The 53,658-nt window shown below is 61.0% G+C and carries 60 protein-coding genes and 1 pseudogene (1 of these 61 only partly in view); 29 read left to right on the plus strand and 32 right to left on the minus strand.

What is annotated here, in order from left to right; all coding sequences use genetic code 11:
• From groEL to AB4Z13_RS31665, 3 genes are all read left to right on the plus strand, one after another.
• The coding region (groEL, locus tag AB4Z13_RS31655) for a chaperonin GroEL (protein WP_442207686.1) at window positions 1–807 on the plus strand (807 nt) is incomplete at its 5' end.
• Window positions 808–1,179: 372 nt separating this feature from the next.
• Window positions 1,180–2,004, plus strand: a complete 825-nt coding sequence (locus AB4Z13_RS31660) for an arginase family protein (RefSeq protein ID WP_442207687.1) — start codon at window positions 1,180–1,182, stop codon at window positions 2,002–2,004.
• 419 nt (window positions 2,005–2,423) lie between these two features.
• Complete coding sequence (locus AB4Z13_RS31665) at window positions 2,424–3,341, plus strand: MBL fold metallo-hydrolase (protein WP_442207731.1); 918 nt, start codon at window positions 2,424–2,426, stop codon at window positions 3,339–3,341.
• A gap of 148 nt (window positions 3,342–3,489) precedes the next feature.
• Here AB4Z13_RS31665 and AB4Z13_RS31670 read toward each other — a convergent pair whose 3' ends face one another.
• The 3 genes from AB4Z13_RS31670 to AB4Z13_RS31680 all read right to left on the minus strand — a co-directional run bounded on the left by AB4Z13_RS31670 (window position 3,490) and on the right by AB4Z13_RS31680 (window position 5,248).
• Window positions 3,490–3,915, minus strand: coding sequence for a GFA family protein (locus AB4Z13_RS31670; protein WP_113323955.1), 426 nt, complete (start codon window positions 3,913–3,915; stop codon window positions 3,490–3,492).
• Window positions 3,916–3,947: 32 nt separating this feature from the next.
• A complete protein-coding gene (locus tag AB4Z13_RS31675; protein ID WP_442207688.1) occupies window positions 3,948–4,580 on the minus strand; it encodes a DapH/DapD/GlmU-related protein in 633 nt (210 codons plus the stop codon).
• 176 nt (window positions 4,581–4,756) lie between these two features.
• Window positions 4,757–5,248 (minus strand): hypothetical protein, encoded by a 492-nt coding sequence (locus AB4Z13_RS31680; RefSeq protein WP_113323953.1) that lies wholly within the window; start codon window positions 5,246–5,248, stop codon window positions 4,757–4,759.
• A 395-nt stretch (window positions 5,249–5,643) separates the two neighbouring features.
• Between AB4Z13_RS31680 and AB4Z13_RS31685 the strand changes: the two genes are divergently transcribed.
• Together AB4Z13_RS31685 and AB4Z13_RS31690 are read left to right on the plus strand one after the other, a co-directional pair.
• Entirely contained in the window at window positions 5,644–7,425 is a 1,782-nt protein-coding gene (locus AB4Z13_RS31685; protein WP_442207689.1) for an adenylate/guanylate cyclase domain-containing protein, read from the plus strand.
• Window positions 7,426–7,595: 170 nt separating this feature from the next.
• Window positions 7,596–8,525, plus strand: coding sequence for an alpha/beta hydrolase family esterase (locus tag AB4Z13_RS31690; RefSeq protein ID WP_442207690.1), 930 nt, complete (start codon window positions 7,596–7,598; stop codon window positions 8,523–8,525).
• Here AB4Z13_RS31690 and AB4Z13_RS31695 read toward each other — a convergent pair.
• Both AB4Z13_RS31695 and AB4Z13_RS31700 read right to left on the minus strand, forming a co-directional pair.
• Complete coding sequence (locus tag AB4Z13_RS31695) at window positions 8,516–9,727, minus strand: TCR/Tet family MFS transporter (RefSeq protein ID WP_442207691.1); 1,212 nt, start codon at window positions 9,725–9,727, stop codon at window positions 8,516–8,518. The two genes, AB4Z13_RS31690 and AB4Z13_RS31695, sit on opposite strands and share 10 nt — an antisense overlap.
• A 23-nt stretch (window positions 9,728–9,750) precedes the next feature.
• Window positions 9,751–10,653, minus strand: coding sequence for an NADP-dependent oxidoreductase (locus AB4Z13_RS31700; RefSeq protein WP_442207692.1), 903 nt, complete (start codon window positions 10,651–10,653; stop codon window positions 9,751–9,753).
• A gap of 205 nt (window positions 10,654–10,858) precedes the next feature.
• Between AB4Z13_RS31700 and AB4Z13_RS31705 the strand changes: the two genes are divergently transcribed.
• From AB4Z13_RS31705 to AB4Z13_RS31720, 4 genes are all read left to right on the plus strand, one after another.
• Window positions 10,859–11,551 carry a TetR/AcrR family transcriptional regulator gene (locus tag AB4Z13_RS31705; protein WP_439015689.1) on the plus strand — a complete coding sequence of 231 codons (693 nt, stop codon included), beginning with the start codon at window positions 10,859–10,861 and terminating at the stop codon, window positions 11,549–11,551.
• Window positions 11,552–11,760: 209 nt separating this feature from the next.
• Entirely contained in the window at window positions 11,761–12,087 is a 327-nt protein-coding gene (locus AB4Z13_RS31710) for a PadR family transcriptional regulator (RefSeq protein ID WP_113323948.1), read from the plus strand.
• The gene (locus AB4Z13_RS31715; protein ID WP_113323947.1) at window positions 12,084–12,656 is read left to right on the plus strand and encodes a DUF1700 domain-containing protein; all 573 of its coding nucleotides are present in this window, start codon (window positions 12,084–12,086) and stop codon (window positions 12,654–12,656) included. Before AB4Z13_RS31710 ends, AB4Z13_RS31715 begins: the two co-directional genes overlap by 4 nt.
• Window positions 12,657–12,688: 32 nt before the next feature.
• Window positions 12,689–13,396 (plus strand): GIN domain-containing protein, encoded by a 708-nt coding sequence (locus tag AB4Z13_RS31720; RefSeq protein WP_113323946.1) that lies wholly within the window; start codon window positions 12,689–12,691, stop codon window positions 13,394–13,396.
• Window positions 13,397–13,708: 312 nt separating this feature from the next.
• Here AB4Z13_RS31720 and AB4Z13_RS31725 read toward each other — a convergent pair whose 3' ends face one another.
• Window positions 13,709–14,227, minus strand: coding sequence for a DUF6428 family protein (locus tag AB4Z13_RS31725; protein ID WP_442207693.1), 519 nt, complete (start codon window positions 14,225–14,227; stop codon window positions 13,709–13,711).
• A 42-nt stretch (window positions 14,228–14,269) separates the two neighbouring features.
• Here AB4Z13_RS31725 and AB4Z13_RS31730 point away from each other — a divergent pair, with 42 nt between their 5' ends.
• The 7 genes from AB4Z13_RS31730 (at window position 14,270) to AB4Z13_RS31760 (ending at window position 19,657) form a co-directional block, all read left to right on the plus strand.
• Window positions 14,270–14,626, plus strand: coding sequence for an ArsR/SmtB family transcription factor (locus AB4Z13_RS31730; protein ID WP_442207694.1), 357 nt, complete (start codon window positions 14,270–14,272; stop codon window positions 14,624–14,626).
• The gene (locus AB4Z13_RS31735; RefSeq protein ID WP_442207695.1) at window positions 14,623–15,153 is read left to right on the plus strand and encodes an arsenate reductase ArsC; all 531 of its coding nucleotides are present in this window, start codon (window positions 14,623–14,625) and stop codon (window positions 15,151–15,153) included. Before AB4Z13_RS31730 ends, AB4Z13_RS31735 begins: the two co-directional genes overlap by 4 nt.
• Entirely contained in the window at window positions 15,153–15,596 is a 444-nt protein-coding gene (arsN2, locus tag AB4Z13_RS31740; RefSeq protein ID WP_442207696.1) for an arsenic resistance N-acetyltransferase ArsN2, read from the plus strand. Before AB4Z13_RS31735 ends, arsN2 begins: the two co-directional genes overlap by 1 nt.
• Window positions 15,593–16,297 (plus strand): aquaporin, encoded by a 705-nt coding sequence (locus AB4Z13_RS31745; protein ID WP_442207697.1) that lies wholly within the window; start codon window positions 15,593–15,595, stop codon window positions 16,295–16,297. Before arsN2 ends, AB4Z13_RS31745 begins: the two co-directional genes overlap by 4 nt.
• Window positions 16,294–16,722, plus strand: coding sequence for an arsenate reductase (glutaredoxin) (arsC, locus tag AB4Z13_RS31750; RefSeq protein WP_442207698.1), 429 nt, complete (start codon window positions 16,294–16,296; stop codon window positions 16,720–16,722). The genes AB4Z13_RS31745 and arsC overlap by 4 nt, the downstream gene beginning before the upstream one ends.
• A complete protein-coding gene (arsK, locus tag AB4Z13_RS31755) occupies window positions 16,697–17,890 on the plus strand; it encodes an arsenite efflux MFS transporter ArsK (RefSeq protein WP_442207699.1) in 1,194 nt (397 codons plus the stop codon). Before arsC ends, arsK begins: the two co-directional genes overlap by 26 nt.
• A 219-nt stretch (window positions 17,891–18,109) precedes the next feature.
• Window positions 18,110–19,657 carry a DHA2 family efflux MFS transporter permease subunit gene (locus tag AB4Z13_RS31760; RefSeq protein WP_442207700.1) on the plus strand — a complete coding sequence of 516 codons (1,548 nt, stop codon included), beginning with the start codon at window positions 18,110–18,112 and terminating at the stop codon, window positions 19,655–19,657.
• A 24-nt stretch (window positions 19,658–19,681) separates the two neighbouring features.
• Here the strand turns inward: AB4Z13_RS31760 and AB4Z13_RS31765 are convergent, their stop codons facing one another.
• Window positions 19,682–20,131 (minus strand): MarR family winged helix-turn-helix transcriptional regulator, encoded by a 450-nt coding sequence (locus AB4Z13_RS31765; RefSeq protein ID WP_442207701.1) that lies wholly within the window; start codon window positions 20,129–20,131, stop codon window positions 19,682–19,684.
• Window positions 20,132–20,245: 114 nt separating this feature from the next.
• Between AB4Z13_RS31765 and AB4Z13_RS31770 the strand changes: the two genes are divergently transcribed.
• A complete protein-coding gene (locus AB4Z13_RS31770) occupies window positions 20,246–20,623 on the plus strand; it encodes a nuclear transport factor 2 family protein (protein ID WP_113323960.1) in 378 nt (125 codons plus the stop codon).
• A gap of 82 nt (window positions 20,624–20,705) precedes the next feature.
• On the opposite strand, the gene AB4Z13_RS31775 is transcribed toward AB4Z13_RS31770, so the two are convergent.
• A complete protein-coding gene (locus AB4Z13_RS31775) occupies window positions 20,706–21,380 on the minus strand; it encodes a TetR/AcrR family transcriptional regulator (RefSeq protein ID WP_442207702.1) in 675 nt (224 codons plus the stop codon).
• Between the two features lie 136 nt (window positions 21,381–21,516).
• On the opposite strand from AB4Z13_RS31775, the gene AB4Z13_RS31780 reads away from it, so the two are divergent.
• The 3 genes and pseudogenes from AB4Z13_RS31780 to AB4Z13_RS31790 all read left to right on the plus strand — a co-directional run bounded on the left by AB4Z13_RS31780 (window position 21,517) and on the right by AB4Z13_RS31790 (window position 24,329).
• Window positions 21,517–22,257, plus strand: coding sequence for an SDR family NAD(P)-dependent oxidoreductase (locus tag AB4Z13_RS31780; protein ID WP_442207703.1), 741 nt, complete (start codon window positions 21,517–21,519; stop codon window positions 22,255–22,257).
• 147 nt (window positions 22,258–22,404) lie between these two features.
• Window positions 22,405–22,555, plus strand: a pseudogene (locus AB4Z13_RS31785) (nuclear transport factor 2 family protein); the annotation flags it as partial.
• Window positions 22,556–22,805: 250 nt separating this feature from the next.
• On the plus strand, window positions 22,806–24,329 hold the full coding sequence (locus tag AB4Z13_RS31790) for a hypothetical protein (RefSeq protein ID WP_439015674.1): 1,524 nt from the start codon (window positions 22,806–22,808) through the stop codon (window positions 24,327–24,329).
• Window positions 24,330–24,410: 81 nt separating this feature from the next.
• Here the strand turns inward: AB4Z13_RS31790 and AB4Z13_RS31795 are convergent, their stop codons facing one another.
• The 3 genes from AB4Z13_RS31795 to AB4Z13_RS31805 form a co-directional block, all read right to left on the minus strand.
• Window positions 24,411–25,181: an SDR family NAD(P)-dependent oxidoreductase gene (locus AB4Z13_RS31795; RefSeq protein WP_442207732.1), complete on the minus strand. Its 771-nt coding sequence runs from the start codon at window positions 25,179–25,181 to the stop codon at window positions 24,411–24,413.
• A gap of 147 nt (window positions 25,182–25,328) precedes the next feature.
• Window positions 25,329–26,105, minus strand: a complete 777-nt coding sequence (locus AB4Z13_RS31800) for a molybdopterin-binding protein (RefSeq protein ID WP_113323934.1) — start codon at window positions 26,103–26,105, stop codon at window positions 25,329–25,331.
• Window positions 26,102–26,962 carry a cytochrome b/b6 domain-containing protein gene (locus AB4Z13_RS31805; RefSeq protein ID WP_113323933.1) on the minus strand — a complete coding sequence of 287 codons (861 nt, stop codon included), beginning with the start codon at window positions 26,960–26,962 and terminating at the stop codon, window positions 26,102–26,104. The genes AB4Z13_RS31800 and AB4Z13_RS31805 overlap by 4 nt, the downstream gene beginning before the upstream one ends.
• 235 nt (window positions 26,963–27,197) lie before the next feature.
• Here AB4Z13_RS31805 and AB4Z13_RS31810 point away from each other — a divergent pair, with 235 nt between their 5' ends.
• On the plus strand, window positions 27,198–27,896 hold the full coding sequence (locus AB4Z13_RS31810) for a DUF1223 domain-containing protein (protein ID WP_310386632.1): 699 nt from the start codon (window positions 27,198–27,200) through the stop codon (window positions 27,894–27,896).
• Between the two features lie 62 nt (window positions 27,897–27,958).
• Here the strand turns inward: AB4Z13_RS31810 and AB4Z13_RS31815 are convergent, their stop codons facing one another.
• The 4 genes from AB4Z13_RS31815 to AB4Z13_RS31830 form a co-directional block, all read right to left on the minus strand.
• Window positions 27,959–28,489 carry a gamma carbonic anhydrase family protein gene (locus AB4Z13_RS31815; RefSeq protein WP_442207704.1) on the minus strand — a complete coding sequence of 177 codons (531 nt, stop codon included), beginning with the start codon at window positions 28,487–28,489 and terminating at the stop codon, window positions 27,959–27,961.
• Window positions 28,490–28,499: 10 nt separating this feature from the next.
• Entirely contained in the window at window positions 28,500–29,192 is a 693-nt protein-coding gene (locus AB4Z13_RS31820; protein ID WP_442207705.1) for a fumarylacetoacetate hydrolase family protein, read from the minus strand.
• Between the two features lie 91 nt (window positions 29,193–29,283).
• A complete protein-coding gene (locus tag AB4Z13_RS31825) occupies window positions 29,284–31,308 on the minus strand; it encodes a CHASE2 domain-containing protein (RefSeq protein WP_442207706.1) in 2,025 nt (674 codons plus the stop codon).
• Window positions 31,308–35,078 carry a FecR domain-containing protein gene (locus tag AB4Z13_RS31830; RefSeq protein ID WP_442207707.1) on the minus strand — a complete coding sequence of 1,257 codons (3,771 nt, stop codon included), beginning with the start codon at window positions 35,076–35,078 and terminating at the stop codon, window positions 31,308–31,310. The genes AB4Z13_RS31825 and AB4Z13_RS31830 overlap by 1 nt, the downstream gene beginning before the upstream one ends.
• A 130-nt stretch (window positions 35,079–35,208) precedes the next feature.
• On the opposite strand from AB4Z13_RS31830, the gene AB4Z13_RS31835 reads away from it, so the two are divergent.
• A complete protein-coding gene (locus AB4Z13_RS31835; RefSeq protein ID WP_113325328.1) occupies window positions 35,209–35,748 on the plus strand; it encodes a Pycsar system effector family protein in 540 nt (179 codons plus the stop codon).
• A 37-nt stretch (window positions 35,749–35,785) separates the two neighbouring features.
• Here AB4Z13_RS31835 and AB4Z13_RS31840 read toward each other — a convergent pair whose 3' ends face one another.
• The 3 genes from AB4Z13_RS31840 to dusA all read right to left on the minus strand — a co-directional run bounded on the left by AB4Z13_RS31840 (window position 35,786) and on the right by dusA (window position 38,642).
• The gene (locus AB4Z13_RS31840) at window positions 35,786–36,622 is read right to left on the minus strand and encodes an SDR family NAD(P)-dependent oxidoreductase (RefSeq protein WP_113325329.1); all 837 of its coding nucleotides are present in this window, start codon (window positions 36,620–36,622) and stop codon (window positions 35,786–35,788) included.
• Between the two features lie 314 nt (window positions 36,623–36,936).
• Entirely contained in the window at window positions 36,937–37,455 is a 519-nt protein-coding gene (locus AB4Z13_RS31845; RefSeq protein ID WP_442207708.1) for a DUF992 domain-containing protein, read from the minus strand.
• Between the two features lie 149 nt (window positions 37,456–37,604).
• Window positions 37,605–38,642, minus strand: a complete 1,038-nt coding sequence (dusA, locus tag AB4Z13_RS31850) for a tRNA dihydrouridine(20/20a) synthase DusA (RefSeq protein WP_442207709.1) — start codon at window positions 38,640–38,642, stop codon at window positions 37,605–37,607.
• A 361-nt stretch (window positions 38,643–39,003) separates the two neighbouring features.
• On the opposite strand from dusA, the gene AB4Z13_RS31855 reads away from it, so the two are divergent.
• Entirely contained in the window at window positions 39,004–39,207 is a 204-nt protein-coding gene (locus AB4Z13_RS31855) for a hypothetical protein (RefSeq protein ID WP_007818518.1), read from the plus strand.
• A gap of 40 nt (window positions 39,208–39,247) precedes the next feature.
• Here the strand turns inward: AB4Z13_RS31855 and AB4Z13_RS31860 are convergent, their stop codons facing one another.
• Entirely contained in the window at window positions 39,248–39,460 is a 213-nt protein-coding gene (locus AB4Z13_RS31860; protein ID WP_439015663.1) for a hypothetical protein, read from the minus strand.
• A 237-nt stretch (window positions 39,461–39,697) separates the two neighbouring features.
• Here AB4Z13_RS31860 and AB4Z13_RS31865 point away from each other — a divergent pair, with 237 nt between their 5' ends.
• From AB4Z13_RS31865 to AB4Z13_RS31875, 3 genes are all read left to right on the plus strand, one after another.
• The gene (locus AB4Z13_RS31865; RefSeq protein WP_246778895.1) at window positions 39,698–39,850 is read left to right on the plus strand and encodes a hypothetical protein; all 153 of its coding nucleotides are present in this window, start codon (window positions 39,698–39,700) and stop codon (window positions 39,848–39,850) included.
• A gap of 201 nt (window positions 39,851–40,051) precedes the next feature.
• A complete protein-coding gene (locus AB4Z13_RS31870) occupies window positions 40,052–40,750 on the plus strand; it encodes a hypothetical protein (RefSeq protein WP_439015662.1) in 699 nt (232 codons plus the stop codon).
• Window positions 40,751–40,846: 96 nt separating this feature from the next.
• A complete protein-coding gene (locus AB4Z13_RS31875) occupies window positions 40,847–42,199 on the plus strand; it encodes a hypothetical protein (RefSeq protein WP_442207710.1) in 1,353 nt (450 codons plus the stop codon).
• 132 nt (window positions 42,200–42,331) lie between these two features.
• On the opposite strand, the gene AB4Z13_RS31880 is transcribed toward AB4Z13_RS31875, so the two are convergent.
• Window positions 42,332–42,673, minus strand: a complete 342-nt coding sequence (locus AB4Z13_RS31880; protein ID WP_442207711.1) for a hypothetical protein — start codon at window positions 42,671–42,673, stop codon at window positions 42,332–42,334.
• A 190-nt stretch (window positions 42,674–42,863) separates the two neighbouring features.
• Window positions 42,864–43,208 (minus strand): hypothetical protein, encoded by a 345-nt coding sequence (locus AB4Z13_RS31885; protein WP_442207712.1) that lies wholly within the window; start codon window positions 43,206–43,208, stop codon window positions 42,864–42,866.
• A 303-nt stretch (window positions 43,209–43,511) separates the two neighbouring features.
• Between AB4Z13_RS31885 and AB4Z13_RS31890 the strand changes: the two genes are divergently transcribed.
• Window positions 43,512–43,721, plus strand: a complete 210-nt coding sequence (locus AB4Z13_RS31890; protein ID WP_007826441.1) for a cold-shock protein — start codon at window positions 43,512–43,514, stop codon at window positions 43,719–43,721.
• A 120-nt stretch (window positions 43,722–43,841) separates the two neighbouring features.
• Window positions 43,842–44,012 carry a hypothetical protein gene (locus AB4Z13_RS31895; RefSeq protein WP_310386614.1) on the plus strand — a complete coding sequence of 57 codons (171 nt, stop codon included), beginning with the start codon at window positions 43,842–43,844 and terminating at the stop codon, window positions 44,010–44,012.
• Window positions 44,013–44,236: 224 nt separating this feature from the next.
• Here AB4Z13_RS31895 and AB4Z13_RS31900 read toward each other — a convergent pair whose 3' ends face one another.
• The 4 genes from AB4Z13_RS31900 to AB4Z13_RS31915 all read right to left on the minus strand — a co-directional run bounded on the left by AB4Z13_RS31900 (window position 44,237) and on the right by AB4Z13_RS31915 (window position 45,946).
• Window positions 44,237–44,488 carry a hypothetical protein gene (locus AB4Z13_RS31900; protein WP_310386612.1) on the minus strand — a complete coding sequence of 84 codons (252 nt, stop codon included), beginning with the start codon at window positions 44,486–44,488 and terminating at the stop codon, window positions 44,237–44,239.
• A gap of 72 nt (window positions 44,489–44,560) precedes the next feature.
• A complete protein-coding gene (locus AB4Z13_RS31905) occupies window positions 44,561–44,803 on the minus strand; it encodes a hypothetical protein (RefSeq protein ID WP_025669007.1) in 243 nt (80 codons plus the stop codon).
• A 282-nt stretch (window positions 44,804–45,085) separates the two neighbouring features.
• Complete coding sequence (locus AB4Z13_RS31910; protein ID WP_025669006.1) at window positions 45,086–45,364, minus strand: hypothetical protein; 279 nt, start codon at window positions 45,362–45,364, stop codon at window positions 45,086–45,088.
• 240 nt (window positions 45,365–45,604) lie between these two features.
• Window positions 45,605–45,946 carry a hypothetical protein gene (locus AB4Z13_RS31915; RefSeq protein WP_113325342.1) on the minus strand — a complete coding sequence of 114 codons (342 nt, stop codon included), beginning with the start codon at window positions 45,944–45,946 and terminating at the stop codon, window positions 45,605–45,607.
• 228 nt (window positions 45,947–46,174) lie between these two features.
• Here AB4Z13_RS31915 and AB4Z13_RS31920 point away from each other — a divergent pair, with 228 nt between their 5' ends.
• On the plus strand, window positions 46,175–47,554 hold the full coding sequence (locus tag AB4Z13_RS31920; RefSeq protein WP_442207713.1) for a pyridoxal phosphate-dependent decarboxylase family protein: 1,380 nt from the start codon (window positions 46,175–46,177) through the stop codon (window positions 47,552–47,554).
• A 142-nt stretch (window positions 47,555–47,696) separates the two neighbouring features.
• On the opposite strand, the gene AB4Z13_RS31925 is transcribed toward AB4Z13_RS31920, so the two are convergent.
• From AB4Z13_RS31925 to AB4Z13_RS31955, 7 genes are all read right to left on the minus strand, one after another.
• Entirely contained in the window at window positions 47,697–48,023 is a 327-nt protein-coding gene (locus AB4Z13_RS31925) for a hypothetical protein (RefSeq protein ID WP_442207714.1), read from the minus strand.
• A 161-nt stretch (window positions 48,024–48,184) separates the two neighbouring features.
• Window positions 48,185–49,066, minus strand: a complete 882-nt coding sequence (locus AB4Z13_RS31930) for a glycoside hydrolase family 108 protein (protein WP_442207715.1) — start codon at window positions 49,064–49,066, stop codon at window positions 48,185–48,187.
• Between the two features lie 468 nt (window positions 49,067–49,534).
• Window positions 49,535–49,759 (minus strand): hypothetical protein, encoded by a 225-nt coding sequence (locus AB4Z13_RS31935; protein WP_113325344.1) that lies wholly within the window; start codon window positions 49,757–49,759, stop codon window positions 49,535–49,537.
• Window positions 49,760–50,136: 377 nt separating this feature from the next.
• Window positions 50,137–52,689 carry a CHC2 zinc finger domain-containing protein gene (locus AB4Z13_RS31940; protein ID WP_442207716.1) on the minus strand — a complete coding sequence of 851 codons (2,553 nt, stop codon included), beginning with the start codon at window positions 52,687–52,689 and terminating at the stop codon, window positions 50,137–50,139.
• 91 nt (window positions 52,690–52,780) lie between these two features.
• Complete coding sequence (locus tag AB4Z13_RS31945) at window positions 52,781–53,215, minus strand: hypothetical protein (RefSeq protein WP_442207717.1); 435 nt, start codon at window positions 53,213–53,215, stop codon at window positions 52,781–52,783.
• Window positions 53,216–53,292: 77 nt separating this feature from the next.
• Window positions 53,293–53,505, minus strand: coding sequence for a hypothetical protein (locus AB4Z13_RS31950; RefSeq protein WP_442207718.1), 213 nt, complete (start codon window positions 53,503–53,505; stop codon window positions 53,293–53,295).
• Window positions 53,498–53,658, minus strand: partial view of a hypothetical protein gene (locus AB4Z13_RS31955; RefSeq protein WP_310386597.1) — the 3' portion only. Its footprint extends 67 nt past the window's final position; only the last 161 of its 228 coding nucleotides appear in the window; its start codon lies beyond the right edge, outside the window — the gene reads right to left on this strand; its stop codon occupies window positions 53,498–53,500. Before AB4Z13_RS31955 ends, AB4Z13_RS31950 begins: the two co-directional genes overlap by 8 nt.

Below are 53,658 nucleotides of genomic sequence, written 5' to 3' on the forward strand. Positions count from 1 at the left end.
GCCGCTGTCAAGGCTCCGGGCTTCGGCGATCGCCGCAAGGCCATGCTGGAAGACATCGCTATCCTCACGGGCGGCACTGTCATCTCCGAAGACCTCGGCATCAAGCTCGAGTCCGTCACCCTCGACATGCTCGGCCGCACCAAGAAGGTCTCGATCTCCAAGGAAAACACCACGATCGTCGACGGCGCTGGCGCCAAGTCCGACATCGAAGGCCGTGTTGCCCAGATCAAGGCCCAGATCGAAGAAACCACCTCTGACTACGACCGCGAAAAGCTGCAGGAACGTCTTGCCAAGCTCGCTGGCGGCGTTGCCGTTATCCGCGTCGGCGGCTCGACGGAAATCGAAGTGAAGGAAAAGAAGGACCGCATCGACGACGCTCTCAACGCGACGCGCGCTGCTGTCGAAGAGGGTATCGTTCCGGGCGGCGGCACGGCCCTGCTGCGCTGCTCTATCGTTCTTGACGTCAAGGGCGAGAATGACGACCAGAATGCCGGCGTCAACATCATCCGCAAGGCGCTCCAGTCGCTGGTTCGCCAGATCGCCGAAAATGCTGGTGATGAAGGCTCGATCGTCGTCGGCAACATTCTCAAGAGCAATACAGACAACTACGGCTACAACGCCCAGACGTCCGAATATGGCGACATGATCGCCATGGGCATCGTCGACCCGGTCAAGGTCGTTCGTACGGCGCTGCAGAATGCGGCTTCGGTTGCCGGGCTTCTCGTGACCACGGAAGCCATGATCGCCGATATACCCAAGAAAGATTCCGCAGCAGGCGGCATGCCTGACATGGGCGGCATGATGTGAAGAAGTCGTTCCAGAAGCGCGTTCGCTGACACAAGACGTTGGCTGACACAAGGCAAGGGGGGCTCCGATTGATCGGGGCCTCCGACGTCCGGTTGGGCCGGTCGTCGTGCGCGGCCGTAGCGCTCCGGCAGATCGCGCCATGGCGCACTGGACCACAGCACCCGAAAGATGCCGTTCGTGGGGGAACTCGTGATCGCGGCCTGTGTTGTCGCGCTCGTTGCCTGGTTCGGGACGCTGAAGCCGTTTCCGGGGTAGGGCACATTGCTGAAACCCCAGACGACATGGGTGCAACGCGGCGCTTGCTGACCTTCTCGCTTTCCACACGGAAACCAGTTAAACGGGTGGGAACAACACGTTGCGAGGTTGTAAGCGATGGCTGGAAAAGTAGAATATACCGTGTTCCAGGGACGCGCGGGAGATCACAACGACCTGGCGATGCCGGGTGCGAAGGCGATCGGCGAGGAATTGGAACGCCGAACCGGCATTTCTCCTGCAGTGATCGGCACCCCGGAGCCCGCCGTGAATGGCGGTTGGCGCGAAGAGCTCGATGCGGCCCTGCCGTCGCTCAGAGAGTTGCAGTCCCGATTTGACGAGGTGTTGGCCGCAGGCGCGGCGTCGATCGCTGCCACCAGCCGTTGCGCGGTTTCGCTGGCAACCCTTCCAGCCGTTGCGAAGCACCATCCCGCGGCCTGCATCGTGTGGTTCGATGCACATGGCGATCTCAATCCACCGGAGGCCAGCCCTACCGGATATCTCGGCGGGCTGGCGCTTGCGGGGCCACTTGGCCTTTGGGATTCCGGTCTCGGTGCGGGTTTAAGCTTTGATCAGGTCGTTCTCGTCGGTCAACGTGACCTCGATCCGTACGAACTGGATCTGATCGCGAAACACGACATCCCGCATATCGAACCAGGAGCCGATCTCGCGACCGACCTTGGGAGAGCGATCGCCGGCCGCCCAGTCTATGTGCATTTCGACTGCGATGTTTTGGAGCCCGGCATCGTGCCGACAGATTACGAATGCGAAGGCGGCTTGTCGCTGGATGATGTGCGAGCCTGCTGCAAGGTTATCGCAGAACATGACTTCGTCGGGATAGAAATTGCCGAGTTCCAGAACTCGTGGGAAGCTGGCGGCCCGCCAGTCTCACCGAGCGCTCTGCTCGATGCCCTGGAGCCGGTTTTGACAAAGAGCTCCCACTAAGCGAATGGCAGCTTAGGTCCTGAATCCGGTCGCCATCCCTGCTGCGTGGCTCATCCTGAAAGCAGACGTGCGAGCGTGGCTCCAATGGTAAGAGCCTGATTTCATTTGTTGTTTGAACGGCGTTCCGGCTCTTTTTTTAACATGATCGAGAGGCGACATACGGTCAGCCGCCCCGTCTTAAACGTAAGTTTGGATTACGGGCGCGTGAGGGCGGCTGTAGTTGTTAGGGGCCGCCACCAAAGAGCGCTCGAAAACGGAAACGTCTGGAAACGTGAGGTTCGAGCGCCGGATCCATGCTGGTATGCGACATCCGCGTATTACCGAATGGACAGTGACAGGCTGGTGTCCACGCAACACAGGAGCGCGTCATGTCGCAGTTAGAAACAAAAGCCCGTAGCACGGGTCCGCAACAGACAAATATGTCCTCGCAGAACAGTTCGGCTCCCGGTGGAGCAAAGCCCGGCGAACTGGTTCCGTCGCGCTATGCGCTTGATATCGGCGACATCGAGGTGATGGTAGTCAGCGATGGGGTTCTGCCGCTGCCAACCGCGATGCTGGGACACAATGCCGAACCGGCCGTCCGTGCCGCCTGGCTGGGCGACATGTTCCTGCCGCCGGACGCTTTCGACTGGTCGCTGAACGTGGTCGTGGTGCGTAGCGGCGCACAGACCATCCTCGTCGATGCGGGGCTCGGGATCGACCCGGACCTGAACCTGCCGCGGGCCGGGCAGTTGATCAAGCGACTGGAGGCCGCGGGCATCGATCTTGGTTCCGTGACCGACGTTGTGCTGACCCACATGCACATGGACCATGTTGGCGGGCTGCTCGTGGAAGGGGTGAAGGAACGGCTGCGTCCGGACCTGCGCATCCATGTGGCCGCCGCCGAGGTCAAATTCTGGGAGGCGCCCGATTTCTCCCACGTCTCCATGCCGCCGGGCTTTCCGGACGCGCTTCGGGCAGCCGCCAAGCGGTTCGCCAAGGAGTACCAAAACCAGCTGCGGCTGTTCGATGAGGAATACGAGGTGGCGCCTGGTGTCGTCGTCTCTCGCACCGGTGGCCACACTCCCGGGCATAGCGTGGTCCGCGTGGCCTCCGGCGGCGACAAGCTGATGTTTGCCGGCGACGCCGTGTTTGCGGTCGGGTTCGAACATCCCGACTGGTTCAACGGTTTCGAACACGACCCCGAAGAGGCGGTGCGCGTTCGTATCCGGCTTCTGCGTGAGCTCGCGGCGACCGGCGAACTGTTGGTGGCCACGCATCTGCCGTTCCCCTCCATCGGCCATGTGGCGGTCGACGGCGAAGCCTTTCGCTGGGTGCCGATCTTCTGGGATTATTGACGGGGTTGTGTCACGCCGCACCAGGCTGAGCGTGGCTCATATCCGTCTCAATCAGCGAGGCCCGGCGAATGCCTGGGCCTCGTTTCATTTTGGCGGCCGTATGCCGCTGGAGCCGCTTCCGGGGCAGGAGCGCTCGCCTGGCAAGATCTCACTTTGCCGGCTCGAAGCGAAGTATGCCGGCGACCCTTGCCTTGGTGCCGGAATCGGAGGGGTGGGAGACGCCGTCCATGACCTGCACCTCCGGAAAGTCGAAGGGGCTGATACCCTCGATGCAGGCGACATTGATGCCGAACTGGTTCGGATTCGAGCGGCGCTGGTGATGGGTATAGATGCCGCAGGTCTTGCAGAAATAATGCTTCGCCGTGCGGGTATTGAATTGATAGAGCGTCAGATTGTCTTCGCCCTCTACGAACTCGATATCCGCAAGCTCAGCCGAGACGGCGATTGCGCCGCGCATGCGGCAGTAGGAGCAGGTGCAGCGGCGGATCGTATTGAATTCGTCCGCCAACCGGAGCCGGAATTTGACGCGGCCGCAGTGGCAGGCCGCATTATGCTCATGTCTCTCGTCGCTCATAATCCGCCTGTCTCTCTCAATGAAATCTCAAACTAGGCCCAGCGCTCGCAGAAGGCTTCGATATCGCTGGACTGAAAATCGGCGAGCCGTTCCATGATGGTCTCGAATGGCCAGTCCCACCAGGCGATCGCGGCAAGTTTTTCCGCAACGTTTCGCGAGAAGCGCTCGCGCAGGAACCTGGCGGGAACGCCGCCGACGATCGTATAGGGCGCAACGTCCTTGGTCACCACCGCGCCTGCCGCGAGCACGGCGCCGTCTCCAACCGTCACACCCGGAAGCACGATGACGCCATGGCCGATCCAGACGTCATTGCCGATGATGGCGCGGTCCGCCTTTCGTTCGGCGAAGAAGGAGTGATCGCGCGCGGCGTCTGCGGAGTAATATTCCGGGCAGTAGGTGAAGCGATGCATCGACGGGCGGTCCATCGGGTGATTGGGCGCGCCGATCCGGACTTCCGCGGCGACGGCGCAGAATTTCCCGATCCTGGCATCACCGACGATGCAGCGCTGGCCGAGATAGGAATAATCCCCGAGTTCGACCGTGTGCAGGGAAGTATTCTCCAGGATCTCGCAGCATTTGCCGATGCTGGAATCCCTGAGGGTAGCGGTCGGGTGGATGACAGTCTCGGCGATCTTGGGGCGGTTCGGCTGGGTGGTCGAGTCCATGGGCAGTCTCCGGATTTCGGTCTGCCTAATCGGGAACGGTGAAGGATATGTGACGCAAGAACGCCGCGATGATCGGCGCACGTGTTCAATGGGCCATGGGTTGCCAGTCCGCCGACCGTGCCGAAGATTTCTGCGCAGAAGGCGTGATCCGCGTCCATTGCGCTCGCGCTATTCCCTCACAGCCCGAAAATGATCTGGCAGGTCGAGGTGTTCGACGGAAAGAACCCGTCTTCGCCAACCGGAACGACCCTGTCGCTCAGCGGCTTCACCCGCGTGATCATTCCGGATTTTGCGGTGACGGCGACGGTGCAGGACACTTCCTGATCATGTTCCGGTGAGAAGATCCGCTTGGTGAGGACCATGTTGCCGATGTATTCCGTCTGGTCATAGGTTCTTGCGGGTATCCGCACCATGCGCGATCGCTGCCAGGTCAGCACGGGCGCTCCGCCTGCAACGCTGCGGTCCGTCGGCGCCCCGAACTTGTCTTCGAATTTCGCGATCGGTTTGCCGCGCCACTGGCTGTCGATCTTGGTATAGGGGGCGGTCAGGGCGGTCCCGAGGTCATCCGAGAGCTTGGCGGCTCCAGCCTGAAGAGTTTTGGCTGCGCCGCAGCCGCAAAGCAGCATCGGCAAGGCGGTGACGACAACAAGCTTTTTCAAAAGTCTCATTTCAAAATTCCGACTTCATAATGATTTCGATCACAGGGATTTTGGCCACAGGCATTTGCGATGACGATTGATTAGCAGCCGGCTATTAACAGGCGCCAAAAACTATCGGTAAAATTGAATATCGAAAAATACGTATAACTTCTGGCGGTATAAATGCCTCTGGCCAAGCCCTATGCCCTTGCGTTTGCACAGCCCGGGCGCTTCCTGTGCTCGGCAGGTTTGGCAGTGCGCCTCAAAGCTCAGTCTGCTTCGGGCCCACAGGTGTTGGAGCGTCGCGATACGCCATGCCAAAGGTGGTTGTTCATCGGTCCCCTTTGCGACAAAACTCTATGAATTTGGCAAAATCCGCGCATATTCATCCAACGGTATGATACGCCGCCGGAGCAATCACTGCTGTGGATCGAAAGCTCGCAGCCATCCTTTCCGCCGATGTTGCCGGTTTCAGCCGCCTTACGGCGCTGGACGAGGAGGGCACGGTTCGTGCTCTCAACGCGTGCCTAAGCCAGATCGCCGAAATAGTGGGCGAGCATGATGGCCGCATCTTCGGCACTGCGGGTGACGGGTTTGTCGCCGAGTTCGCAAGCGCTGTTCAGGCTATCCGGTGCTCGGTTGAAATCCAGCGACGCCTCTCGAGCAATCCAAAAGACATCCCCGGGGATCGCCGCCTGGAGTTCCGCATCGGCGTCAATCTGGGTGACGTCATTGTGTCGGGTGACGATCTGCTGGGCGACGGCGTCAATATCGCCGCGCGCCTGCAGGAGATGGCGCCGCCGTCAGGCATATGCATTTCCGGGTCGGTACGCGAGCATCTCTATGGGAAGGTGCCGTTTACGCTGACGAGCCTCGGCGAACGCTCTATGAAGAATATCCCGAGGCCGATTTCCGTCTTTCGAGTCGACTGGCTGCAGGAGGCGCCTGAAAGCGGGGAGGCCGGGCAAGAGCCAGGGTCAACAAAATCACCATCACCTGCGCCGCGCTTCGGCAGAGACCAGCCGTCGATCGTCGTCATGCCCTTCGACAATCTCAGCGGTCAGGGCGATGAGTATTTCGTGGATGGGGTCGTGGAGGAAATCACCGCGGCGCTCTCGCGCGTTCGGGAATTCTTCGTCATCGCGCGCCAGTCCGCCTTCACCTACAAGGGACGCTTCGTCGACGTGCGTGACCTCGGACGGGAACTCGGCGTCAACTACGTGGTCCAGGGTACGGTTCGGCGCGGAGGAGAGCGGCTGCGGATATCCGTGCAGCTGGTCGATACCGAGACGCGCATGCAGTTCTGGTCAGAGCGTTATGAGGGCGCGGCCGAGGACATATTCGAGCTTCAGGACAGGATCGCGGCTCAGGTGACCGGCGCCATCCATCCGGCCATCCAGAGTGCCGAAACCGAGCTGTCGAAGCGCAAGCCGCCCAGCAGCCTGCGCGCCTATGATCTCGTCATGCGCGCCTATCCGCATCTCTGGGGCCAGAGCAAGGCGACGAACGAGCGGGCAATACCGCTGCTTCTGGATGCCATCGCGATCGACCCTGCTTACGGCCGCGCCCATGCATTTCTGGCATGGTGCTACGCCCAGCACCTTGGCTACATCTGGACCGAGGAACCGGAGCGGGATCTGGAGCGGGCTTTAAAATCTGTCGAAGCCGCAGTGGGCTCCATCGATGATGATCCGACCGCCCTGACCGCCGTCGGCGGGGCGCTCAGCCATTGCGGCGATCAGGAGCGGGCGGCGGCCTATCTTGAGCGGGCGCTGGCGCTCGACCCGAACAATGCCTGGGCATGGGCGCGCTATGGCTGGGTTGCAAGCTACATGGGCGAGACTGGCGCCACGGAGCGGTTCGAACGGGCGCTGACGCTGAGCCCGGCGGATCCGCTTGCCTTCAACATGCGCATGGGCATGGCCCTGTCGCTCGCCATGGCAGGCTCCCTTTCGCAGGCCGTCGCTATTGCCCGGGAGGTCGTCAACAAACATCCCGACGTGACCTGGTGCTACCGGATGATGGCGGCCTGGGCGGCGATGAGCGGCGACGTAAAGACGGCCCGGTGGGCTGCGGGCAAGCTCATGGAGATCGAGCCGCATTTTACGATCGAGCGCTATTTGTCGAGGCCTGTGTTTCAGGGGGTGCCGCAATGGGCGGCCCAGACCGCCGAGGGTCTGCGGCAGGCGGGCTTGCCTGAGCGCTGAGGGTGGTTTTGGGTGGGGGGCCTGTTGAGCCGGAAACGGACTTCGCACGCCGTCCGCGGCGCGCCAGAAGCGACATCGTGTCCCTAGGCGTCGCTTCTTTCGATCATTGCCAGTGATACGGAATGACTTATGTTCGTCGCTGTATTTTCTTCAGGAAGCGGGAATGTTTCATGTGCCGCGCATTGCTCCGCCTGCCATTTGCCGCCTTCCTTTTTCTTCTCGGCTGGGCGGCCGCTCATGCCGATGAAGTCCTGACTTACAAGTGGCAGGGCGTGGACCGCACCGCAATCCTGCATATTCCCAAGGGAGCGGAAGGACACCCCGCACCGCTTGTCATCGTGATGTACGGGTCAGACGACAAGGCCGTGAATTTCCAGAAAAACAGCGGATTTGATGCTGTCGCTGACAGCGAGAACTTCATCACCCTTTATCCGGAAGCGATCGACGGTGCCTGGAATATCAAAAACAGGAAGCCTGTCATCAATGGCGAGCCGGTCGATGACATCGGCTTTTTCCGCACCATGATAGACGATCTGGTGCGCCGCAAGATTGCCGACGGCACAAGGGTCTATGCCACGGGCTTCTCGTTCGGCGCGCTGATGACCTATACGCTGGCCTGCGCGCTTCCCGACAGGATATCAGCGATTGCTCCCGTCGCCAGCGCGATAAACGAAGCGCAGGTCGAAGACTGCAAGCCCGGCCACACCATGCCGGTCATGATGGTGAACGGCACTGATGATGACGTGCAGCGCTACGATGGTTATATCCGCTCATTCGGCAGGCTGCTTTCCGTTCCGGAGACAACGGAATATTGGCGCCGGATCGATGGGTGCACCGGGGAAAATGCCACGGCGCTGCCGCATCTCAACCCGCATGACCTGACCCGCGCCAGTCTGGTCCAATGGTCCGGATGCCAGGCCGATACGGGAGTTCAGTTGTATCGCGTCGAAAACGGCGGCCATTGCTGGCCCCGTCTCGCCAAGTCCGATACCAGCTCCGGTCATGATGATCCGGTAGATGGACCTCGTTTCGGGGGATGCAGCGGCGATATCGAGACAGCGGTTGAGGTGTGGAACTTCTTCAGCGAGTTTCACCGTTGATGATCGAGACATTCACCACGGGTTCTCGTGCTCATCAGCACCAGCGGCACCGCAATCGCGTAGAGGGCGATCACCGAGAGCCAGATGCCGCCCGGCCAGTTCTGTCGCGTCACGAAATAGAGCGATGAAAAGCCGAGCGGCGCGATGATGGAGGCGAGGGAGACGGTGGAGGCGAGCACGCCCTGCAGTTCACCTTGGCGATCGGGCTCGACCGTGCGGGTGGCGAGTGCCTGGAAGGCGGGATTGCCGATGCCGACGAGGGTGAAGACCGGCATGATGGCGAAGATCATCCAGCCCTGGTTGGCCAGTGCCATCACGAGGAGGGCGATCGCGGCGGCGGCGATGCCTGTCATGACCGACCAGCGCTCGCCGAGCAGGCGGGTTGCCGGCCCCGGCAGGAAGGCTTGGCAGAGTGTCTGGCAGATGCCGAAGGCGCCGAGCGACAGGCCGATCCAGAAGCCGTTCCAGCCGAAAGTATCGAAGCCCCAGAGCGCCCAGCAGGTGCCGTAGGATTCGCCGGCGGCGCTGAAGACGAAATAGACCAGCACGATGGGCAGCAGCCCTTTCATCGAGACGATCCATTTCAGCGGCCGCAGCGGGTTCAGCGTGGTGAGATCGATCTTCTGGCGAGATGGTGTGCGGGATTCAAGTGTGCGGGATTCTGGCAGGACGAAGAGGGCAAGCAGCAGATTGCAGGCGTTGAGTACGGCGGCGGCGATGAAGGGCAGGCGCAGCCAGTAATCGCCGAGCAACCCGCCAAGGACCGGGCCGATGATGAAGCCCGCGCCGAACATGGCGTTGAACAGGCCGAAGCGGCGCGCGCGCTGATCCGCAGGCGAAATGTCGGTGATATAGGCCGAGGCGACCGACATATTGGCGCTGGTGAGGCCGGCGATGGCGCGGCCGATCAGCAGCAAAGTGAGGGATGGTGCAAAGGCCATGATGGCGTAATTGATCGCGGCACCGGCAAGCGAGATCAGCAGCACGGGGCGCCGGCCGATCGTATCGCTGAGCGCGCCGAGCACGGGGGCGAAGACGAACTGCATGGCGGCATAGAGCGCCGTCATGAGGCCGACATAGAAGGCGATGTCCTGCGTCTGCGTCACGTCCTGAAGAAGGCGCGGCAGGATGGGGAAGATCAGCCCGATGCCAACGGCGTCGAGGCAGATGGCGGTGAAGATGACGACGAGCGGTTTGTTCATGCCAAATCTGTTCATTGGGGAGCTCAGGGGGAAATGACGAGTTTGCCGGTGACGCGGCCGGTGGCGCTGACGATCTGCGCTTCGGCCGTCTTCTCCAGTGGAAAGGCCTGCTCGATGCGCAGGCGGAAAAGGCCCCTGGAATAGAGTCGGGCAACATCGGCCAGCACCCGTTCCGGCTCCTTCGGCGGGCCACGGGAGAATTTCGCGCCGTACTCCTCGGCCGAGAAATCGGCAACGGAGAGGACGCGGGCGGGATCGCCTGTGATCGCGATCAGTTCGGGGATGATACCGGAGCCGGCGACGTCGATTGCCGCGTCGACGCCATCGGGCGCAAGCTGCTGCACCCGGTCAGCGAGGCCGGGCCCGTAGGTCGTCGGGATGGCGCCGAGTCCCCTGAGGTAGTCGTGTTTCTGCGGGCTGGCGGTGCCGATGACGGTGATGCCCCTGACGCGGGCGAGCTGGAGGATGGCGGAGCCGATGCCGCCTGCGGCACCGCTGACCAGCAACGTCTCTCCGGCTTTGACGCAGAGTTCGTCGAGGCTGCGCCATGCCGTCTCCGATATGACGGGGAGGGCGCCGGCTATCTCGAAGGGCAGGTCATCCGGCTTGTGGACCCAGTGCGTGAGGACGGCATGTTCGGCCATCGTGCCGTTGCCATAACCGAAGACGGCATCGCCGACATAGGTATTGGAAACATCGGGGCCGACCTTATCGACGATGCCGGAGGCTTCAACGCCGAGGCCTGCGGGAAAGTGCACCTCCTCGAAGGCACGATATTGCCCTTCGCGGCGCTTCCAGTCGGACGGGTTGACGCCGGCGGCGCGCACCGCGATCCGCACTTCGCGGGGGCCGGGATGCGGTGCCTCGATCTCGACGATTTCGAGGACTTCGGGGCCGCCATAGCGGCTGAATTGAATAGCTTTCAAGTGTTTGTCCTTTCGGGGGCAGCGGATGCAGGGCACAGCCATGCCGTTCGCGGTCACGAGCACGGCCGCGCGCTTCCAGGGGGACAGGTTTAACGGATTTATGCTGTACTTCATCCAAATGTGTACTGAGTACAGTAATAGGATCTCGGACACTCGCTGTCAAGATTTATGTACTCAGTACATAAATCCTGCTATTGAGAGCGCCATGCCGAAGCCGTCAGATAAAACACCCTCAGCCCCTTCAGATGTGGAAGTCTCGGATTCGGGGCCGCTGGACCGGCGATCCCGCAAGCGCCTCGCCACGCGCCGCGCCATCTCGCTTGCCGCCGACCGGTTGTTTTTCGAGCGCGGTTTCGAGAATGTGACGGTCGATGAGATCGCTGCCGCTGCCGATGTCGGGCGGATGACCGTGTTCAACCACTTCCCCCGCAAGGAGGACATGTTCTTCGATCGCGACGAGGAGGCGCGCGAGACCCTGCGCGAAGCGCTGCGGCAGCGCGACGGCAGTGTTTCACCCATCGAGACCTTGCGCCTGCTCGCGCATCAACTCGTCAGGCAGCAGACGCCTTATCTGTTATTTTCCACGGCGAGCCAGGGCTTTATCGAGACAGTGGAGAACAGCGAAACGCTGAAGGCGAGGGCGCGGGCGATCCGCGACGAGATCGCTCGGGAATTGGCGGTGGCGCTCGCCGAATCCGTCGGCCAAGACCCCGCTGATACGACCGCCAAGCTCGCGGCCGCCATGCTGTTGGCGAGTTGGAGCGTCGCTTTCATCGAGGCGCACCGGACTTTTCGGCAGGGGCGGGATACGGTGAAGGCGAAGGCTGTCTTTCTCGCGCTCGTCGATCAGGGGAGTGCAGGTGTGAAGGCGGCCATGGCGGGCACGGCTTACGCCTGATTCTGCTGGAATAAAAATGGGTGCTCCACGTCTGCGGGGGAGCGTCCTTGTCCTGTGAGCTCGGCTCAACCGACGTCGATACCAAGCGCAAGTCTGTTTTCAGGTGAAGCCGCCGCATCAAGGTCTTGACCGGTCGCGTCAGAAATTTTCGACACTATCTTGTATAAACAGATAGCTTGTTATATCTAATCTTTAAAGCAGAGGTATCCATGACCGACTCGATCCAAGTTCAATTGCGGAAAGGCGCCCTCGACCTATGCGTACTGGCCGTGCTTTCACGCGGCGAGAGCTATGGCTACGAAATCGCCAGCACACTGGTCGATGCCGTCGGCATGGGGGAAGGCACGATCTATCCGCTGATGCGCCGGATGCAGAATGACGGCCTGGTGGCCACCCGTATCGTCGAGTCGAGCAGCGGGCCGCCGCGCAAATATTACCGGCTGACGCCACTCGGCCAGACGATATTCGAAGCTCATCGCCGTGACTGGCGCTCCTTCGCTGACGCAGTCGATAAACTTCTCGAGGATTTGCCATGACGAGGGATGCCTTCTTACGCACGCTGAGACTGGGACTTGCCGGTCTGCCGCCTCAGGAGATCGAAGAGATCGTCGGCGACTACGCCGCTCATTTTGCCGAATCCAATGCCTCTGGCCGCAGCGACGAGGAGGTCGCGGCTGCGTTGGGCGATCCGGCCAGAACTGCCAGGGAATTGCGCGCCGACGCCGGACTGCGCCGTTTCGAAGCGCAGTGGAGCCTGTCGAACCTTGCGGCGGCCGCGATGGCGCTTGCCGGCCTTGCGATCGTCGACATTCTTTTCCTGCTGCCGTTGCTGATCGTCACCATTGCGGTTGCGACCGGCCTTGCAATCGGGCTGGCAGTCATCGGCGCAGTCGGTGTGAAGATCATCTTCACCACGTTGCTGTTCCAGTTCGGTGAACCAGTGACGGCAGTCGTAGCGCGCCTGTTTATCGGCGCCGGGCTTTTGAGCTGCCTGCTGGGTGGCGGTGCGTTGCTGCTGATGGGACTGGGCGCGGGCATACGCGTGCTTGGCCACTATGCCCGGCTACACTTCCGCCTGGCTCAGGTGGATCAGGGCCGCGTTTGAACATTCATCACAGTGTGTGAGGGAACTGGACAATGATCGGAAAATTGGCATTCGTCGCCACGGCGGGAACGATTGGTGCAGCCGTCTTTTTGGCGCTGGGTATCGGGCTTTCCGGCCGGGATTGGACCGATGCAAGGCAATTGTGGAATGCGACGCAGTCCACCTGCGGATCGACCGCCTCTATCAGGCAGAAGATTGCGTTGCCGCTGACCGCAGGCGACGGCTTGACGATCGATTTGCCGGCTTCGGTGCGCTATCAGCCCGGAGATACGGCGGAAGCCGTCGTGAGCGGCGATCCAACGCTTCTCGACCATGTGCGGCTGGAAGGCGGCAGGCTGAGCCTGGATTGTGACCCAGGCTGGTTTGCGTCCGGGCTCGATGTCAGCGTGTCGGGACCGGCGATCACTGACTGGAAATTGCTCGGCAGTGGCGACCTGACCTTATCGCAGATCAATCAGCCTCAACTGCGGCTGAGCATCCGCGGAAGCGGCAGCGTTGCCGCGACTGGAACTGCCGATACGGTCGGCGTGGACATTTCCGGTTCGGGAGCGGCGCGGCTGAAGGATCTGACCGCCAAGTCCGCGCAGATCCTGATCCGCGGCAGTGGCGACGCGCAAATGACCGCAAAGGCGGATGCGGATATCTCGATATTCGGAAGTGGCAATGTCGAGCTGTCCGGTAACCCAACCATTCGACGTTCGGAGATAAGAGGCAGCGGCCGCATCGTGCAAGCGCCGTGACAGGCGTGGCCTGATGGTGCGGCTCTCCCGCCCATCGGCCGGAATCAAAAGGGCGCTCGACCCTTGCGGGGAGCGCCCTTGTCCTGTGAACTCGAACGCGGCTCGACCAACGTCGATACCAAGCGCAAGTCCGTTTTCAGGTGAAGCCGGGATATGATATGCGGCGGGGCGGATTGCAAGGGGCGAAAGCTGGAATCTCCGATATTTCCTGCGTGTATCGCTGCAACAATCAGCTGGCGGCCAGCGAGTGCCGCGGCTCTGGCGCTGAGCGAGCGGCCGGGGAAATCGGCGGATCGTTCACACGGTGGTCGTTCAGCCGCAGCACTTGGCGGCGCTGGTCGGAGCGCAGCAGGAGGTCGATTGGCTTTGTTCGGCGAGCCACCGATCGCGCGGCTTGCAGCTCGCCGGGCGTGGTGCAAGCTCGACATGGACGGCGCCGGCGCGAAGCGTCGGCATTGCCGCGCAATAGAGCTGCATCGGCTGAACGCCATCGCTGACTTCGAATGTCAGCTTGGCCGAATCATCAAGCTTCACATGCTCGGTGACCTTGCGAATGATCGCATGGAATTTGCCTGATGGCATATGGGTGCGATCGTCCTCTTCGATATCCCAAAGCTGAATGAAGATCTCGCTCCAGGCTTCCGGATTGGCTCCGCAGTCCAGCGCCTGGAACTGCCCGGCCTTGACTTCGGTGACATGATAGCCGGGCTTCACCGGGCGGCCGTCATAGTAAAAAACCAGCGGTGATACCTTGGCGCCGGAGAGGATGCTCATGAGTTCGCCGAGGGCGATATCGTCCTTCTGCATTTTGCTGTTGTCGATCGCGTTCATCTGCGTTATTCCTCGTTTCAATCATTCAAGGATTGTTGAAATATGGATCAACGTCAAGCCCTGATCGCATTCGGCGCATTGTCGCAGGAGACGCGACTGCACATCATCCGCATGCTTGTCGTCGCCGGCCCTGACGGCATGGCGGCCGGCGCAATTGCGGAGAAGCTCGAGGTGTCGCCGTCGAATGTGTCCTTCCATCTGAAGGAACTGGAACGCTCCGGCCTGATCGCGCAGCAGCGCGAATCCCGTTCGATCATCTACACGGCGAATTACGATGCGCTCGGTGGCCTTATCCGCTTCCTGATGGAAGATTGCTGCTCCGGTCATCCGGAAATCTGCGCCCCGGCCGCTGAGGTTGCAGCCTGCTGTATCCCTAAAATGGAGGAGAAACTGCAATGACCACAGACCGCGTCTACAATGTGCTCTTTCTCTGCACGGGCAATTCGGCCCGATCGATCCTGGCGGAATCCATCCTGAATATGGAAGGCAAAGGTCGCTTTAGGGCTTATTCGGCTGGCAGTCAGCCAAAGGGAGAGGTCAATCCGCATGCGCTGAAGGAGCTTGAAGCGCTGGGTTATCCGGCAACGGGCTTTCGCTCGAAAAGCTGGGATGAGTTTGCTGAAGCGGGTGCGCCGGAAATGGATTTCATTTTCACGGTCTGCGACAGCGCCGCCGGCGAGGCTTGCCCGGTGTGGATCGGCCATCCGATGACCGCCCATTGGGGCGTCGAAGATCCGGCCGCCGTCGAAGGCAGCGAAGTGGAAATAGGCCGCGCCTTCGCCCAGGCAGCCCGTTTCCTCAAGAACCGCATCATGTCCTTCATCAGCCTGCCGCTCACCTCGATCGATAAGCTCGCGCTGGAATCGCACCTGCGCCAGATCGGTTCGATGGAAGGCGCCAGCATCAAGCAGCCAAAGGCGAGCTGATGGGTTTCGATCTCAATCAGCAGCCCTTGGAAGGCCATGACGAAAGCCTGCGCGCCGCACTTTCCGGCACCGGGCTTCCGGTCGATGATCTCACAGATGCCGGCCGCAGCTTCTACCGGTTTTCGCGTGATGGCGAGACGATCGGCTTCGGCGGGCTGGAACTCTATGGCAAGGCGGCACTTCTGCGATCCATCGTCGTGCTGCCGGATCGGCGGGGTTTTGGTTTCGGCCATGCAATCACGCTCGGCCTGCTCGATGAGGCTCACAGGAAAGGTGCTGATGCTGCCTATCTGCTGACGGAATCGGCCGCCGCTTTCTTTCAATCGCTCGGCTTTCGTCCGATCGCCCGCGCTGAAGCGCCAGCCACCATCCTGATGACGCGCCAGGCCGCAAACCTGTGCCCGGCATCCGCCGCCCTGATGGTCCGGAGCCTGCCGGCATGAGTGCGGTATTTCCTCTGTCGCGGCGGTTGGTCGCCGAAGCGCTCGGCACCATGCTGCTGGTGGCAACCGTTGTCGGTTCGGGGATCATGGCCGATAGCCTGACGGACGATACGGCGCTTGCGCTGCTCGGCAATACGCTGGCAACGGGGGCCATGCTCGTCGTGCTGATCACCATTCTCGGCCCGATCTCCGGCGCGCATTTCAACCCTGTTGTTTCGATGGTCTTCGCGCTCCGGCGTGAACTGCCAGCCTCGTCGCTTCCGGCCTATATCATCGCCCAGATCGCCGGCGGCATTGCCGGCACGATGCTTGCGCATGGCATGTTCGCACTGCCCTTGCTGCAGGCGTCGGAAACCGTACGATCAGGCGGGGCGCAATGGCTCTCCGAAGCGACGGCAACCTTCGGCCTGGTCTTCGTCATCCTCGCGGGCATTCGCTTTCGCGCCGATGCCGTGGCATGGCTGGTCGGCCTCTATATCACCGCTGCCTACTGGTTCACGGCGTCCACGTCGTTTGCCAATCCGGCAGTCGCGATTGCCCGATCGTTGACGCACACGTTTTCCGGCATCCGCCCGATCGATCTGCCGGGCTTCATCATCGCCGAAGTCCTCGGCGCATTGCTGGCGCTGATGCTCGCGGGATGGCTGCTGATGGACGCCCGCAATCCTGAGACCCTCACCAAGACGGAATCCGCCTCATGACTATTGATGTTACGATCTATCACAACCCGGAATGCGGCACCTCGCGCAACACGCTGGCGATGATCCGCAATGCCGGCATCGAACCATCAGTCATCGAATATCTGCAAAACCCGCCGTCGCGCGACGAACTGGTGAAGATGATTGCGGATGCCGGTTTGAGCGTCCGCGGTGCGATCCGCGAAAAGGGCACGCCCTATGCCGAGCTTGGCCTCGACAATCCCGATCTGACGGACGAGCAACTGCTCGATGCGATGCTCAAAGACCCGATCCTGATCAATCGCCCCTTTGTCGTCACGCCCCTCGGCACGCGCCTCGCGCGGCCTTCGGAAGTCGTGCTGAACATTCTGCCGGACACACATAAAGGCCCGTTCACGAAGGAAGACGGCGAGCAGGTTCTCGATGCTGATGGTAAGCGCCTTGTCTGAACGCGTGCCGGTCTCTGCCATTATCGCACTCGGCATTACCCAGATCATCGGCTACGGTACCCTCTATTACAGTTTCAGCATTCTTGCTTCCGATATGGCCGCTACCTTCGGCTGGTCGAACGAATGGATTTTCGGGGCGCTTTCGGTGGCACTTTTGACCGGCGGCCTGACGGCGCCGTGGCTCGGCGTGCTCATCGACAGGATCGGGGCAGGGCGGGTGATGACATCGGGCTCGGCGGTTGCTGCGCTCGCGCTCGTTGCCTGCGCCTATGCGCCCGGCAAGGCATCCTATGTCGCGGCCCTTATCGCCATCGAGGTTGCCGCCAATTTCGTGCAATATGGGGCTGCCTTCGCGCTGCTCGTACAACTGCGGCCGCGGGTCGCCTCGCGCAGCATCACTTATCTGACGCTGATTGCCGGTTTCGCCTCGACGATCTTCTGGCCGATCACCACGGCGCTGCATGCCGCCCTTTCATGGCAGAACGTATATCTGGTCTTTGCCGCCCTCAACATGGCCGTCTGCGTACCCCTTCATGCGTGGCTTTCGCGCGGTGCGGCCGAGCGGCTGGCAACGGCATCAACAGCTGCGCCGCACGTGGAAGGCATTCTGCCGCCGGCGCGCCGCCGCCTTGGATTCGGCCTGATGGTCACGGGCTTTTCGCTGATGTCGCTCGTCGGTTCGGCGATGCTGGTGCATATGGTGCCGCTCTTGTCAGGGCTCGGGCTCGGTGGCATCGCGGCGCTGGTGGGCACCTTGTTCGGCCCCTCGCAGGTCGGCAGCCGGCTGATCAACATGATCTTCGGCAAGGGGCTTCCGGCGCTCTCGCTGGCGCTGATTTCGGCAGTGCTGATCCCCGGCAGCGTGCTGGTGCTTCTGCTGACGGCACCTTCAGTGGCGGGGGCAATGCTCTTTGCCGTCATCTTCGGCATGGGCAACGGCCTGCTCAGCATCGTCACCGGCACGCTGCCGCTGCAGCTCTTCGGCAGCGAGGGCTATGGCAAGCTGCAGGGCAAGATGATGGCGGCGCGGCTGATCCTTTCGGCGCTTGCTCCCTTCGTCCTGGCCTTCGGCATGGCAAATATTGGCATTGCGCCATCGCTCGGCATCACTGCTGCCCTCGGAGGGCTCTCCATTGTTGCCTTTCTTCTCATCGCAGCAGCGCGGTAGCGGTATCTGCCGAACACCACCTCTTTGTGATCACGGCAGTCGCAATCCTCCCATTATGCTTTGGCATGCCACTCCATGCCCTGCTATTGTCCGTCGTCGATGCGTTGATCCTGACATGTAGATCAGGGCTGAGAACGATGCTCCATATCTTTGTTTTTCACGCAATTCCGGACGCAAAACCGCTGCGCACTTTTGCTGGAACCGCTCTAGGACCATTCCATGCCCGACCGGTCTGAACTCGTTTTATCGGCAGCTCCATCTCACCTCAGATGGATCGGCTTTCTGGCGATGTGCCTCGGCATGTTCATGGCGATCCTCGACGTTCAGGTCGTCGCAACATCGCTTCCGACCATCCAGTCCGCGCTCGATATCCATCCGGATCAGATGAGCTGGGTGCAGACCGCCTATCTCATCGCCGAAGTGGTGGCGATACCGCTGACGGGGTTTCTCACCCGCCTGCTGACGATGCGCTGGCTCTTCGTGACGTCGCTGTCGCTGTTCGTGATCGCCTCGGCGGGCTGTGCGGCGAGCGACAGTTTTGGCGGGCTCGTCGCCTGGCGGGTCATTCAGGGCTTTTCCGGCGGCACGCTCATTCCCTCGGTGTTTTCGGCCGTGTTCATCCTGTTTCCCGGTGAGCGCCAGGCGCTTGCGACGACGATTGCCGGCGTTCTTGCGGTTCTGGCGCCGACCGTCGGGCCGATCGTCGGCGGCTGGTTGACCGAGACCTATTCGTGGCACTGGCTGTTCCTGATCAATATCATTCCCGGCATTGTGGCGGCACTCGTCGCCATGCGCTCGCTTCCGCGGGAGGGCGTCAACCTCTCCGAGCTGTGGCATCTCGATGCTCTGTCACTGCTGCTGATGGCGGGAAGCCTTGCCGCACTGGAGATCGGCCTCAAGGAGGCGCCGACGAGCGGCTGGACCTCGCTTTATGTCGCTGGCCTTATCGGCCTGTCGGCGGTCTCGGGATTCGTGTTCGCATGGCGCTCGCTGCGCCGACGCATACCCCTGGTCGAGCTCCGGAATTTCCGCGACAGGAACTTTCTGGCCGGCTCGGCAATGAGCTTCATTCTCGGCATCGGCCTCTTCGGCTCGGTCTATCTCATGCCCGTCTTTCTCGCCTTCGTGCGCGGCCACAATGCTCTCGAAATCGGCATGACGATGCTGGTGACAGGCATTGCCCAGCTCGTCACCGCGCCGATCGCGGTGGCCCTGGAAAAGCGAATGGATGCCCGGTTGCTGTCTGCGGCGGGATTTACGCTCTTTGCCATCGGCATCGGCATGAGCGCCTTTCAGGACCCACAGACCGATTATGACGCGATGTTCTGGCCGCAGATCATCCGCGGCATCGCCATCATGTTCTGCCTGCTGCCGCCGACCCGACTGGCGCTCGGCACCCTGCCGCCGGAGCGCATTCCCGATGCCAGCGGCTTGTTCAACCTGATGCGCAATCTCGGCGGCGCGATCGGCATCGCGCTGATCGACACGATCGTCTATACGCGCTCGGGACCGCTCGGCGACGGCCTCTGGGAGCGGCTGAAGGCGGGGGATGTGAATGCAGCAGCATTCGTGGGTGCGCCGCTGCAGGCGATTGCCGGGCATAAGGGAGAGTTCGATGCGGATACGACATCCATGCTCGATCCGCTGGTGCAGACAGCGGCGAGTGTTCAGGCGATTAACGAAGCTTGGATGGTGGTTGCAGTGCTGACGGCTTGCGCGCTGCTGTGGGTGCCTTTTGCGAAGAAAGTGGCTGCGACGGCGGGGTGATGGGTTGAAAAACCGCGGGCCGTGTCACGGCAAATCAGCGGTCGCAATTTTATCCAGATTCGCGATCAATCGCGTCAGCAAGGCGACGAGTTGTTCCGTTTCCGCGTGTGTGAAGCCGTCGAGCGCCTCACGATTCCCCTGAAACAAGGTCGCGATTGCCTCGGGCATGCTTTTTTGCGCGGCCTCCGTCAACGTGATGCGGCTGCTTCGGCCGTCAGCCGGGTCGGGTGTCCGCTCGATCAAGCCATCCCGCTCCATGCGGGCGAGCATTTGCGCCATAGGCGGCTGTTCCACTTTGGCGAAACGGGCGAGGTCGCGCTGCGTGCTTGCCTTGCCGGTTTTCAGCGCCACCAGAACCGGCAATTGCCCGATGCCGAAGCCGAGCGGTTTCAGACGTGACTCGCTGAGGCGGGCGAAGCCTCGCGCCGCGAGGCTGATGAGATGCCCCGGCGTGAAAAGCACGTCTTCACTCATTCCATTTGCTCCTTGCCTGCCGTTGACTATAAACTACATATGCACATATGTAACTGCGCTGGCCGTGTTGGTCAATGTCGGTCGAACCCCGCTAGGTTGTGGAGAGGAAACAGCATGTCGGAAAAACAGACGCAGCTGATCAAGCACATCTATGAGCGCTTCAATGTGCGGGATATCGACGGAGTGCTTGCGGCGTTGGCACATGATGTCGCCTGGGCGAACGGCATGGAGGGCGGCCATGTTCATGGGCGCGAGGCCGTTCGGGATTACTGGACACGCCAATGGGCGATCGTCAGCCCGCATGTCGAGCCGGTCGCATTTCGGCAGGCGGACGATGGTGCCATAGAGGTCGAGGTGATCCAGACGGTATTCGATCTCGATGGCAAGCCGCTGGAGGGGCAAAGTCATGGCCTGAAGGACAAGACTGTGACGCACATCTTCCGCATGGAGGGCGACAGGATTATCCGCTTCGACATCGGCGAGGCGGATTAAGCTGAGAAGGGCGGTCATCTCGCGTCGGCTTACGCCATGTCTGCCGCCTCATGATCACTTCCGGCTCATGCCGGTCGTCGCGCTATGATCGTCCTCCCGTGCGGGCGTCCCATCCGAGCATCGAGACCTCGGCCACGGATTCCAGTTCGCTGCGGCTTGCTCCATCGCGGGCGAGGATCGACATGCCGTTCTGGACGGTCTGCACGAAACGGGCGAGGCCGTGGATGTCGGTCGAGGCTGGAATTTCACCTGCCGATACCGCCTGGCTCAGGCGCCGTTTCAGAAGGTCGAGCGTGACGGCGCGGGCGGTTCGCACCAGTTCGCCGAGTTCGGCATGGCCTTCGCTGCCGACCGAGGAGAGGGACACCATGCAGCCGAGGGGAATATCGACGACGGAGCCGGTCAGGACCGCCGCCGAGTCCATGAGAAGCGCCTTGACGGCTTCGCGCGCTGTGCGGGCGGCGCGAAAGCCTGCCCAGATAAGCGCCTCGTTGGTCTCGTGGTAGTAGTCCAATGCCTCGGCATAAAGCGCCTCCTTCGAGCCGAAGGCCGCGTAGAGGCTTGGCGATCCGATGCCCATCGCCTCGGTAAGGTCGCTGATCGACGTCGCCTCGAAACCCTTTTCCCAGAACAGGCGGGTCGCTTTGGCGAGCGCAGCTTCCCGATCGAAGGCGCGCGGTCGCCCGCGGGTGCGGGGGGCTGTCGTCTCGTTAGCTGTCGTATCCTGGGGTTGCGGCGTCTGGTCGGATTTCTGCATCGGTCACTATATAAACCCGCCGGCGCGCCTCGACAACGGTTCGAGATATTTTGTGTCGATCGATACAATACTCTTGACGGGTGTGTTCAGCGTCCCTAGCTAATTCTGTGTCGATCAATACAGAAAGGGACGATTGATGACTGAACTCGCTGGAAAACGTGCTCTCGTGACGGGCGCATCGCGTGGGATCGGTGCCGCCATTGCGGTGGCGCTCGCCGAAAAGGGCGCCGACGTTGCCATTACCTATGAACGCTCGGCCGAGCGCGCCGCCGAGGTCGTTCGCGCTATCGAGGGCAAGGGCAGGCGGGGATTTGCAATCCAGGCCGACAGCGCCGATCCGGCGGCCGTGAAGCGCTCGGTGGAGGAGGCGGCTCGCGCGCTTGGCGGTCTCGACATTCTCGTCAACAATGCCGCCATCGCGCTTTACGATACGATTGCCGGCTTCAGCGTCGCGCAGATCGATGCGCTGCTTGATGTCAATGTGCGCTCGCCGGTGCTCGCCGCGCAGGCCGCCATTCCCCATCTGCAAGCCGGAGGCCGCGTCATCAATATCGGCTCGGCCGGCGCGGAACGCATCGTTGGCGACACCGGCACGGTGTATTACATGACGAAATCCGCGCTGCAGTCCTTCACGCGCGGTCTCGCCCGCGAACTCGGACCTCGGGATGTTACGGTCAACCTGATCCAGCCGGGATCAACCAATACGGACATGAACCCGGCCGACGGGGAATTTGCCGACTTCCAGCGCGCGCTGATACCGCTCGGTCGCTATGGCGAGCCGCAGGATGTAGCCGCTGCGGTGGCCTTCCTGGCAAGTCCTGCCGCAAGGAACATCACGGGCGCTGTCCTCAATGTGGATGGCGGCTTGAACACCTGAGGGCGCTGACAGTGGCAGGAAGAGGCTGGCCGATGCCGGCCTTTTCCGCATCCTTCAAAGGCGCTGGCAGAGGAGATGCATGCCATAGGTCGCCGCCCGCCTTATCGGCAATGGTCGATCCCCCCAGCGCAAGCTGATCCGGTAGCGGCAGTCAGTCGAGGTGATCCAGAAGATATTCGATCTGAATGGCCGGCCGCTGGAGGGGCAAAGTCATGGCCTGAAGGACAAGACTGTGACGCACATCTTCCGTATGGAGGGCGACAGGATCGTTCGCTTTGATATCGGGGATGCAAGCTAGGTCGTGAATGGTGGCAGCTGCGTCAAGTTGCGGAGGAAAGTGCTGCCAGGGGCCATACAATCTGGATGTTTTCAGGGAAAGCCCGATACCCGGGCAGCCGTGGTCGTTGCCAGAGCCGTCTGCACCTTTTTCTAGAATTGATCGGCGGTCCATGCTATTTGTGCGTTCAGCATTTATTTGCATTCGTCCATTTCAAAGCATCCGATGATTCAACCCAAGCTGCAGAGCATGTCTGGGAAAGGTCTTTGCTATGCGACCGACGGAAATCGATGTCACCTTCGCGCTTTTTCAGCTGCAGGTACGCACCACCGAGGACTCCGGGGGTGACGAGCCTTACATGTGGATACTGGGTTTCAAGGCCGATGCGGATACGATCGGTGCGCCGCCGCCCGGCAGCATATTGCCTTCGGTCGGGGTAAAGACATTCGAGGGCGCTCCGGCGAGCCCGTGGCTGCTTGGCACCGGTGATGTGAACGCGCCGGCGACGCTGCCGATACCGGCGGCGTTGGGGACGCGGTCATTCCGTCTTCGGCCAGCCTTGCTGCCGATAGGCGGCTGGTTTCCAGGTCTGGCAGGAATGGTCGCCTTGCTCTGGGATCAGGACGCATTCTCGCCCAGCACATCGGAGGCGGGGCACAAGAAATTCAACAAGGTGTTCGGACCTGCGCTGTCAGCCGAGCTGACGAAGCTGATCGCCGGCGGGTACGACAGCGAATTGTCGCGCGACGCGAACGGCATGGTGGTGGCCCCGATAGACGGGATCCAGACGCGGCTCGACCGGCTGGGAGACGCTGCCGCACGCAAGAACGCGGTCAAGGCGATCACCGGGGCGGTGAAGGACGCAATTTCCGGCCCACTGCGCGATGCGCTATCCGATGCCGCCGGGCTGGACGAGATTATCGATCCTGACGACCTGCTCGGCATCGATGCGGTGGTCTTCCTAGGAAACGAATTGAGCGCGGCGGCGCGTGACTTCGAGATGAAGTTTACCGACGACGAAGCCGACTATCTCGCAAAGGGCCACGCGTCCGCGACGCCCGTCAATCTGGCAAGGCTGGATTCGGCAGTGACTTCTGTCGAGCGGCGGCTCGATCGCCAAGTTCAGGTCAAGATGCGGGTCTGCTGGTTCCCCGAGAAACAGTATAGCGCGCTGGCCTACCGACTGAAGACGACGACACGTTACGACCTTCACCTGCTGAAGGGCGGACCGATCTCGGAGGTGCGCTGGTTCATCGACGGCCAATTGCTCAAGGACGGCGACGGCAGCGTCACTGTCATGTTCGAGGCGGTGGATGCCTATGTCGGTCCGCCGCAGGACCAGCTTTCGAGCTTCTATACCGGCGGCAATGGAACGCTGAAGTACCGTACTGCCGGCTCTGTCCTGGAGGTGTGGAACGAGGACGGCAACGGGGTTTACTTCGGCAAGGTGCGCGCCGTCTTCGCCTTCGTGGGCGATCCGCCGCTGACGCCGCCCGGCGCTTCGCCGACTGAGGAGGACTGGGCTCGCCGCGGCTACGACCAGACCGACGACCTCAGCGTCATGGCGGTCGAGCTGGTCATGGATGCCGCCTATGAGGCTGATATCAAGCAATGCAAGCGGATCGTGGGGGAAATCGACCGAAAGCACATCGCAGTCAATTTCGGCAAGCTGTTCGTCAATCCAGGCGATCCCCCGCCTTTCCGCCAGGACTTTCTCGATCGGGTGACCGCGCAAGCGAGCGTGACGAATGCGGCCGGCGTGGAAATCACCGTGCGCCCAAAACTGCAGCGATAGGCCGCCAAACCCAGGAGGGGAGGCAGCACGAGTAGTTGCTCTCGTTTGCATAAGACTTTTGCTGCAGGAGCCGCCTCGGCCTCAGGCGACGGACCATCCACCGTCCACCAGCAGGTTCGCGCCGGTGATCAGGCTCGCAGCCGGTGATGCAAGGAAGACTACGGCACCCACCACATCATCGGTTTCACCGATTCGACCGAGTGGAATGTGACCGAGCGTCGCTTTGCGATTGTCGGCATCGGATAGAAAAGGTGCTGTACCGTCGGTGTGAATGAACGTCGGCGATACGGTATTTACGGTGACATCGTAGCGTGCCCATTCGGCTGCAAGGCAGCGCGTGAGGTGATTGATTGCCGCCTTGCTCATGCAATAGATTGCCTCGCCACGCAGTGCCACGGTACCGGCCTGTGAGCTGATGTTGATGATCCGGCCCCCATTGCGCTTGATCATGTGACGGCCCACTGCCTGCGTCATCAGAAAGGTGCCCTTGATGTTGACATCGAGTATCTCGTCAAGGTCCTTCTCCTCAACGAGTTCCGCGAGATTACCCGGAGCCACGCCGACGTTGTTGACGAGGATGTCGATCCGACCGAACGTAGCCAGCGTCGCGTCGACGGCTTGTGCGATATGGGCCTTATTGGGAATGTCCAGTTCAACTGCGAGAACTTTTCGTCCCGTGCCCTTAAGTTCCGCAACCAGGCCCGCCGAGGCTGCGACATCACGGACACCCAAAACAATATCGGAGCCTGCTGCGGCACAGGCAAGTGCGCAAGCCCGACCGATGCCACGGCTCGCTCCCGTCACCAAAGTCACCTTGCCCGCAAGGCTGAAGTCCGGCGCGTTCTTCTGCATCATGATGCCTCCCTCGATGAAGCTCATTTATGGCAGCGTCGGCGTGCGGATGCCAGATGTTCTGCGCATACTGAGGAGCTTCCCCAGCGTCTCGGGCAGCCCTTTGCAAGACTGTCCCGCGGCAAGACTGTCCGCAGGCACGGGTGCCTAGATTCCGGCGTACCACTCGTAGCCCCGGTCTTCCCAGAAGCCGCCCTTGCCGCCCCACAGGCCGGCGAAGCTGTCCTTCATCTCGATCCGCATCAGGTATTTGGCATGCTTGTAGCCAAGCTGGCGCTCGACGCGCAGGCGAAGCGGGGCGCCGTGGGCGACCTCCAGATCCTTGCCGTTCATCTGGTAGGCGAGGATGGTCTGCGGGTGGAAGGCGTCGATGAGATCGATGCTTTCGTAGTAGGTTCCGCTGCCGTCCAGCGTCTGTTCGAGCTGGTCTGCGCAGTAGAAGACGGCATAGCGGGCCTGAGGTTTCAGCCCGACGCTCTGCAGGAGCGGTCCGAGCTGCGCGCCCGTCCACTTGCCGATGGCGCTCCAGCCTTCGACGCAGTCGTGCCGTGTGATCTGGGTGCGCGACGGCAGCTTCTTCAGATCTGCGAGCGAAAGCTCGACGGGACGCTCTACCAACCCGTCAATCTTTAGTCGCCAGTCGGCGAATCCGGTTTCCATCATCTGCGCATAGGCTTCGCTGTCTGGCTGGCTGGTGCCGTTCGGCCGGAATGTCGGCGAGATATCGGCTTCGGAATATTCCGGCGCCAACTTGTCCTTGGGAACGAGCAGCCGCTGGCTTTTCATCGTCAGCGTCTCGGCCATTTCGAGAACGGACTGGACATTGGAGTTCTGGACGACATCGTCGCAGCCGGTCAGGCCGAATGCACCGAGGCCGGCAGCCGACCCGATCAGCAGGCCGCGGCGTGTGATGGAGAAGGTCATCGATCGTCCCTTTCGGTTTCGATCACGTAACGGCCCGTTATCATCGAGCGCATGTTGTTCCAGAGGCCGGACAGGATCACCATGGCGATATGCACGAAAACGAAGAGGACGATCGACCAGGCGCAGATGAAGTGGATCGACCGGGCCGTTTGCCTGCCGCCGAAGAGGTCGAGCAGGAAGGGATAGCCGGCATCCATGCCGGGTGACATGGTCAAGCCCGTTGCAAACATCAGCGGCAGCAGGATGAAGATGACGATCAGGTAGGCGAGCTTCTGCAGCACATTGTAATGCTTTGCCTTTTCACCTCTGGGGAAGCGCAGGCGCGCGTGGTCGGCGATCTCCTGCCCCAGATGGTGCGGCGAGATCTCTTCGCCGCTCGGCGCCAGATCGCGGCGGAAATGGCCTGACAGAAAGCCGATGAGCGCATAGATCGATCCGTTGATGACGAAGAGCCAGGCAAAGAACAGATGCCAGCGGCGGCCGGTTGCGAGATCCTGATAGCTCGGAATGGTGATCCAGGAAGGGAAGCCACGCTCGGTCGCGTCATCGCCCGTTCCCGAAACGCCGAGAATGCCTGTTGTCGTGATCTGCAGATTGCCGATGCGAAGCACGCCGCGCGTGCCGCCATCCTCATCGACGGCACTTATCGACAGCCAGGACGGATCTGCATCCGCACCGTACTGGCCCCAGTAAAGCGCCGGGTGGGCATTGAAAATCTGCAGCCCGCTCATCAAAAGCAGGCTGAGACAGAGAACGTTGATCCAGTGTGTCACGCGGGTCGCCAGCGAGTGCCGGCGGATGACTGTGGTCATCGGGCCTGTTGGAGTGGCCTGGCTGTGATCGTCGAGTGTTGCCATGATCGTTTTCGATGTCCGGTACCGTCACGCCCCTACAGCATGTACGTAGGCGAAGCGGGATTTGTTACAGGCGTCCCGAAGTTTTTTCTTTGCAGCCGGGAACCTGCCGGCGGGAAAGGCTGGCGGCGCGGCTTTCCGGACATCCGGCCGACGCCGTCACAAGTGCGTGAAGCTGTAACGAATGGCGTTCCACCTGCGAAGAAGAACGAGATGCAGATCATCAGGGAGCACCGCCATGAAACATTCAGTTGCGTTCAATCTTGCGATCATCGCAGCAGTCTTTGCTCTTGGTTCCACCGTTCAGGCCTCCGCTGGGCAGTCGCCTGCAGTCGTCGAACTGTTCACCAGCCAGGGCTGTTCCTCATGCCCTCCGGCCAATGCCAATCTCGTCAAGCTCAGCAACGATCCGAACGTGCTCGCCTTGAGCTTCTCGGTGACCTATTGGGACTATCTTGGATGGAAGGACATTTTCGGGAAGAAGGAATTCACCGACCGGCAGGTAACCTATGAGCCCGCACTCGGCCAATCCGGCCCTTTCACGCCGCAGATGGTGGTCAACGGCCACCAGTCGACCGTCGGCTATGATCTGAACGAGATCTGGCGCGTGATCGCGTCCGAGCCCGCGCCGTCCGGCCCCGGGATCGCGCTAGCCCGGAACGTGGCTGTCATCGACGCTGCGAAGGGCCGGACCGCCGCTGCCGACGTGTGGCTCGTCCGCTATGCTCCGGGCACCGTGCAGGTTCCGGTCGCCAGAGGCGAGAATGCCGGCGAGACATTGCCGCACGCCCATGTCGTGCACGAGTTGACGCGTCTCGGCACCTGGGACGGCAAAATGTTGAAGCTGCCGATCCCGGCCGCAGCTGGCGACCTGAAGAGCGCCATCATCGTCCAGGAGCCGAAAGGCGGCAGGATTCTCGCCGCAACGACCGACTGAAAACCGGCTCACTGCCTGATCCTCCCGCGGTCGACGGTAGTCGATCCGCCCGCGGTCGATTTTCAATCGATCCGCTCGAGATCCCGTGCGAAGCGCTGCCAGTTGCCGACATATTTCTTCGCGGATTGGGTGATCTTGGCGACCGCCTCATCGTCCAAGGTGCGGATCGCCTTGGCGGGCGAGCCGACGATCAGGGAGTTGTCGGGGAATTCCTTGCCTTCGGTGATGAGCGCATTGGCGCCGACGAGGCAATTGTTACCGATCCTGGCGCCGTTCAGGATCGTGGCGCCCATGCCGACAAGGGAGTTGTTGCCGATCGTGCAGCCATGGATGATGGCGTGGTGCCCGATGGTGCAATCCTCGCCGATCGTAGTTGGGAAGCCGGGGTCTGTGTGGACCATGACGCCTTCCTGCAGGTTGGTGGCCTTGCCGATCACGATGGGTTCGTTGTCGCCGCGCAGCACTGCGCCGAACCAGATGCCGACCTCTTCGGCAAGCTCGACATGGCCGATCACATGCGCGTCGGGGGCGATCCAGAAGGTGCCGTGGGGTGGCAGTTTCGGTTTCAGGCCTCCAAGCGCATAGATCGCCATTTCCGTCTCCTCAGACCACTTTCAGCGAGAGCGTCGCGATGCCGTCGACGCCGCAGGAGATGCTGTCGCCCCTGTTGATGGCGGCGACACCGGCGGGCGTGCCGGTCATGATGACATCGCCCGGTGCCAGAACGAAGAGTTTTGACAGTTCGGCGATGATCTCCGGCACCTTCCAGATCATCTGGTTCAGGTCGCCGTCCTGCTTTCTGACGCCATTGACATCGAGCCAGACGCGGCCACTGGCGGGATGGCCGAGGCGGCTTGCCGGGACGAGAGGCGAGACCGGGGCGGAATATTCGAAGGCCTTGGCGAGCTCCCACGGGCGGCCGAGCTTCTTGGCTTCGGCCTGCAGGTCGCGGCGGGTGAAATCGATGCCGACGCCGTAGCCATAGATGCAGTCGAGCGCCTTTTCGGCGGGTATATCGGCGCCGCCGGCCTTCAGGGCCAGCACGCATTCGACCTCGAAATGCACGTCATTCGACAGCGGCGGATAGGGGAAATCCTTGCCGGCGAAGAGATTGTCGGTGTTCTTCTGGAAGAAGAAGGGCGGCTCGCGGTTCGGATCATGGCCCATTTCGATGGCGTGATCGGCATAGTTGCGACCGACGCAGTAGACGCGGCGGACCGGGAAGGCCTCGGCGCTGCCTTCGACGGGCAGGAGAACCGGTTGCGGCAGGGGGATGACGGTGGCGGGAAGGGACATGGCGGGACTTCTTGGCTGATTGATCTGGCGAGTCTGGCGACATCGTAAAGCATGTCGCGCAAAACCGCTCCACACTTTTGCTGGAATTGCTCTATGGGGCCGCGTCGTCCTGCGCGAGGTTGCTGCGCATCAATGCGTAATAGGCCGAAAGCTCTGGAATGGCCTTCGGCAGGGTTTCGAAGGCCGGGTCGGAGACGGTGAGCCGGCCCGCATATTTGGCTTCGAGGAAGGCGTTATGATCCGGGAGTGCCGCGCGGTGCGAGCCGTAGAGCACGGTGAAGACCGGCGAGGGGACGGTGCGGCCCTTGACGATGATGCGGTCGAGCTCGACCACGGTGTAGCGGTCGCTGACGAGGCGGGCGGTTTCTTCGCCGAGCAGCAGGGCGATGCCGTAATTCTTCGAAGCACCTTCCAGACGAGACGCGAGGTTGACGCTGTCGCCGAGGCAGGAATAGTCGAAGCGGCGGGTGGAACCCATATTGCCGACGATGCATTCGCCGGTATTGATGCCGACGCCCATCTTCAGGATATGCAGCGGCCGGCCGGTGGCGGCGGATTCGCGCTCCAGCTCGCGGTTCAGCGTCGCAATCGCATCCTGCATGGCGATCGAGGCCTTGACCGCATGCAGGGCATGATCGGGGTCGTCGAGCGGCGCATTCCAGAAGGCCATGATGCAATCGCCCATATATTTGTCGATCGTGCCGCCGTGATCCATGACGACATCCGATAGCGGCGTCAGCAGCCGGTTGATCAGCGCCGTCAGCTGCTCGGGATCGTCCTTCATGGTTTCGGCAATGGTGGTGAAGCCGCGCACATCCGAAAACAGGACCGAGAGCGTGCGCCGCTCGCCGCCGAGCTTCAGCTGCGAGGGATCGTTCGACAGGCGCTTGACGAGATCGGGCGAGATATATTGGGCGAAGGCCAGTGTGATCTGGCGCTTCTGGCGGCGCTCCTCGGTATAATCGAAGGCGGCCTGGCCGAAGGCGACGGCCACGAAGGCAACGGTCGGCCCAAGCGGCGAGACGAAGACATGGCCGAAGCGGATGCCGGCATAGCTTGCTGCCGCAAAGGCGAGCACGGCGGCGGCGGTCGCGACCAGCGTGCGCCAGCTCGTGGACTTCCAGACCGTTATCGCGGCCAGAATGACTGATATGAGGATGCAGATTGCGACCGGCAGCAGGCCGGCTTCCGTGATCGCCAGGCCATGGACGATATTATCGTAGATGGTGGCCTGTACCTCGACGCCCGAGATCAGCTTGCCGGTGTGGACGGTATAGGGCGTGGCATAGGCATCGGCGCCGCCCTGATCGATTTCGGGCGCGTTCTGCAGGCTGAGGCCGACAAGCACGACCCGACCTTTGAAGATATCGGGCGGCAGGAAATTCTTCGGGTCCAGCGCCTGATAGTAGGAGACTGTGGGATAGGAGCGGGCCGGGCCGAAGGACTGGATGAGAGAGCCTGCCGGCAGATGCAGCGCTTTGATGCCCGCAGCCTTGGCGAGCTCCATGGCAAAGCCATCCTCATAGGATGGAATATTGCGGAAGATGCCGTCGCCATTCAGGGTGATGGAGGCAATGCCGGTGCGCGCGCCGGCATCCGTCATCTGCGGCAGCGGCGTGGTGCGCAGCAGCTGGTCGGCCTGGGGCGTCTTGATCAACGTTTCATCGCCGGCAAGCACGACATCAGGGCCGACGGCAGCGGTGATGGCCTGATCGTTTTCAGCCGTCGAAGGCTCGGCCATGATGATATCGAGCGCGATGGCTCTTGCGCCGGCGGCGCGCAGCTGTTTGACGAGCTCGGCATGCAGGCTGCGCGGCCAGGGCCACTGGGCGTTGATATCGGCAAGCGCCGGTTCGTCGATCGCCACGATGATCGGGCCATCGGCCGGCGGTGTTGGGTCATCGACCGTCGAGAGATAGTCGAAGGTGCGCAGCTCCGTCAGCGTCCAGGCGGGCAGGCGCGAGATCAGCGAAATGGTGATCAGCGTGACCAGCGCCAGCACGAGAAGACGGATGCCGCGGCTCGAGAAGGGCCAGCCGGGCGGGCGCTGCGACGAGCGCGTCTCGATCGGGCGCTCTGCCTGAAGCCGTTGCAGGGCGGCCGGGCGCGCCATCATCAGAAGCGGATCTTCAGGCTGCCCTTGAAGGCGCGGCCCCAGCCGGGCACGCCGGGGGTGATCTCGAAGTCCTCGTCGAGGAGATTATAGGCGGCGGCTTCGAGCGCGATGCGCTTGTCGAAGGGCTCCCAGATCAGGTGGGCGTCGAGGCTCCAGTAATCGTCGAGCTTGGTGCCGAATTCATCATTGCGTTCGCCGATATAATTGGCGGCGACCGTCGCTTTTACCTTGGCTTCGTTGACCCAGGTGAGTGCGATTTGACCTGAATTCTGCGGTATGAAGGGTAGAGCGCCGCCGTAGTTCGGCGCGAACGGATCCTTGTTTTCCGAATCCATATAGGCATAGGTGGCCGAAAGGCCGAAACCATTGCCGAGGGCGACGTTGCCAGTGACGGCGGCGCGGTCGATCCTGCCGCGGGAGAGCGACATGCTTTCGACGGACGGAAGGGCGATCAGCGGGAGATCGATCGAGAAATCATGCAGCTCCTGATGCTGGTATTCGACCGACGTGAAGAAACGGTCGGTCCATTCCGCATCCCACTGCAGGGCGATCGTGTCGGCATAACCCTCCGCACCAACGGAGAACTGGTTGGACTGCAGGCCGAGAATGCCGATCGGGGCCAGCGTAGGCACGCCGGTATCGAGACTCTGGCGCATGAAGGCCGCGCGCAGCCAATGGTTCTGAATCGGCGCCCAAGCAAGACCGAAGCGCGGCTCCAATCGGCTCACATCGACACCATCGCCTTCCATACGCGTGCCAAAGAGAGCGTATTCGCCTTTAAGGTCAGGTGTGATGTCATGAAGCACATCGATATAGGCGCGGCCGATATTAATGCGGTTACTGCGTTCAGGCGTTTCGATCGTCCCCTCTGGAATGAGCGGGAAGGCGGGAATAATCTCGTTCAGATGAAAAAGGCTGCTTGCGCTTGCATCAATCCATCCAGCTTCGATACCGTATCGCCAGGTGAGCGTATCATCACCAATGGCGTGACTCAGCGCCGCAACGTAAGCTTTTGAAGACAGGTCTTCGATACTGTCGCTAAAAGGAATGATATCGGGGTCAGGCGTGCCGATCAGCAAGGCATCGTCGACTTGGAAGGCGGTCGTTACCCGGGACTTACTTCCGGAATACAAAAGAGCGCCATTCAATACATTTTCGTAGCCAAACGTATGGCTCCATCCCAAGCCCGCATTGGTTGTTTCTGAGGTGCCGCGTCGATCCGTATAAAGCGGCAGGTCGACGGTGGGTATGAACGGAGGTGCCCCCAATCGGACCAAAGCGTCGTTGAGCGTGTCCGTTAGAAGTGTGCTTTGTGACAGTGCGCTTAACGTCCCGTCATTCTTGGCGTGATTGACGAAGGCCACGATGCGATCGTCAGGTGTGATCGTTGCCGTCAGATAACCATTGGCACTGAGCAGTTTGTTGTCCGTCGTATATCCGCCGAAGTTGCGGTAGTCGCCATCGAGCGCCAGTTCCTCCCAGGTGATGTTGCCGAAGAAGCTGATTGGGATCGTCTCGTTAGAAAATCCCTGTATTTCTGCCTCGCCGGTGCGGCGGGTGTGGCCGTCGACGCTGTTGATGCCGCCGCCGACAGAACCTTCGATGAAGGGCGTGCGCAGGATGTTTGCCGAGCGCGAGCGGCCAGAGAGCATATGCGGATCGAGCAGCAGGCCCTGGAAGAGCGAGGAGAAGCTCGACGTATTGGTGCGGTACTGGCTGACGCTGTCATCGCTGAAGCTGGTGGCGTTGACGAACGGGAAGATGCTGCCCTTGATCGACTGGTCGGTATAACCGGTGCCTTCAAAGGGGTTGAAGACGGCATCGCCATAGTAGCGGCCCCAGGCATCCAGGCCCTGCAGGCGGAAGGCGTTGTTCAGCGTCGAGCCGGCATCCTCATTGGCGCCGAGGCCGATATAGTCGCCGCCTCGGGCGCGCGAGCGGCGCAGGAATTCCTGGGCATTCCTGATCGCGCCATCGGCATTGTAGTCGTCGATATCGACGGCAGTGCGGAAGGAGGAGATGACTGGATCGTTCTTGTCCAGTCGGTCGGCATTGTCGAGCGCCTGGTTGAAGGGCAGGCGGTCGCGCTTTTCGTAATGGGCGGCGGCAAGCATCAGCTGCGATTGCGAATGGGCCGGATTGGCTGTGCTGGCGGCAAGCAGGTCTTCCAGCGCCTTGTCGCGCTCGCCTGTCTGCAGGTAGTAGCGACCCCGGGCAAGAAGCGCGATATCGAAGGAGGGATCGACGGCGAGCGCGGTATCGATCTCGCGCTTGGCTTCCTTCATGCGCGACTGGTCGAGATAGAGGATCGCGAGATTCGCATGCGGCACGGGATCCTGCGGATCGAGTTCGATCGCCTTCAGGAATGCCTTTTCGGCTTCGCCATTGGCATCGCGGGCGCTCTGCAGCAGGCCCATGGAATTGAGCGAGCCGGAAGCGCCAGGTGCAAGTTCGATGGCGCGGTTCAGGTCTGCGAGCGCACCCTTGATATCGCTCTCATAGGCAGCCTTATAGCCGGCACGGGCGGCAAGGCCGATCGGATGATCGGGATCGAGCGCCAGCGAGCGATCGGCCGCTTCCTTCATCTGCACCCGGTCATCGATGAGCTGGGCAAGCTGGGCGCGCATCGCCGGCAGGGTGGGATCGTTGGGATAGCGCTTTTCCGCCTGCCTGATGATCTCGATCGCCGCACGCGGGTTTTTCAGGAAGCCCACTGTATAGGCCCGCATTATGGCACCATAGACGCCCACGGAGGCCGCCGGTGGCTGCTCGACATGGGCGGGGTCGGCGAGCGAGCGGGCGAAATAGCCGCCATATTGCGCCATGTTGCGTCTATCGGCATCGAGATGCGGCGCGGCCTTTTCAAAAAGCCTGGCAGCATCGGCGTAGCGCTTTTCGGAGCCAGCGATGGTCGCCTCGATCAGGTCGACACGCGCCTGCTGGGCGACGGTCAGCTTGCGGCCACGCAACGCCTGTAACGTTGCAGCTGCAACCTGCCGTCCGTCAAAGGCGCTCTGCAACTCTGCGAGCGTCAGCCAGTCTTCCGTCGTGCGCCGCTCGGGCGGCAGCGCCATCACGCGGCGGCGTTCGGACGCCATGCGGCCAGCCGGCAGCGGCGAAGTGGGCATCAGCCCGAAGCCATCGCGCAGGTTCAGATAGAAAAGCATCTGTTCGCGATCGTCAGGCGTGACGATGACGAGCTTGCGGGGCGCCTGGCCGATGGTGGCCACAGCCCCTTCTCCTTCGTTGACATCGACGCTGCCCTGCGGGTTGCTGAGCGAGACGCGGCCTTCGAGCACTATCATCGAAGTCTTGGCGCCCTCGACGGTCATGGTCCAGTCCGTGCCGCGGATAGCGGCCGCCGCGGCGGGGGTTTCGACCGTCAGGCCCTGACCGCCGCGCTGGGCGCGGGCCCAGATCGTGCCGGACTGCAGGTTGAGGATCGTGTCGCCGGTCTGCGACATCTTCTTGACCTGCAGCGCGGAATTGCGGCCGAGGCGGATCTGTGTGTGATCGGAAAAGAGAATGGCGAGCTGGCCGGTGGCATTGGTGCGCAGCACGTCTCCATCCAGGAGGTCCTGGTTGAGGTCGACGACGCGCCAGTTGCTGACATCGACGAAGCGCACTTCCTCGCCGGTCTTGCGGGCGATGACCGAGCCTGCAACCGGGGTGGCGCGCTGCAGCGGCTCGGCTGCAACCGGAAATGAAAGTAATGTTGACATGAGCGCAAGAGATGTACTTGCGCACAGAAAAGACTTCAGCCCCGACATTTCAGATACCCCCGCATCTTTTTCCCCTTTGGCCAAGCGCGGTGTAAAAGTCAAGCTGGATGCACACGTGTTCTTGCTTTCGCAACCAAGTGTATTATTAGGGAAACACTATTGTGGGGTGGGATTTCCTTTGAGCGAGTTTGAAAATTTTGCGGAGCTGCCCTCCAGCTCTCCGTCGACAGAAGATATTGGCTCGGAATATTTCGACCATATCAAGAAAATCAACGACATATTCTATGATCAGATCAAGATATCGGATCAGAAGGCCGCTTATATCTTTACTTTTATGCTCGCCTTTCTTGTGAGCTCCGTCGAAGTGAGGGCGGTCTTCACCTGGGCGCGCTATGCGCAGGGCACGCCGCAGGCCATTCTCTTCTCCGGGCTCCTGGCCGCAGCCTCGGTCTTTTCGATTCTGTCGGCCATCCTCGTGGTGCTGCCGCGGCGGCTCGACAAATCCACATCGATGTTCTGGGGGGCATGGCCCAGACATCGCGATACCTTCTTCGAGGCGGCGATCCGGCGTGACGAGCGCTATCTCTTCGACCAGTATGTGGAAAATGCCGACATTCTCTCGCACATCGCCCGGAGCAAATACCGGTTCGTGACGATTGCCTTTCGGGGGCTGATGGTGACGGTCGTGGCTTATGTGTTGTTGCTGGTGGCAGCCTGAGTCCAAGGTCCGGTTTGCCGTCGCTGCCGGCATGACTTCAGCTTTTGGCAAAGTCCGCCGCGGTGAGGGGAACAGGCTTATAGCCGTTGATGTCGGCGATATCGTATTCCTGGCCGAGCTCGGCTGCGACCAGGACTTTTCCGGATTTCGACACCAGCGCCGGGTCTCGCCAAAGTCCCGATATGACGTGGCCGATGAATTGCGGTGACTCGGAATTGGACAGGTCGAAATATTCGGCGTTCTGCATCACGGCTTCGGTGCGCACCAGGCCGGGATAGAGCGCGACAGCGGCGACATGGTGCGGGCGCAGATCATGCGCGAAGTCTGCAGCCATCTTGTCGGCAGCAGCCTTGGCCATCCCATAGATCGCGTTGCCATCGTAGAATTGCCCTGCCCAGAATGAGATATTGACGATCAGGCCGCGCTGCGCCGAGATCATGAGAGGTGCGACTGCACGCGACATCATGAAAGCCGCCCTCAGCGCGGTGCCCATCATCGCGTCCCACCGCCAGAGGGGCTGCTCCCAGAAGGCGCGGGGCCAGGTAAAATCGCCATCCTCAACCATGTTTTCATAGCCGGGCCATGCATTGTTCACCAGAATATCCAGCCTGTTGCCGGCCCTGATCTCTTCGGCCACGCGCTCGGTCTCAGTGTCCTTGCTGTGGTCGCACTGATGAATAACAACACGCCCGGGCAGGTCCGCAGCCTCGAGCTCGAGCCCTTCCAGCGATCCCGCGCGTATGCCTTCAAGGCTCGCCTCGGAACGCGTCCTGCCGGTAACGTGCACCGTGGCTCCCTCGGCGAGCAGGGCAAGCGCAATCCCGCGGCCGACACCGCGGCTTGCACCCGTTACCAACGCGATGACATCTTTCATGTTGGCTAACCTCCTATATAGTGGCTGTTTTCAGGCGCGGCTGGTGAGCGCGCATTTGGGCTGCGGTATATCTGGGGGCAGCGTAAGATACGGTGCCACCGGGCCATTGTGAAGACCAGGGGGGCAGCAGCTGTTCTGCCAATGATCGACTGGACGGACTGCCATTGCCGTTATTTCGGCCTGCTTCATCAAAAGGCCAGCACCATGCCGACAAGCTCAGCCGATAGCGGGAAAACGCCAATCGTTTCTCGCACATGGCGCGCGAGCGACTTCGCGGCAAGCGGCGGCGACCGGTTGGCCGCCGCCTGTCCGGTCTAGCGCGTTGCCTTCAGCTGGAGGCGAGAGACGCCTGCGGCCAGATTCACGCCGGTTCCGGTTTCGCCGCTGAGCGGCTGCAAGGCGAAATTCTTCGAATTTCCGCCCACCAGGGCATTTGCCCCGAGGCCGACGCCAACGGACGCGCTGGCAGATGCGCCGACATAGGTGCCGGCGAGAGCGCCATCGCCGACGCGCGTGGGCGCGGTGTTGACGACGATCCAGCTGAGATAGGATTTGCCGGTGACACCGACATCGAGACCGAGCTTGCCGATCGTGCCTGTATAATGCTCGACCTTGCCGGTGTTCTGCTTGAAACTGCAGTCGATCGCCTTGCTCGAGCCGACGATCATGCCGACGCCGCCGGCGACTTCGCAGGAAAGGGTGCCGAGACGTTGCCTCGGCTCATTTACGACCTGCTGGGCGGCATGTTTCGGTTGCTTGTGCTGGCTCGCGGCCTCGGCCACGGGTACGAAACCGAGGGAAGCTGCAGCTGCCAGGATGACGAGATTCTTCATGAGTGTTTCCTTCCATACTCTTTTGGGGGACCGTGATAAACGCGTTCAACCCCACTTCGTTCAAACGTCGAAAGGAAACGGACCGGGCTGCAAGCCCGATCGGTCGGCAAATGGTTGCTCTAATGGTTCGGATCGATGCCTGATGCCGCTCAGGCGCTGACGGCTTCCGTCGAGCCGGAAAAATCGACCGCGGCAAAGGCTGCGGCGATCACTTCCGGGCCGACATTCGGCTTTGCGGCATCGGTCGACAGGATCTGGCGGTAGCGGCGGGCGCCGGGCAGGCCGGTGAAGAGGCCGACCATGTGGCGGGCTATATGCTGCAGACGGCCGCCTTTGGCGATATGGCGTTCGGCATAGGCCATCATGCGGTCGCGCAGATCGTTCCAATCTGGCTCCGAGGCCGCTGCGCCGTAGAAGCGCTGGTCGATCTCGGAAAGGATTGCGGCGTTCTGATAGGCGGCGCGGCCGAGCATGACGCCATCGACATGGGCGAGGTGGGCCTGCGCCTCATCCAGCGTGCGGATGCCGCCATTAATGCCGATGAAGACATCGGGGAAGCGGGCCTTCATGCGGTAGACGATCTCGTAATCGAGCGGCGGGATCTCGCGGTTTTCCTTGGGGCTCAGGCCTTTCAGCCAGGCCTTGCGGGCATGGATCCAGATTGCGTCGGCGCCGGCATCGAGCACGCGGGTCATCAGCGTAGGCAGAGCCTCTTCCGGCTCCTGCTCGTCAACACCGATGCGGCATTTGACGGTGACCGGGACCTTCGCGACCTTCTTCATGGCGGCGATGCATTCGGCAACCGTTTCAGGCGTCAGCATCAGGCAGGCGCCGAAAGTGCCGGACTGGACACGATCCGACGGGCAGCCGACATTGAGATTGATCTCGTCATAACCATAGGGCTCGGCAATGCGCACGGCCTCAGTGAGCTTGGTCGGATCGGAGCCGCCCAGCTGCAGGGCGACGGGGTGTTCGGTGCCATCAAAGGAGAGCAGGCGCTCGCGGGGGCCATGGATGATGGCATCGGCGACGACCATTTCCGTATAGAGCAGGGCGTTGAGGCTGATCTGGCGGTGGAAATAGCGGCAGTGGCGGTCCGTCCAGTCGATCATGGGCGCTACGGCAAAGACCGGCGCCTTGAAATAGCGCTGGTTTGCTTCTGAAACAGCCGTCTTTGCCGTGGTCATGATCTCAAGTCTTCTTTCGTCCGGTCGTGGGTCCCGTGGCCTCATGTCGTGGCAGAGGCCCGATCCTGCAAGCTCTCGTTGGCGAAACGCCGGGGCGGGGGCGGGAATGGGACGAGGGCTTATACATGAGGCATGGCGATAAAGCGAGATGGGTGTTGGGGCGCCGGGCGTCATCTTCCTGGAGGCCGCTTCCCGCACTTGACCCAGGTGCCGTTTTCCGGGAAGGCAACGGAGGACGATGCTGATATTATGATGTCAGGATCGAGCAAAGCCAGAAGGCCGCAGACGCATCCATCCAACCGACCTTGCAAAGCGGATCGATGGTCGCCACGCAGCCGCAGCGAAGGAGTGCATCAGCCTCATGACGGACGATAGCGCAGGGATCAAGGCATTGCTTGCAATGCCCAGGCGAGACAACAGCGCCTATCTGGAAACGCTTCGCCTGGTGCGGGAGGCGTTCGCTGAGGCCGAGGCGGAATTTGGCGGCAAGGTTATTGCGATGACAGACAGCGCCCGAGACGAAGCTGGAAATATCGTCATCATGACCGTGATCAGGGCGGCATAGACAGGCATCAGTGGAATAAAGTGAGGCCCGAGCAGGAATGCTACGGGCCTTTTTTATTGGAACGCCTGATATCGCGCAGCGCTTGGACAGGAGGCGAAGGTAAAGCGAAGGAGAACAGGGGCGAGAAGATCGCCTGAAAAAGAGAGGCAATTGAACCAAAACCCTTCTGCCGCGTTTTTGCCACATATAGGAGGATTTCGATGGACAACCTGCTTCTGATCGCCACCCTTTGCGGCCTCATGTCTTTCGCCATGGTCTGGCTCCAGACGAGAGAATAGTTTTCTGCGTCAAAGACTTGGCGCTTTCCTGTCTTTTTGCCGGCACCGCTCTTCCCGCGCCGGAATCCCATCCTTTGTACTGCCGTGAATCGATAGTCTTGACTTCTCCGAAAATGAGAACAAAATAAGAACAAATAAACGTTCTCATCTATGTTCTGATGGAGAGTTCGATGGCAGCAAGCCCGAGTTATTCAGGAGCAGCAGACAAGGCCATGGCCTTTGCCGCGCAGTTGCGCGCAGACCGCGAGCGCCACGAAGCGCGCAGGCGGGAAGAACAACGCCGCATCGAGGCGATGCGGCCGATCAACAAACATGTGCTGAAGGTGTTTGGCGGGCAGCAGCTGGCGCTGAAGCTGAATAGCTGAGCCATAAGATATGCCCTGCGGCAATAGAGACGTTGCGGTCAATAGTGGTCGCGGGGTGTGGCTGATGCGATGGGATATATAGGGTACTGTTTGTGAGGTGCCTCGCTTATTTCTCTGATATTTTTACCAGTTTTTGAACGGGTTGTGGACGGTTCGCAATTTCAGACATAGAAGATTTGCAACTATTCAGGGTGGGGTTTCATGATGAGAATAAATTGGGCTCTGTCCGCAATCGCGGCCGGTGTCGTCGTCATTTCAATCTTTGCGACAAGTGATGCCGCGATGGCGCAGAGTGCCAATGCGCCGGCTGCCAAGGCAGAGGACAAGGCGAGCGATTATGACGATCCTTTTGTTGAAGCCATGCTCGCGGACCACCCGGCTGAAGTGCGGGCGATCAACAGGAAGCTTGTTGCAGGTGATCGCGAGGGGGCGATAGAGGCCCTGACCGACATCTATACGGAATACGGGTTGTCGGCACTTGGACGCGCCAGCGATGCCTATGCGATCGATGTGGCTAGGAAGGCAGGCGCGGTCGTTGATGTGCTTTCCAGCTGGGAGCCTGAGGGTTGCAGGTACTTCGTATCTTTTTCGGCGCATCCCGACGGAAACTCCGTTCCAGAGATTACTGACCGCATCCGGAATTTTCGACAAGCCCAGCTTCTTGCCTATGAAGATGGAAAGTCGCGGGCGCCGGTCGCGAGATTGTCTTCAATCGAGTTTCTGGATTTGGTGAATGAGTATCTTGGAGTGAGCAACATCGAGATGAGCCTGTTTCTCATTCCCGAGAAGGTTCCGGATGCGCAGATGTGCTCGATCCTGAAGAGATATTGGAACGTCTCGGGCGTGCCGGAAGCCCGCAGAGGCGACTGGGCGAGGGATGTCATTTCAGTCAAGCAATAGGGTCGCGTGTGGGCTGTCGCCGCCGGTGACGCCGCGCATGCTGCCCGGCAAAGCGGCACAACTGATGGTCTTTGATAAAGAATTGCAACTATTGGGGTGGGTTTCGTGAAAAGATTATTATCGCTGCTGGCTGCCGTCGCGTTCCTCGCATCGGGCGCAATCGCGCAAGATGCCAAGGAAGATCCTGTGGATATGGTGATCCGATTGACCGGACGGATAAATCCTTATCTACAGGCCATTTATCGGGATCACAGGGATATCGTACTGAAAGTCTACGCGGAGACGGGCCGTCAGAAATGGGTTGAACAGAAGAAAACCCTTGCGACGGTCATCGACAGGTATGGCACTCCGGCCCTCTCGCGCGCAGGCGACAGTGCCGTGATTGCAGTCATGGACAAGACGGCCGCGCTTGCCGATATCGTGGCCGCCAAATATCCCGAAGGCTGCGAGTATTTCTTCACCGGCAATATGCCTGACTGGTATTCCGTTGTGGAAGTCAGAAACGGTCGGATGGATGATCTGCGAGCGAAAACCTATGCTTATGAGGATGGGAAATTCCGCGCTCCGGTTGCCTTGATGTCCGGCAAGGAGCTGTACCGGATCATGACGCGGTACCTGGGAATGACCGGGAGCGAGATAGACAAGGTGCTGAAAGCTCCTGCCGGGGTGAGCGACCAAGACATGTGCTCGATCGCAAAGAAACTCTATAACGTACGCGCTTTGCCAAAAGAGCTGCAGGGCGATTGGGGCAGGGCGTTGCTCTCGCTGGGTCCGTCCCCGGAGAAGCAAAAGCCTGCCGCAGATGCGAAGCCCGCATCGGACTCGGCTGCGCAGGAAACGAAGGCTGGCTCCTTCGAAAAGGAGATGCAGGTTCTCGCTGGTATCAATCCTTTCGTTCACGCGGTCTTCATGGATCACGAGGATGAAGCGCGGCAGCTGTTTGCCAAGGCCGAAGCCTCGGGGGGCAATATCGATCCGCGAGCGCAAGCAGCTGCCATGGTGGCCAAATACGGCAATCCTGCGCTGTCGCGGGCAAGCGATGCCATTGCGATCGATGTCTTGAAGAAGACGGCTGCGCTCAACGAGGCTCTTGCGCGATACTATCCGCAGGGCTGCAAGGATCTTATGAGTATGCGGGTGTCTCAGACCGCGCAGGCCGTTCCACAGATCAAGGAGAGCTATTGGCAAGTTATGGAAGCCAAGCGCCTGGCCTATGAGGACGGGAAAATGCGGGAGCCCGCGACCGTTACGCTGACCGCTCAGGACATCGTGCAAATGATCACGCAGCGCCTGGGCGTGACCATGGACGAATTGAATAAGCTGACGAAACTTGCCGAACTCAGCGACGAAGAGGCTTGCTCGATAACGATGAGGCTCAACACGATCGATCCCGTTCCAGAGGCGCAGCGCGGCAGCTGGGCGAGGGCCGCCATGTCATGGAGCGGCTGAGTCTTGCCGCTGGGAGCCGTTTCACCGCCCGATATCGGCGGAATTTGCGAGCCGGTACGTCAATCACGCTCGCAGGTCCTGTTAAGCCAGCGAGCGTGAACGGCAGTTGCGACAGACGACCGGTCTTGCGCCTCAGCGACCCTGGAAGATCTTGACGAGCTTCGGGGTATAGCGACGATTGCTGAGGTCGAGCGCGTCCTGATAGGTGGCGCGACCGGAGACGAGGGCCTTCAGATACCGGCTGCAGGCAACGCGCGGAGCGTCCTTCTCCGATACGTTCATGACGACAGCTGCGTTGCGATGCCAGGCGGCATCGGTTGCACTCATGCGCTTGGTGCACATGTTCAGAACTTCGGTCCGTGCCCGCGGGCTGCCCTGCAGCATCGTCACCGTTGCATCGTATTCCTGCTCGGTCGGCGCGCAGCCGGCGAGAAGTCCTGTGGCAAGCAATATCATTGCAATATAAGCGCGCATGATTATCCCTCAATTATAATGCGGCAGCGTTTGTGCTGTGATGGCGAGGATTCCTTATTTTGATTCTCGCCTCGCGGGAATTATACTCTTGGGATTTTTCAATTTATTCTAAACAGAGTTGAAAATTGCGGGCGTGATGACGCGCGTGTGGCAGCCGTGTTTTCAATGTACCGCGTGGTGCAGATGCAGATTATTTGCGCGTAGCGCTTTCTTCCGTCGCATCAATGATGATGCTGGCTCCGGCCTCATCGATGATGATGCTGGACGGCGGCAGGCCCTGGATTGCGAAACGGCTTTCAAATTCGGTATTCCCGGTTTGCCGCAGGATCTGCTGCCTGTCCTGCATGATCCTTATTGCTGTCAGCAATGCTTCTTCGCGGCGCATGCCGCGTCTGAAGAGAGCAAGTGCCTTGCTGGCAGCCTGTGCGAACAGCTCCGGCGCTGCGGCTTCGTCATATCCGGCGCTTTTGAGTACGCGTGAAAGCAGGTTGATATCGTCGCCGTCGAGAAAGGTCTGATGGATGGAGGAAGACATCGCGTCCTCCTTTCGGTCGGGGCCAGGGTGTGGATGCCCTTAACCAACAGCGCCCGGAAAGATGGCTGCTGACCAGCCAACATGCGCCTGTTTTACCAGTGCGGCAACGGGCGAAAACCAAATAAAAATAAATGTAACCTTGTTATGAACACAAACATAGCCTATCTCTTCAAAATCGAATTTGCTTCGTTAGCTTCGTTTTTGCGCAAAGGCGCATTGGCTAATCTTTCCTCTCAAGCTCGACCATTTACGGCCCGCATCCAGCGGGCGCAGTAATTCTATGCGATTGAAAGGAAAATCGTTATGAATACAGGTATTGTAAAGTTTTTTAACACGGCAAAGGGCTTCGGCTTCATCTCGCCTAAGGATGGCTCGCCTGACGTGTTCGTTCATATTTCTGCTGTCGAACAGTCCGGCATGTCCTTCCTGCGTGAAGGCCAGTCCGTGAGCTTCGATCTGGTGCAGGACCCCCGCAGCGGCAAGAACGCCGCGCAGAACCTCGCCTCTGAATAAACAATCGGCTCGCACCCCCGCTTTGACCACGGATGTACTGGCACTGCGGACTTGCGAACCCTGGAAAGGTCGGGCCAGCCCCGGCCTTTTTATTTGCGAGCAACTTTCCGGGAGAGAAAAATGAGCAAGACAGACGCAGCACAGCTGCTTCGACGTGCCGAGCGCCAGCTGGCCAACACCAGCGGCGGCGGGCACCTTGGAGGCACGAATTTCGGTCAGGCGCTGGACGCCAAGACGTCGTCAGCCAAAGACAAGAACGATAAAAGCCGCAAGCCACAGCGCGGAAGGTAAGCCCGGCGGGCCACCCGCCAGGTCAAAAAAAGCGCTCAGCCATACGAGGTGGCTGAGCGCTTTTTTATTGCCGCCGCACTGGGTCTACAGCTTCTCATAAAAAATCCGCGGCCGCGCCTCAATATCCAAAAATTCGGACTATCAAAATTAAAGGACACCGGCTTTGCAGCCGGCCGACCGGCGCGTCAACCGCAGGCCAGTCCATCCCCGCCGACAGCAGCGGCTCAATGCTTGCTGTTGTTGCGAGCCGGATGGGCCATCTGGAAATTGCCAAGGAGCGTGATCGCCTCCATGACGACAGCGTTGGTCGTCGGCGAAGGATCATGCGCCAGTATCTGCGCATCGGCGCGCAGGCGCTCGGCGAGACAATCCATGGCCTTGTACGCCTCATCGCCCTGCTGGCGGGCAATCACGGCTGAGAATTGCAGCGCGTCGCTCAGAAGCTTGAGGGTCTCAAGGCGTTCTTCGAGCGACATATCGTTTATCGGAGGCTGGGTGGTCATGGCCATAAAAGCCGAGCTTGCGGGGTCAGGGGAGATGACACCGGTTTATTGATACCGCGAGCGGCGGACGGCAGGCTTGCGCTTGGCTTTTGCTGCGACAGGCTCGCCTACCTCCTGAAGGCTGCTTGCCTCACGCTCCAGCCGCAAGGCGCGCAGCTTCGCCGTCTTTGCATCGCGCTGGCGCGCTTCGGTCGCCATGATTGCATAGGCCGCGTGAGGCGGTTCCTCGGCCTTGCGGGCGGGCGGCCGGCCCTGTTGTTTGAAAAAGCGCTCTTTGGTGGCGGCCATGGGGTTTCCTAACGCCGGTGGACAGGCCCACAACGGGCTTGTCAAGAGAGGGGATTTGGCTCGGCGCCGACGCGCGCTAGGACAAACTTTATCCTATCCAAACTAGGCTTTCGGCGGGCTTTTACAAGGGCCGTCGCGCCCGTCCGGATGCAGCTCGGCGCATCCCCCGGGCGACCCTCGGGGGATCGCAAGAGGCGACCGTGGGGATCGGCTCGACCTGGAGGATCGCAAGCTACCTCGGGGGATCGGCTCGACCGTGGAGGATCGCTAGCGACCTCGGGGTCAATGCAATGTCGACTTGTTGCCCGAATGGCTCAGCTCGAAGCGCCCGAGCAGGTTCATGGCTTCGGCAATGACATCAATGGCGACCTCGGAGCGATCGGTCGATATTGCAGCACCATCGCGCAGCAGCCTGTCGGCCAGTTCCTCCAGCGGCTTGCAGAGCATGTCGCCTGCCTGCCTGGCGACGATCGCCGAAAAATGCAGCGTCTGGCTCAGCCGCCGCAGCGTATCGGCGCGCTCCTCCGTACTCATCTCTTCAATACGCTTCGGTTTTTTCATGCGCTCTCCTTCGAAAGGTGGCGCATCCAGATGGCGACGCGGTCGCCGAACAGGCCATTAGGGGTAATCTAGAGCATTTCCGTTTTTATTCGAATCATGAAGATGCTCTATCTCTTTGTTTAACGCAGTTCCTGACGCAAAACCGCTGCGCAGTTTTGCCGGAATTGCTGACGCCGGCGATCACGCCCGCTTTGTCGTCAAAATATCGGGCGTGAAGGGCAGGGGTGACAGGCGGTCAGCCTATCGGCCCTGGAAGATCTTGATCAGTTTCGGGGTGTAGCGGCCATTTTTGATGTCGAGCGTATCCTGATAGGTTATGCTGCCGGAAACGATCGCTTTCGTGTATCGGCTGCAGGCAACTTTCGGAGCGTCCTTTTCTGCCACGTTCATCACGACAGCGGCGTTATGGCGGGCCTTCTTGTCGGAAAAGCCGAGGCGCCTTATGCACTCGTCCAAAAGCCCGTTTCTCTCACGCTCGCTGCCTCGCAACACTCTGACAGCTGCATCATATTGCTTCTCGGTCGGCACGCAGCCGGTGAGCAATCCGGTGGCGATCAGTGTCATTGCAATATAGGCGCGCATGATTATCCCTTAATTATGCTGCTGACAGCGCTTGTGCTGTGACGAGAAGGGCATCTTTATTTTGATTCTCGCATCGCGGGAATTATGTTCTTTGCATTCTTCAATTTATTCTAGATTCGGTTGAAAATTGCATGAGAGTGGGTGATGCGCGTATGGCGGCGGGGCTGAAGGCTCTTGTTGCCGATGTCGGGGAGGACCCGCCTTTCGGTGGGGATGGAGGATAATGAGATGCAGGCATTGGAGACGTCCGATCGCGAACTCAACGCCCTGATGGCGGAGGCGATGGCCTTTGCCGGCGATTACTGGGCCTCGCTCGAAGAGCGGCCTTCCTATCCCATGACCAGCAGTGCCGAGACGGCGCGGCTTTTCGATCGGCCCTGGCCGGATGCGGGCAGGGGCAGAGCGGTTCTCGATGACATAAGGGCGATGGCCGAGCATGTGCGGCCCTCGACGGGGCGGTTCTTCGGCTACGTCGCGGGCTCGGGCGAGCCGGTCGGCGCTGTCGGGGATTTTCTGGCCTCCGTGTTCAACCAGAATGTCACCTCCTGGCGCTCGGCGCCGGCGGCTGTCACCATCGAGCGCGCCGTCATCGGCTGGCTGGCGGAAGCGATCGGCTGCGACGGCTATTCGGGAAGCCTTTGCGGTGGCGGCTCGATGGCCAATCTCATGGGGCTGGCGATCGCCCGCGAAAGCAAACTGCCCGCCAATGATGAGGGCGCGCGGCCGGGCGTCGTCTATGCGTCGCAGGAGGTGCATATGTCGATCCCCAAGGCGATGGCGCTCTTGGGTCTTGGCCGCAGCAACCTTTGCCTGATCCCCGTCGATGCGGATTTCCGCATGCGGACCGATGCGCTAATCGCGGCAATCGCCGATGACCGGAAGGAGGGCAGGGCGCCGCTTGCCATTGTCGCCAGCGTCGGTTCGGTCGCGACAGGGGCGATCGATCCGCTGCGCGAGATTGCCGGCATTGCTAAGGCCGAAGGCCTCTGGCTGCATGTCGACGGCGCCTTCGGTGTGCTGGCGGCTCTTGCCGCGCCGGAAAAGTTCGACGGGCTCGATCTTGCCGACACGATCTCGCTCGATGCGCATAAATGGCTTTACCAGCCGATCGATTGCAGCTGCCTGCTTTACCGCGAGCGCGATGCGGCGCGCAAAACCTTCTCCCACAGCGGCGACTATGTAAAAATCTTCAACCAGGATCCCGGCGAGGCCTTCGCCTTCTTCGACGAAACGATCGAGCTTTCCCGCCGTTTTCGGGCGCTGAAGCTCTGGCTGTCCCTGCAATATCACGGCCGCGAAGCCTATCGCGAGGCGATCGCCCGCGATCTCAGGCACGCCCAACTGCTCGCAACCGCCATCCAGTCCCACGAGGAGCTGGAACTGCTGGCGCCGGTGCCGCTCAGCGCCGTCTGCTTTCGCCATCGCAGCAAGAGCAACGAGGCCATTCTGCAGCGGGTGATTTCGCGCGGACGGGTGTATCTCTCGAATGCGACGATCAACGGGGAGTTTGCGCTGCGGGCGTGTTTCGTGAACCATCGGACGCGGCCGGAGGATGTGGCGGAGATTGTCGCTGAGGTGGTGGAAGCGGCGAGGGAGGTGAATGAGTGAGGTATTGGAAAACAGGATGGAAGCATAAATAGCTTAGCCCCCTCATCACGCCAGGCGGTCGCAAGGTGCAGACGAGATATAAGAGCACGGAAACCGTGCTTTTACGCGGTATTTGTGACGCTGAGGGCTGCGAGAGCTAACCTCATCCACTCAAATGAAGATTGCCTATCGTCGTCATTGTGACTGGTCGAAGCATAAGAACTTCTAGAGAGCAATGCGTCCTCGTCGCATCGCTCACAAGCCGCACCCAGTTGTAGTTCCATCTGGGATAGTCGCGGGCAATTTTCTCAAATTGCGGAATCTGTCTAGACGTTGAGTAGTCCATCCAGTTGATCAGATTGCCGTCGACCCTCCAGAGCTCTCGCAGTTGTTTATGAAACGCGCGACGAATGGCGTGTTTATGGGCCGGTCGTTTGGAGTTGTTACCTGAGGAGAGCAATTCCCCTTCATAGAACAGCCTGAATTTCACATATTCCTCCAAGTCACTCGTCTGAAGATATTCCGCGATCAAACGGGCAATTCGAGATATTGTCGAGTATCATCAACCATCCTTTGCAGGCTAAGGCGTGTTATCGCTCAATTGCAGTAGTGACCGATGCGGAAGCATTTGCGTAGACTAGAGCGAAGGCTTCAGGACTCGACGTTGCTGCCCAATGCTCGCTCGGCCATCTGCCCATACGCCTCCGCACGCTCCTTCGCCCGCACCGCCTTCCACACCAGCACGCCCGCCACGACCAGCCCAATCAGCATCACCGCGCCAAGCACCAGCAAATTCGGCTCTGTCGGCAGCACTGCACCTGTGCCCGCGCCACCCGACGCCGAGACCGCAATCGCTGCAACCGCCTTCCGCAGCGTCGCGGCAGCCTTCTCCGCCTTGCTTGCCTCATCCGCCAGCGCCGCCTTAGCATCCACGCCCGGCTGGCCGCGCAGGAACATCGCAACGGCCTTTGCCTCGACCTTCGCCACGCGCGCCGACCAGCCCTTGCCGTAGGTTTTCCAGATCGCCAGGCTTTGCATGAAGCTGAGCCGCTGGGCGCAGAGGGCTTTGATTTCCTTAGTGCCGGCGGTTGCGGCCTTGGCGCGGGTGAGGGGGCCGGGTTTGCCATCGGCGGGGGCGCCGATCACGGTTTGGGCGTCTCGCAGGGCGCGGGTGGGGCCGGAGTTGACGGCGTAGTCGAAGGTGGCGAGGTCGAAGCCTGGGGGAAGAGTGTCGCCGCCGATTTCATCCCAGTATTTGGCCTTGTAGATGGGTTTGACGTCATTGAGCGTCAGGTTGCGGATGTCGAGATTGGGGAAGGCGGCGGCCGAGATGCCGTATTTGGTGCCTTTCAGCGTGCCCTTGCCGATCTTGCCGCCGGTCCAGTTGCCGGGGTCGGTGCGTTCCATGGAGAGGCCGCCTTCGGATTGCAGGGTGATCGAGAGGCATTCGGGGAAATTCGCGCTGGTCATGCCGCGTTCCTTTTTTAGTGGATCGCGACAAGTTTCTGATGGCAACAGTTGTGCCTGTTGCATGACGATCTCCGGCGGAACGCCTGGCAATCAGGCTCACTCACGCACTCTCTCCGGGGCGATCGGGATGGCTCCCATCGCCATTTGAGAAAGGATGACAGCCGGGTTTAACCGGAGCGCTGCCGGGATTTTCTGCAGGCGGGTTTCGGATCGAAACGTCGGCGAGTGCCCTGATTTCCTCACGGACGAGTGACCGCCGCCTCCGTTACAGGAGAACAGAGTGGGGCGCGGCGGCCGGCTTTTGAGGGCCTGTAGCAGAACCACGAGCCTGAAAGATCGTTCCAAAAAAAAGCCTAATCAAATAGGGCTATGGGACGGTTCCCAGGACCGGAATGTCGCGCCGGGAAAGCCTGTGCAAGGCAGGCAGGTTCTTCCATGACGGTCGACAGACGATCACCGTTACCTTTTGCGACCGGGGGGCGGAAAGTGCAGCGTTTCGCTCAGCAACAGCCGAGCCTCGAAGCTACAGGCTTACGGCTCCTGCAATTCGCCTCTTTCGCGAAGCTTCAGGATGCCGAGCTGGATGACCTTTATGAGATCGGCCTGCAGGGGGCCGTGACTCTCCTGATATTCTTCCAGGGTCGGCTTGGTGACGGTCACATAGGCGAGCGCCGACACGTGATCATCCTTCACCGCCTGGGCGCCGAGATCCCAGATGCGGTCAAACAGTATGCGGTCGAGATCCTGGCGTGACATGCTATTTCTCTTCCATTCCATATTTTCTTATTGGCCATATCTTCTCATTGGCCATGTCTTCTTGCCGGCCTTAACGCTGACGCCGCGGCAAGAGCGGACTGCAGGCGATCAGCCAAAAAACAGCTGCCGAGGCTCAGCAAGCGCGACACTGACGGCAAAGCCCACCACATAATGTGGTTCTCGGTTGGGTACCGGGCGCTCGTGGTTCGGAACGAGCCTGCCGCAGGGGGGTGGGCGGGCTTCAAAAAGCACAGCTTCGCGGGCTGGATAGAAGAGCCGACCACTTATGCACATGGTCACATCTCCCAGCGGAAGGCGAGTCAATTTTTACGCGAGACTGTTATGGCTGTTGATCGAAAATCCGGCCGCTCCTCGCCTCAGAAGACGTCGGCGTAACTGGTCGATCCCATCAGCGTGCTTTCCTTCAATATCACGCCATGCGCCACCGTGCCGGTCGCAAACCGCACCAGGCGCACATCGGGCATGGATTTCAGGCGCTGGGAGAAGGTGTTGACGGGCGGCAGGAAGCTTTCGCGGTAGCCCTGGTCGATCGCCCATTTGCGGAAATCCTCGAAGAGTTTTGCGGTGCGCAGCCAGCCGCCGGCGGGCTCGGTCTGCGCCGGCTCGACGCGGATATCGAACCATTCGTTGAGCGGGTCGAGCAGCAGCCAGGCGTTCAGCGCTTCCTTCGAGCTTTCGGGCATGGTGTAGCCGCCGTTGCGCTTCAGCCGCTGGGCGCCTGACACGGCGAAACCGAGCAGCAGTTCCAATTCTTCCCTAGCGATGCGCTCGGCAATATCGGGGATGACCTCATGCTCGGGAATGCTGCGGTTGAACTGGATGACGACGAGGCGGCGGCGAAGGCCGCGGTCGATACCGCCATTGAAGCGCGGCAGGGTGTTGGTGGTGAAGCAGTGCAGTGCCCGGGGAATGAAGCTCTGGACATCCTTGTAGAGGCTGCGGCCTTCGATCGGGTTGCCGGTGACGGCCGCCTTGAATTCCTCGCCTGATATGGCCGCCGCACTCAGCTCGTCGGCGACGTTCGCCGCCTTGCCGGCGAGATTGATGATGCGCTTCTCATCATTGAAGAAGGCGGGCGAGATGGAGGAGACGGCGCCTTCAGGCAGCAGCGCGCGGAAGAGCGCGGCGATGGTGGATTTGCCGTTGCTGGCGGTCTCGCCGAGCAGGATGAAGGCCTTCGGCTGGCGGATGCGGGTGGCAAGGCCGAAGGCAGCCGCTCCCAGCATTTCGGCCACGAGGCTGATCTTGTCGGCAGCATCAGGATCGCCCTGAAAGGCGCCGTAGAGCAGCTTGTGCAGCAGCGAGCGCTCGGGCGGATGGCTTTCGGTGTGCAGGTTATAGTCCGCGGCGATTGTGAAGCGGAAGCGATCGTCAGGGTCATGGGGGCGGCAGATCACCTTGCCGGTCTCATCCAGCGTGATGGTGCAGTTCAGCGCGTTGACGCCGATGGTGGGATTGCCGAAGAAGCCGGCCTCGGCGGTGCGCGTGCCGAACTCGTTGACGACGCCGTCAATCATGTGCCTGCCGAGCTTCAGCGGCTTTTCCTTCGGGCCGATGCCAATAGCATCGAAGGCATGCATGGCAAGGCGGATCTTCTGTTCGGGAATGGGGCGCCAGGCGGAGGGGCCATAGGCCCAGAATTTGCCATCGGCACGGACGATCCGTCCGCCGCAGGCCTTTGCCAGATGCTCGTTGAAGATGCGCGCCAGCCAGACTTCCGAGCCGAAAGGCTGGCTCGGAAACCATTCCGGCATGCTGTCTATGCCATCGGCGCCCGGCGGCGGCGCCTTCGGTACGTGCTGGTCCTGCTCTTCTGCCGATGTCGGCGGCTCGACCGGGGCGGGCGCATGGCGGCGGATGGTGGCGCGCATGTAAGCATCGAGCTCGAGGCGCGTCCAGCCGGCATCGACGGCATCGGCACTATCCCAGCCGCGGCAGGGAAGGTGACCCGCCTGCCAGTCGGAATAGGTGAAATGCCTGAGATCAGAGGCGGCTCCAGCATCGGTAAAACCTGTCAGCCGGACCCGTGCCCCGAGGGCGGAGAGAATGGCGGCGATCTCGTCTGCCGTCGAAAGGCCGGGCGCATCGAAATCCGGCCAGATCACCACATCGCGGCCTGATAGCGGCGACCAGTCTGTGTGTTTGACGCCCTGCGTGCCGCCGGCCCAGGAGAGCACGGTGCGGCCGGATTTATGCGCCAGCCGGTCGCGGCATTTTTCGCCCTCGACGACGATGACCTGCTTCGTCTTGCCGAGATTATCCAGCCCATAGAGCGGGCGCGGCTTGGGAAAGGGGTAGCGGCACCAGGTCTCCTTGCCGTCGGGCAGACGGGCGAACATGACCATCGGCGTTTCCTTGGCCCCATCGGGCAGGTCATGCCGCAGCACATAGCCGATCAGCGCGCCATCGGCCTCGCGATAGGGAAAGACCATGGAAGGGGCGAATGAGCCCCATTCGGAGCGGTCGCCCTTGCGCTTGGGATTAAAGAGGCGGATGCGGGCGCCTGATTTGACCGGCTCGGATGGAGGCGGAAGCGGCGTGATGCCCTCGTAGGGGTCGCCCATCTGCGGTGCGCGTGGCGTGATGTTCGGCCTGATATGGCCGCCATCGAGATGCCTGTTGCCATCGAGATGGCTGACGCCATCGAGGATCCGAATGGCTTCCGCGAGATCGACGCCCTTGATCTGCCGCACGAAATCCAGGACATCGCCGCCGGCGCCACAGCCGAAACAATGGAAGCGCTCAATGCCATCCTGCCCCCTGAAGATGGTGAAGGAGGGCGTCTCCTCGGCGTGGAAGGGGCAGCAGGCGACATGCTCATGCCCGTTCCTCTGCAGCCTGCAGCCATAGCGCGCTGCTGTCTCGGACAGCGACACATCGCGGCGAAGCCGTTCGAGATCTGCAGGCATGTTGCGGCTCTTGCAATGGGTGTTGTCAGTATCGCAACATGGCCGGTGCAGAACGGGCGACGGCCATGGTCATTTCGTGCGTTTTCGGGGATTAACGGGAGGCAGTGCTCGGGAATTTGCCTTCCAGCACCAGCCGGTAGCCGCGGCGATAGCCGACATTGGCAATGCCGATGCCGGAGCCTTCGAGCTTCTGGCGCAGGTGGCAAAGGGCCACCTTGAAGGCGAGGTACATCCTGTCCGGCGAGGGGCCGCCATCGGGATCGTCGATATACATGGCGGTGAAGATGCGCTCGGTGATGACGGGCAGGCCCTTGCCCTTCCAGACCGCCTCGAAGATGCGCCCTTCCATCGGCGTGATGCCATAGTGATCGATGACGATCTCGGGGGCGGGAATGGTGACCGGCTGCTTGCAGCAGGGGCAGAGCAGCGGCTTGGTGATGGTGAGCGGGCCAGCCGTCTGAGGGGTAGCGGCAGGCGGGGTGGCGGCTTTCCCGGCCGGTCGTGTCGTGATGGTCTGCATGTTCATCCTCACTGGTTTTCTAGTGCGAGCCGCCTCACCGGGCGGGCCGCGATGTCGTGACGTTGCGAACTGATTTCGGATGCCTACGGCTGGGCCATCACCATCGCGCGGATGCGGTCTTCGAAGAGGGCAAGGCGGCGCAGCCGGTTGGCGAGATGCACGAGGTCGTCGACCGCTTCGTCATTGATGAGCAGCAACGCCTCGCCGGCGGCCGCCCCGCCATGCATGACGCAGCGCCCGATCAGCGCATCGATCAGCTCCGATTGCGCCAGCATGGAAAGCGGCTCTTTACGCATCCTCCTCCTCCGGCATCAGATCGGAGAGGGTGAGCGAAACACCATGGCGTCTTGCCGCCTGCAGAAGCATCAGCTGGTCGCGACCGTTGATGAGGCCGCGCTCATCGCGCAGCGCCCGCGAAATCTTGGAGCGGTGGCGCTTGAGCTCGGCTG

Origin of the sequence: Rhizobium sp. YAF28, assembly GCF_052113285.1 — a bacterium.
Taxonomy (GTDB): domain Bacteria; phylum Pseudomonadota; class Alphaproteobacteria; order Rhizobiales; family Rhizobiaceae; genus Rhizobium.

Bases quoted from the DNA above. Each gene is read 5' to 3' on its own strand.
- AB4Z13_RS31945 (WP_442207717.1), bottom strand. From the start codon at position 53,215: ATGAACATGCAGACCATCACGACACGACCGGCCGGGAAAGCCGCCACC.
- AB4Z13_RS31940 (WP_442207716.1), bottom strand. From the start codon at position 52,689: ATGCCTGCAGATCTCGAACGGCTTCGCCGCGATGTGTCGCTGTCCGAG.
- AB4Z13_RS31950 (WP_442207718.1), bottom strand. From the start codon at position 53,505: ATGCGTAAAGAGCCGCTTTCCATGCTGGCGCAATCGGAGCTGATCGAT.
- AB4Z13_RS31675 (WP_442207688.1), bottom strand. From the start codon at position 4,580: ATGGACTCGACCACCCAGCCGAACCGCCCCAAGATCGCCGAGACTGTC.
- AB4Z13_RS31660 (WP_442207687.1), top strand. From the start codon at position 1,180: ATGGCTGGAAAAGTAGAATATACCGTGTTCCAGGGACGCGCGGGAGAT.
- AB4Z13_RS31690 (WP_442207690.1), top strand. From the start codon at position 7,596: ATGTGCCGCGCATTGCTCCGCCTGCCATTTGCCGCCTTCCTTTTTCTT.
- AB4Z13_RS31820 (WP_442207705.1), bottom strand. From the start codon at position 29,192: ATGTCCCTTCCCGCCACCGTCATCCCCCTGCCGCAACCGGTTCTCCTG.
- AB4Z13_RS31825 (WP_442207706.1), bottom strand. From the start codon at position 31,308: ATGATGGCGCGCCCGGCCGCCCTGCAACGGCTTCAGGCAGAGCGCCCG.
- AB4Z13_RS31680 (WP_113323953.1), bottom strand. From the start codon at position 5,248: ATGAGACTTTTGAAAAAGCTTGTTGTCGTCACCGCCTTGCCGATGCTG.
- AB4Z13_RS31900 (WP_310386612.1), bottom strand. From the start codon at position 44,488: ATGTCGCTCGAAGAACGCCTTGAGACCCTCAAGCTTCTGAGCGACGCG.
- AB4Z13_RS31775 (WP_442207702.1), bottom strand. From the start codon at position 21,380: ATGCAGAAATCCGACCAGACGCCGCAACCCCAGGATACGACAGCTAAC.
- AB4Z13_RS31695 (WP_442207691.1), bottom strand. From the start codon at position 9,727: ATGAACAAACCGCTCGTCGTCATCTTCACCGCCATCTGCCTCGACGCC.
- AB4Z13_RS31915 (WP_113325342.1), bottom strand. From the start codon at position 45,946: ATGCGCGCCTATATTGCAATGACACTGATCGCCACCGGATTGCTCACC.
- AB4Z13_RS31735 (WP_442207695.1), top strand. From the start codon at position 14,623: ATGACCACAGACCGCGTCTACAATGTGCTCTTTCTCTGCACGGGCAAT.
- AB4Z13_RS31765 (WP_442207701.1), bottom strand. From the start codon at position 20,131: ATGAGTGAAGACGTGCTTTTCACGCCGGGGCATCTCATCAGCCTCGCG.
- AB4Z13_RS31930 (WP_442207715.1), bottom strand. From the start codon at position 49,066: ATGCAACAGGCACAACTGTTGCCATCAGAAACTTGTCGCGATCCACTA.
- AB4Z13_RS31800 (WP_113323934.1), bottom strand. From the start codon at position 26,105: ATGACCTTCTCCATCACACGCCGCGGCCTGCTGATCGGGTCGGCTGCC.
- AB4Z13_RS31745 (WP_442207697.1), top strand. From the start codon at position 15,593: ATGAGTGCGGTATTTCCTCTGTCGCGGCGGTTGGTCGCCGAAGCGCTC.
- AB4Z13_RS31720 (WP_113323946.1), top strand. From the start codon at position 12,689: ATGATCGGAAAATTGGCATTCGTCGCCACGGCGGGAACGATTGGTGCA.
- arsN2 (WP_442207696.1), top strand. From the start codon at position 15,153: ATGGGTTTCGATCTCAATCAGCAGCCCTTGGAAGGCCATGACGAAAGC.
- AB4Z13_RS31805 (WP_113323933.1), bottom strand. From the start codon at position 26,962: ATGGCAACACTCGACGATCACAGCCAGGCCACTCCAACAGGCCCGATG.
- AB4Z13_RS31890 (WP_007826441.1), top strand. From the start codon at position 43,512: ATGAATACAGGTATTGTAAAGTTTTTTAACACGGCAAAGGGCTTCGGC.
- AB4Z13_RS31810 (WP_310386632.1), top strand. From the start codon at position 27,198: ATGAAACATTCAGTTGCGTTCAATCTTGCGATCATCGCAGCAGTCTTT.
- AB4Z13_RS31830 (WP_442207707.1), bottom strand. From the start codon at position 35,078: ATGTCGGGGCTGAAGTCTTTTCTGTGCGCAAGTACATCTCTTGCGCTC.
- AB4Z13_RS31770 (WP_113323960.1), top strand. From the start codon at position 20,246: ATGTCGGAAAAACAGACGCAGCTGATCAAGCACATCTATGAGCGCTTC.
- arsC (WP_442207698.1), top strand. From the start codon at position 16,294: ATGACTATTGATGTTACGATCTATCACAACCCGGAATGCGGCACCTCG.
- AB4Z13_RS31845 (WP_442207708.1), bottom strand. From the start codon at position 37,455: ATGAAGAATCTCGTCATCCTGGCAGCTGCAGCTTCCCTCGGTTTCGTA.
- AB4Z13_RS31795 (WP_442207732.1), bottom strand. From the start codon at position 25,181: ATGCAGAAGAACGCGCCGGACTTCAGCCTTGCGGGCAAGGTGACTTTG.
- arsK (WP_442207699.1), top strand. From the start codon at position 16,697: ATGCTGATGGTAAGCGCCTTGTCTGAACGCGTGCCGGTCTCTGCCATT.
- AB4Z13_RS31730 (WP_442207694.1), top strand. From the start codon at position 14,270: ATGGATCAACGTCAAGCCCTGATCGCATTCGGCGCATTGTCGCAGGAG.
- AB4Z13_RS31885 (WP_442207712.1), bottom strand. From the start codon at position 43,208: ATGTCTTCCTCCATCCATCAGACCTTTCTCGACGGCGACGATATCAAC.
- AB4Z13_RS31935 (WP_113325344.1), bottom strand. From the start codon at position 49,759: ATGTCACGCCAGGATCTCGACCGCATACTGTTTGACCGCATCTGGGAT.
- AB4Z13_RS31670 (WP_113323955.1), bottom strand. From the start codon at position 3,915: ATGAGCGACGAGAGACATGAGCATAATGCGGCCTGCCACTGCGGCCGC.
- AB4Z13_RS31705 (WP_439015689.1), top strand. From the start codon at position 10,859: ATGCCGAAGCCGTCAGATAAAACACCCTCAGCCCCTTCAGATGTGGAA.
- AB4Z13_RS31870 (WP_439015662.1), top strand. From the start codon at position 40,052: ATGATGAGAATAAATTGGGCTCTGTCCGCAATCGCGGCCGGTGTCGTC.
- AB4Z13_RS31895 (WP_310386614.1), top strand. From the start codon at position 43,842: ATGAGCAAGACAGACGCAGCACAGCTGCTTCGACGTGCCGAGCGCCAG.
- AB4Z13_RS31905 (WP_025669007.1), bottom strand. From the start codon at position 44,803: ATGGCCGCCACCAAAGAGCGCTTTTTCAAACAACAGGGCCGGCCGCCC.
- AB4Z13_RS31920 (WP_442207713.1), top strand. From the start codon at position 46,175: ATGCAGGCATTGGAGACGTCCGATCGCGAACTCAACGCCCTGATGGCG.
- AB4Z13_RS31780 (WP_442207703.1), top strand. From the start codon at position 21,517: ATGACTGAACTCGCTGGAAAACGTGCTCTCGTGACGGGCGCATCGCGT.
- AB4Z13_RS31860 (WP_439015663.1), bottom strand. From the start codon at position 39,460: ATGGCGAAAGACATGAGGCCGCAAAGGGTGGCGATCAGAAGCAGGTTG.
- AB4Z13_RS31815 (WP_442207704.1), bottom strand. From the start codon at position 28,489: ATGGCGATCTATGCGCTTGGAGGCCTGAAACCGAAACTGCCACCCCAC.
- AB4Z13_RS31865 (WP_246778895.1), top strand. From the start codon at position 39,698: ATGGCCTTTGCCGCGCAGTTGCGCGCAGACCGCGAGCGCCACGAAGCG.
- AB4Z13_RS31880 (WP_442207711.1), bottom strand. From the start codon at position 42,673: ATGCGCGCTTATATTGCAATGATATTGCTTGCCACAGGACTTCTCGCC.
- AB4Z13_RS31715 (WP_113323947.1), top strand. From the start codon at position 12,084: ATGACGAGGGATGCCTTCTTACGCACGCTGAGACTGGGACTTGCCGGT.
- AB4Z13_RS31840 (WP_113325329.1), bottom strand. From the start codon at position 36,622: ATGAAAGATGTCATCGCGTTGGTAACGGGTGCAAGCCGCGGTGTCGGC.
- dusA (WP_442207709.1), bottom strand. From the start codon at position 38,642: ATGACCACGGCAAAGACGGCTGTTTCAGAAGCAAACCAGCGCTATTTC.
- AB4Z13_RS31665 (WP_442207731.1), top strand. From the start codon at position 2,424: ATGTCCTCGCAGAACAGTTCGGCTCCCGGTGGAGCAAAGCCCGGCGAA.
- AB4Z13_RS31725 (WP_442207693.1), bottom strand. From the start codon at position 14,227: ATGAACGCGATCGACAACAGCAAAATGCAGAAGGACGATATCGCCCTC.
- AB4Z13_RS31855 (WP_007818518.1), top strand. From the start codon at position 39,004: ATGACGGACGATAGCGCAGGGATCAAGGCATTGCTTGCAATGCCCAGG.
- AB4Z13_RS31760 (WP_442207700.1), top strand. From the start codon at position 18,110: ATGCCCGACCGGTCTGAACTCGTTTTATCGGCAGCTCCATCTCACCTC.
- AB4Z13_RS31910 (WP_025669006.1), bottom strand. From the start codon at position 45,364: ATGAAAAAACCGAAGCGTATTGAAGAGATGAGTACGGAGGAGCGCGCC.
- AB4Z13_RS31710 (WP_113323948.1), top strand. From the start codon at position 11,761: ATGACCGACTCGATCCAAGTTCAATTGCGGAAAGGCGCCCTCGACCTA.
- AB4Z13_RS31790 (WP_439015674.1), top strand. From the start codon at position 22,806: ATGCGACCGACGGAAATCGATGTCACCTTCGCGCTTTTTCAGCTGCAG.